Genomic DNA, 57,671 nt, shown 5'->3' on the forward strand with positions numbered 1-57,671 from the left:
ATGCCGAAAAAAGAACCAGATATCCTGAACATAGCTGAAGCGTTTAGCGAAACCGACAAACGTACCGGTGAAGTTGTTACCCTGACGCCCAACAGTAATAACACGGTGCAGCCGGTTGCTCTGATGAGGCTGGGCCTGTTTGTTCCTACGCTAAAATCCACCGCGCGCAGTCAGAAAAACCAGATGAATGCGATGGACGTTACGCAGGATCTTAAACAATTGTCTCTGGTCCGATCGGAGGGGTATGACAATATCAAGATCCTCGGTGCCCGGCTGGATATGGATAACGATTTCAAAACGTGGGTGGGGATCATCCGTGCTTTTGCCACGCACGAGTGTCTGGGAGACACGGTAACGCTTTCTTTTGTCGAATTCGCCAAACTGTGTGGCATTCCCTCTGTTCGTCTCTCGTCGAAGCTCAGGAACCGTCTGGACGCTTCCCTGACGCGTATCGCCTCCAATACCTTAACCTTCACCAGCAAGGGCGGCGAAAACTACACGACGCACCTGGTGCAGTCCGCCAAATACAGTATTAAAAAAGATACCGTGACGTTGCAGGCCGATCCCAAGATCTTTGAGTTGTATCAGTTCGACCGTAAAGTGTTGTTGCAGCTCAAAGCCATCAATGAACTGGCGCGAAAAGAGTCCGCCCAGGCGTTATATACCTTCATCGAAAGTCTGCCGCCGAAGCCTGCGCCAATATCAATGGCCCGGCTGCGCGCCAGACTTAACCTGACCTCTCGCGTGATCACGCAAAATGCGACCGTCAGAAAAGCGATGGAGCAGTTGAAAGAGATCGGCTACCTCGACTACACCGAAACCAAGCGCGGCTCGTCAGTCTACTTCTGGGTCCACTATCGTCATCCGAAACTGCGGCCGGCAGAACTGCCGCTCAGTCAGTCAGGTTTAATTGACGATGATATGGATGATTATGACGATATCGACAGCGATACGGAGCTCATGGATATGAGTCTGCCGGATATCATTCCGGAAGAGGAGGAGAGCAGTGAGCTGGTGATGGTGTCGCGTGAAGAGAAAGAGCTCCTGAATAAAATCCGTAAAGAAAAAAAAGGCTAACTGCCTTGCGACACCAGCCGCGAGAATGTGAGCAATGTCGCAAACTAACCACTGTAGCGAGAAGGCTACCGTTTCAGGTAACCGCTGTAGTGAGTACTAACCACTATGGTGAGATAGATCACTCGCTATAGTGGTTATTCATTTCCTCCCTGGTGCCTGCTTACCTGCTAAGCCTTGCCATGTCTGCTGTTAGTGATCACTGACACGGTTCTCCCCGCTATGCTGCTCTCGTTCAGCCTGCTGCTACCAGCCAGCGCGTTTGCGATGCTCATCACAGTGGTTATCCGTAGTGGTACCACATACGCTGAAAAGGGAGCCTTGCCTGTGGTTCTGCTCCTGTGCAGCTTCCCACGCCGCTCGTCAGTCTTAACGTTCTCGCTATAGTGGTTGTCAGCCACATCTGCCTTGTCTAAATCCTCTTTTAACTGCCTGAAAACAGCGATTTCCTTGCCGGTTTACACTTCACAGTGGTTAATTGCTGGCTTTTAAGCCAGATTAGCTACTTTTTTGTTCGGATAATGTTCAGTTACGCTGTTACTTTCTCGCTACAGTGGTTATCAAATGGGAAAAAGCAGCGCTGGGCAGACGCAATACTCGCTATAGTGGTTATCAAACACAGCTGGCTTCAAATGATCTCTCCCAACAGGCTGATAACCCGACTGAAAGCGGATTTTTACTCGCTACAGTGGTTAGCAAAAATATGCGAGGCTTCTCGCTATAGTGGATATTGCGCGGTCAGGATGGTGCTGCCTGAGACCGACAACTAAAAAAGGCTGCAAACCGGGCAGGGAATCACTCGCTATAGTGGTTAGCATGCAACGAATGCAGACGATCACCCTGCAGAGCGGGCTGAAAGGGCACGCTGCCGTGTTGAATGAAGGTGTCAATGCGCGTTATAACGCCGAGGTTAGCGGCTTCCCGCTTTCAGGCTACTCGCTACAGTGGTTGGCTGAGCGCGAAAAGCCGCGAGGAGGCATAAACCATTGCGATAAGTTGTTGTGTGAGTCAGTGCTCAGCGCTGAGTAAGAGAGTGATAGCGGAGAGAGAAGGACTTCTCGCTACAGTGGTTATGGGTGGCGATGTTGCGGTAGGCGGGCACTCACTATAGTGGTTATCCGCTGAAGAATTGATCGGCTAAGCCTCTTTCGCCGGAAACCCGGATATTTATTGCGCAAAATTACTCGCTACAGTGGTTGTTGATGATCTTTGCAGGCTATTTTTACTCGCTATAGTCGATATCTTTGCCGCAGGTGCTGAGGTTTATCAAAGCGAAACAGCGTCTCAGAAGTGATACGGTCACTCGCTACAGTGGTTAGTCTGGCTTTTTACTCGCTACAGTGGTTATGCAAATTAAAGCGTCTTTGCTGTCCCCTGAATCGAGGTCGCCCGGCAAGCATTGCTTCTCCCTGAGAATAACACCGGATCGCCTATCTTCAGCCTGAACACCATGACGACTGTTTGATCATCCGGATATCCTTCTCTGCCGCTGCTTCACCCGCCGTAATCCATCCTCTGTGACGATAGAATCCTGCGGCGCGGTTCGCTTCACCGGTTTCCAGCCAGATGAGGTCATGATGAAGAAACAGCTGGTTTTCAGCTTCCTCTGCCAGCCGTTTGCCAATGCCTGCGCCTTCATAAGCCGGAAGGACGAAAGCGGCAAACAGACAGCCTTCTTCCGGCAGGATCATAGAGAACCCCACCGCTTTGCAGCCAGACACTGCGATCCATGCGCAGGTTGAGGTATTAATCATCGCTTCAATCGCGGCCGGGGTAATGCCCAGCACCTGAAGATCCTCGTGAGACAGCACATTTTCAGTCACGGAAGTCCGGATATGAAACAGATCGGCTGTATCGGCGGCGGTCGCGGCTCTGACGTGAAGGTTCAATGTGGTACGCACTCCCGGCAAGGTTGTCGTCTGCGCGCGATCAATAGCAGAACAGGTGCCGCGGATCACGATAAAAAAAGGCCCGCCATACGGCGAGCCCCGTTCAGGTGTTGTCCCGCTGTGCGGCGATTACATCGCTTCGCGGTATTCCGGCCAGGCCACCGACTCTGGATCATAACGTCCAGCAGCGGCAAACAGCGTCCCCTGAAAGTTAATTACGCCCGCCGCTTCCAGCCACATCCACTCTTCAGCCTGCACAATACCGGCTGCGATCACCGTAATTTCCAGCGCTGAGCAGCATTTAATAATCGCCTGTACCACCGCTTGCTTTGGTCCGCTGCGGTGAACATCGCGGGTGATGCCGGCATCGATGCGGATACGATCTGGCTGAATATGGGTCAGTAATGACAAGCCAGCTGAGCCGTCACCAAAGTTGTCGACAGATAAGCTGATCCCCACCGCTTTAAGCTCGCGCACGGCTTGTGAAAATGCATCAAGCTGTGAGATGACAGCAGTTTCGCTGACCCCGATAACCACCTGCTCGGGCACCAGACCCGCTTGCTCAATCGCCGCCACAATCAGCTTCACCGCATCCGGCACCACCACCAGCGTCATCGGCAGCAGGCTGACGTAAAGCGTCATGCCTTCCGGGCAGACCAGGCCGGCATGGGCAAAGGTCTTTTTCACCGTTTCAAGATCGTCAAAATAGAGCTGCTGGCTGGCTGAATCTTCAGACAGCGATCCTGCCGGACGGGTCGTGGTCGCTTCGATAGCGGTGACCTGACGGGCCAGCGGATCGACGACCGGGCGAAAGCTGACCCCTTCGGTGACGGGTCTGGAATCCGGCACATCGCTGCGTTCAGAAATAAACTCCCAGTAGCCTGGCGGGAGAACTTCGTAGTAGTTTTCTTTCTCGCGTGACTCAACGAAGGTACGCAGAAATTGCAGCGCCCGATCGTCATAGGTCAGGCGATATTTTGACGTGCCTTTATCGAGCACCGCCTGCAGTACGGAAGAACGATCGTGCTCGCGCAGATCGAACAGTTCCATGCCGGCGTTACCAAAACGGCGTGAAGGCGCATAGTCGCGCATCAACTCCACCACATTGTGATGGCGTTTATCAGCGCAAATCCGCCGGTAAACGGCGAGTATTCCCGCTTCAGGGCCTTCCAGCAGCTGAAAGAAATGGGTGCCGTTGAACAGTAAAATACCGGTCACATCGTGAGCCGCATTAATTTTGCTGGCATTTACGACCATTTCGGGCACCGTTTTGATCGGAAAGTCATCCGAAATATGGCTGCGATATATTATTGTGGTCAGCATGTGCAGCTCCGATTTAATGTGATTGTCGGGCACACGCTAACATTGTTCAAATAATGTTGCATCTAACCTTATTCACTGTCGCACACACTGCACCATCACAGGTGGCAGTAAGCGAAACGGCAAATTTGCCGTTAACCTGTTTTTAACCGTAGCGGCTAAACGCTGACCCGATGCGGCCCGTCTGAACCGGCAGTAATGAGGTTTAAGACGGAGTGTGAAAAGGGGGCACAGGCTGAGCGTGGTAAAAGCAGCAGGCAAAAAAAAAGCCGCCTTGCAGGCAGCCTTTATACAGAACAGATGCGCTTATTTAATCAGCTCAGCCGACACATAGGCGCGGTTGTCGACGCGGGCACCGGTAATTTTGTATGACGCGCCAGCATCTTTCGCCTGTGCAGCGACTTTTGCTTCAGCCGCGTCCAGAGTAGAGGCGGTAGCCGTGATGCTCTGGGCAAAACCAGCGAAAGAGATCAGGGAAAGTGCAGTAACAGCAACGAAAGTTTTGATGGTTTTCATGGTCATTTCCTCAGTTCATTTTAATTCGGAAGAGGCGTTCTGCCTCGATGGAATGAATAGTAGGCGCAATGACGGTAAAGAAAAATAGCCTTATTTTGCTGTTAAAGGTCAATTATTTTGAATGACTATCGTGGCGCCTGATTTCCCCCGCCTGATCGCCGACAATAAAAAAGCGCTGTCTGTTACAGACAACGCTTTGGCTATTCCCGGCCGGACCTGTGCCGTGCCAGCCTCAACGGCATTCGCCGCGTAGCTTCCAGTGCAGCCAGTGATTGAGAGCTTCTTCGGTTAACGGTTTCGAGTAGAAGTAGCCCTGTGCCTGATCGCAGCCATATTCAGTCAGCGAGGTCACAGCATCCGGGCACTCGACACCTTCTGCCAGCACCACATAGTCCAGCTCTTTCAGCATGGCGATAATGCTACGGGCGATGATACGGGAAGCGGTATCTGAAGAGAGCTCACTGATCAGTGAACGATCCAGCTTAATCACATCAAGCGGCAACCGTCGCAGATAACTGATATTGCTGTAGCCCGATCCGAAATCATCGAGTGAAATGCCAAAACCACCTTGTTTGAGCATTTCCAGCCCGCGTAACGCCGTGGGACTTTCAATAATGCGTTCGGTTTCGAGACACTCGATACCCAGCAGCGACGTCGGCAATTTTGCCTTCAGCATTTTATTTTCAAGCGCAGCGGCAAAGCCCTCGCGTGAGAAGTCGCGCACGCTGACATTGACGGTTAAAGGCAGCTGGATACAGTTATTCCGCAGTCGCCGCAGACGATCTACCGCCTGATCGATCACCCAGGCCGTCAGCGTCGACAGCAGGTCGGTTTGCTCCGCCAGCGGGAGAAAACTCGCCGGGGAGAGTTCGCCGCGCGTGGGGTGATGCCAGCGGACCAGCGCTTCCAGCCCGACCGGCTTACCGCTGTGCAGACAAATTTTTGGCTGATAGACCAGATAGAGCCCGATATTGTCACGCAGCGCTATTTTGAGATCGGTCATCAGAACGAAATCTTCGGTGCGCTGCATTTCGGTGGTGGCGTCAAAGCGTTGCGATGGCACTCCCCGGCCCACAGCTTCGTTGAGCGCACTGACGGCGCGACGGAGCACTTCCGGCGCCGGCACGCTGCCCGCAGTAAAGTCGGCTTCGCCGGTATGCGTAGTGAGCGCCACCGATAATCCTTCGTCCATATCGGCACTGATCCCTTCCAGACGCCCGGCGACCCACGCCGCACTCAGGCGGCTGTCCGCCCGGGTCAGGATAGCGAACCGGCCGGTGGCAACCGTATAGATCATTTCACCGACCGCCGGGCGCAGGCGCAGCGGCAGCAGGGTCGCCATATCTTTGAGCAGATTTTCAACCGGCCCCATACCCATGGTGCGAGCCAGTTCGTAAGCGCGTGACATATCGATGCAATCAATCAGCACCAGACGGCGCGGCGTGGTATCGCCCGCCACGGCCAGATATTGCAGATCGCGGATCAGCCGCTGACGGTTTGGCAGGCCGGTGACCGGATCGGCAAAGCCAGCGGAATGCCACGCCTCCAGAAACGACATGACCAGCGTTGAAAGTAATTTCAGCGTAGTGACCTGATCGGCACCAAAAGGGTGGGGATGGGTATCGGTGACGCATAAGGTCCCCAGAATAATACCTTCGCGGTTTTTTAACGGCACGCCAGCATAAAAACGAATAAAGGGAGCGCCGGTAATTAACGGATGAGTAACAAAGCGTGCATCAAGATAAGTATCAGGAACGATAACGGCGCTATCACTGTCGACCACGTGACGGCATAAGGAGTCCTGGCGTGATGAACGCTCAAGGGCAAAATTGTGTGCTGCACGTACCGTCTGATATTCATCATCCAGCACGGAAATAAAACTGCCCGGAATACTCAGCGCCTGGCTGGCTAACCTGACAAATTTCCTGAGGACATCGTCGCGACTTTCGTCAGGCCGGCTGAGCGCCTGCAAAGCACGGGTACGGCGTTCATCGTCGCCGTTTAAATTTTTTAGCATCTGTGTGTGTCCTTCGTACTGTCTGGTGACGGCACGAAATAAAAAGAGAAATTGTACGGTAACTGACCGGAACCAGGTGCGGTTCGGGCGAAAGGAAATAACGCATATTTATTGTTTTCACAGTGATGATAAGTGACTCGACGGCGGGTGTCTCTTACTATTTTCTTTAACGCATTTCATGCCTGTTTACGATTCGGTAATTTTATCGACAGCCGTTTTTATTTTCACAGTCAGGGCGCAATACTCTGTAAAGGGGCTTAACGATTATTAGCCGACTGATAATCAATTATCATTCATTCTGCAGACAATTAATTTGGGATTATATTAATGGTTAAAAAGTAAACTCAGCGAATAAACCGTCAGCGCCCTGACGGACCAGGGCGGGTAACATCCTAAATTAACTTATAAAACCCCAGCAGGGCAGCCAGACTGACCTCAATTATCCCTCTCAGCCGTCCTCACTGCGGGGCCGTAAACCGCAGGAAGAACGACGCTGACGTTGACGCTCCGGCGGCCATCCGTTTAACGCTTGCCAGCCGTTTTTGGCTGCTGCGGCTGTCGCGGCGGCGGATTTTTCTCCAGCCAGTCACGCACGTGGTCAGCCTGCGGACCCGTCTCCCGGATGGCGCGTGTCAGCCGCTCCTGGGTAGTTTTCAGTTCCTGAGTCCAGTAAGTGATTTGCCATTGCTCTCGTATCTCCACCCGCAACAGATCTTCAGGTACGCGCCGCTGAATAGGGTTTTTCATCGCTTTATTCTCCTCTGCTTTGTTTGGTTATCGGTCCTGAAAATTATCCTCAGGTTAAACCGACCATCCTGATGAATGATGGGAAGGAAGAGTAGCGGAATAATCCCTGATTTAACGCACGCGAAAATATCAGGAAAATTCCTGGTGTTGGAAATAACACATTCTAAAAAACTGAAAAATGACGATTTACTGGCAGATTAAGCCGCTTCGCTTATTCACTGAATGCACATAAAAGATAAGCCTGACATTTGACATTTAATTAAAATGGTCAATTATTCTCATGTCAAAACATCCGGGCCGCGTCCGTAACGCTTCGCTTTCGATAAAAAGCGGCGTTGAATTTTTTGCGCGGGTCACTCATTTCAAAGGAGTTTTTTTTGGTTAATCGTCCTTCCCAGCAGCCTGTAGTGGTTCAGAATAATGTCCGTGAACTTCGTCTTGCTGCGGGACTCTCTCAGCAGAGCGCCGCTGAGCGCTTCGACCTCAGCCTGCGCGTCTGGCAAACCAAAGAAGCCGCAGTAAACCCGACGCTGTTAAGTCAGGGCGAATATGAATTGCTGCTGCTGCTGGCCGGCCGACATCCGCACTTTTGCCTCGCTCCCCATTCAAAGAAATAGCGCTTCATCACGGGCGATATTATTTAATAAACGATTGCTTTTATTAGGATAAAAAATTTATTTACGGGACTTGAAAGCGCAGAGAAAGGCATTATTTATACCAGTGACCGGCGATTGATAACCGGTCAGATGAGCTTTTGGATGAACATTATTCAGGAGGTTGTCACCATGTCTTTACATCAGATCTCTGTCTTCCCATCGCTGGCCGATTCCGCGTTATCAGATCGCTTCAGCCGCATTGACAAACTGTTCAGCCAGCTTACCGGCGACCGTCAGGTCGCGTCTGTACCGGCTTACGATCTGCAGCGGCTTGACGATGCCCGCTACGCACTGACGGTGAGCGTGCCCGGCTGGAAAGAGCACGAGCTTGAAATCGAACTGAGCGGCGGACGCCTTTCGGTCGCCGGTAAGAAAGAAACCACGGCATCCAACGGGGCTGAGGAGGCGAAAGATGAGAAAAGCGGCTGGATCTACCGGGGCATCGCGCGTCACGATTTCCGGCTGAGCTTCTCGATCCCTGAACACATGAAAGTGACCGGCGCCAGCCTGGCAGATGGCCTGCTGAACGTAGGATTACTGCAGGAAATTCCGGAAAGCGAGAAACCTCGCCGTATTCCGATTGAGGTTGGCGGGGCACCCCGGACGCTGGAACATCAGGAATAAGCGGTGGGAGCTAAACAGTATGGCGGAAGGCGGCTCAGGAGGCCTTCCGCCTTTTTTGATCGTCAGATCCGGCCGGAGGTTTATCCGACGACGCTGCCGCAGCGGGCGAGGATCAGGCGCTGGCAGCCAGCAGGGTTGTTTCTGCTTCTGCTTTGAGCCGGGTGTCGGTTCCGGTCAGCATCACCGGTTTGCCTGCCTCCAGCATCGATTGATACGCCGCGTTCATCAGCGGAGTGATCCCATCACTGCACCACATCAGGTGGTGCTCAAACCGGTGATGCGCCACGGCGGGTTCGCCAGACGCAATTGCAGCCACCTCAACCCGAAATCCCTGTCCATTCAGTCGAATGGCTTCCATCCAGATCTCAGTTTCATCGGTGACGCTCACCGCCTCAAGAAACAGCGGCACGGTGCTACGCCGCTGGGCAGCCAGCGCCAGATGTTGCCACTGGGTGACAATCGCAGAATGGAAGCGTTGCTGACGTGCTGCTGCCCCTTCACTGGCGTCGCTACGTAGCCAGAGGTTTAGCGGTCGCAGATAGCGATTCACATAATCATCGCCACTGTAGTTCGCGCCCATCGTGAGTAATTCACGTGTGATGTCGTCATCGGCGTCATGCCGTAATAGCTGCAACAACTCTTCTTCCCGACAGGCCCAGCCTCCCTGCAGCTTAAGTGCAGGCCAGCGAAGCGAGGCGTGAATATCAAAAAGCGTATGCCCATCCGAGGTCATGTCGCGCACACACAGCGCACGCGTTAGCTGGCTGTCGGAATAACCGGCCGGGCCAGGAGGCGTCATGAGTCCGGCACGTCGCCAGCGGCGCAGCGTCTCAGGCAGAACACCGACGAGGCCGCAGACCGTGTCGGTAGAGTGTTGGGGCATGATAAATTTCCGGAGGGGATTCAGATCCCGCTGAAAGGGATGACGCCGGCAGTATGCGCGCCGCAACCGAATAAAGAAACAATCATTTCCATAAGAATTGCAGACAGATTGAGCGACTATCGGATAAAGGCAGAATGAAGAAAAAAGCGTGCAGCAGGTGGGGGAAGATGACGTGCCGGGCGCGACGTGGCCCGGCGAGAACAGCTATTACCAGCGGTATTTGTTCGAATCTTCCCACTCTTTTACTTCTTTTTCGGCCCGATCTTTCTCGTAACCGTAGCGTTCCTGAATTTTACCGACCAGCTGATCGCGCTTCCCTTCAACAACGGTCATATCGTCATCCGTCAGATCGCCCCATTTTTCCTTAACTTTACCTTTGAACTGCTTCCAGTTACCGCCAATGCGATCTTCGTTCATGGTGAACCTCCACTTTAAGGCTGTTATCCAGGGGACTAAATCATTACCGGTCAGGCGTTATGCCTGCGGGTGGATTAAGCCTGGCACAGCCTTTGCTGTTTGCAGCGAAGCGGTGTGAGCCAGGTCAAAGTTCGGAAAAAGAGTCGATTATCCCGGAAGACGCCGCTCAGGCCAGCTTACCGGCGGAATGGCATTAAGCGCTGGCCGGGCAAACAGGAAGCCCTGATAATAGCGAACGCCGGCGCTTTCCAGCCACAGCCACTCTTCAATCTTCTCTACGCCTTCTGCAATGACGGTGATTTCCAGCGCGTTGCAGCATTTAAGGATCGCCAGCACGATGGCCTGACGGGGACCACTGCGGTGAATATCCATAATCAGCTTGCGATCGATTTTGACCTTATCCGGCTGAAAATCCGCTAACAGCGACAGGCCGGCAAAGCCCGCGCCAAAATCATCCAGCGCCAGGCTGATCCCGGCGGCTTTCAGCTGCTGAACGGCAAACTGAAACTCATCAAAGCGCGAAATAACTTCATCTTCAGTCACCTCGACCACCACCTGCTCAGGACGTAAACCCTGTCGGGTGATCTGCCGGATTAGTCGATCAACTGCATGCTCAATCACCACCAGCGACATCGGCAGCAGGTTGACCGACAGGGTCTGATGCTGCATGCCCACGTGGCGAGCCAGCTGAAACGCATAGTTTTTTGAATCGAGATCGGCCTGGTAGATCATCTCTTCAGGCAGCGTGGCAAAGTAGTCTGCTGGCGACGCACCCTGCGGGCCGCGGATCAGCGCTTCACAGGAGACAATCCGGCGACTGGCGACATCGACAATCGGCTGTAACGCAAACTCACATGGCTGGCCGGGGGCAGGGCGATAAGTTAACGGTACCTCCGCTGATGGCGGAGTGATCAGTTGCCAGGCATCTGCCGGGTCAATCGCAATAAACGTCTCTTTATCGCGCCCTTCAACAAACGAACGTAAAAATTTCACCACCCGATCGCCTTTCACCCGCTCGGCATTCAGCGTGACACGACTAAGCAGCGCATCAACCACGGTGCTGTCCTGGTAGTCGCGCAGATCAAACAGCTCCATACCGGCGTGGCCAAAGCGGCGGGCTGGCGCGTAATCCCGCATTAATTCAATCAGGTTGAAATGCCGATCGTCCTGACTGATGCGCTGGTAGACAGTGAGAACCGCCTCCATGGTGCCTTCCAGCACCTGAAAAAAATGCTGACCATCAAATAACAGGATCCCGGTCACCTGAATGGCCGCATTTTTCGAACCGGCATGATCGACCAGCGCCTGCAATCTCTCAGACGAGACGCAGGACGTCAGCTGGCTGCGGTAAATGATGGTGGAAAGCATAGGCGGACTCACATGGCTGGTGTTGGCTTTGCAACCATAGCACAGCGTCGTTAGCGGTTAGCGGTACAACAGCGGGGTATTCATGCCTCTGCTGGGCGCATGGTTTGCGTCAGTATCGGGGCAGAGGTTCACTATCCACACAGGCAACGGTAGTTTTGTTGGCAGAGCGTCAGCGGGAGGCGGCGGGAACACCGTGAAAAATAAAAGCCCCTGCCAGACAGGCAGGGGCAAGAAAACGGGCAGAACATTTTTTATTGGTTGACGGCTTCCCTGGTGAGGCGCCGGTTAATAGGGTGTTAACGGGATTATTACGCTTTTTTATCGACAGTTTCCACGCCATAACTGACTAATTTTTAGACGCCAAAAAACTGCCGAAACGGTATTAAGGAAAAATTGCATTACTTTCAACGTAATATCATCCGTGATTTCGGCAATAACTCAGATTGTTGAATTATAACGTTACAAATAAATAACCGTTCCTAACTATATCGATCGTTAAATGCGCATTTGACTTGATTCTGCACGTGCTAATCCCCGCAATCAGGCGACGATTCAGCACGTTTCAGCGGATAGCGAAGCGGGAGATAAGGCCTGTATTGTGGAATAACATCTGAGCCAGCGGAAATAACCGGCGAGCAAAAAAGAGCCCCCGGTAAAAGGGGGCAAGGGTAGGAGTTAGATCACTCTGTAAATGAAGTGGATTTCGTTACAGAGCCATTTAAAGATAGGGCAAAACCGCCAGCTTTGCCGTTACGTTTACTCAGTTTTTTAATTAGATATCAAATGATTAAAAAGCGAAGGGTGGGTGATGTTGTTGCTTATCAATGCGTTACGCTTATATGAAAACGTTTTCTAAGATTTGGCTTAAAGTCACCGCTGCAGAAAGGCAAGCGGAGAACAGCGGGCGGAATGTGCTCAGCGGAGAATTAATTAAAAATCAATAAAATTAAAGGATTATAAAATTAATCGCTCGGGGCAGGCGCACCCCTTTTCCCGATCAGGCGCGTCAGGCAGGGGTCTGGCGTCCCAGCAGAGGCTGGAGTGTTACAGAGGCAGGAAAAGACCTTTCAGAACCAGCAATAAAGCAGCGAAAAAGAGAAGCCGCTTGATCAGATTGGCGATCGGTAATACTGTTTATCTATACAGTCTCTGTGAGAAAAGAAGAATGCCACAGTCAGATGAGATTCATAGCGCGTTCCATCAGGTCATGCGCCGCGGCGGCAATGGCAGGTGGACGGTAAGTACCCGTGATTTTGTCGCTGAACTGGAACGGCGTAACCGGCCGCATACTCTGCGGGCCGCTAATCAGTGGATAGAGATCCACATTACGTTGTTTCGTGACATCTCGATTGAGTCAGGTGACTATCGGCTGTTCGAGCTGCCGGAAACAGCGCTAACGCCAGGCTTTGCAGCAACAGCGATTCAGGTGTCTGACCAGCCTGACCGCTAGCGATCAGGCTGAAGAGACGGCCGCCGCCGTGATCAGAGCTGGCGACTGGCTGAGTGAGCGGCCGGACGATTCAGGCTGGCGGGATAACTCTTTTCACAATTGATGCGTGCAAGGTTCACCGCCACTTTGCGTTTTTTAAGCCGCAGTTTAGGTAACCACTCTTTAAACTGGGCGGTCAGCGATTCTGCCTGCTGTTCATTCAGTACGCGGCAGATGAACAGCTTACTCTTGGTCTGACGGCTGACATCAATGGCATAAATCTCGACACGATCGCCGCACACTTCATATTCCACATCGGTAAATTGCATATGTGGCCAAAGGCCGGTTCTTGCTTCAAAAGTGGCTAAATCCATAATGACTCCTTTTTTTATTGTAAACGCTATTGCTGTGGACCTGGACTGAGCCTGGTCGGGCCAGTGAGCATAGACCACTATTCTGTTAATGCCAGCCCAATCACAGGTTTAATTTGGCCCTGACAGAATCAGCCCTGATTACCGGCTTGTTGTTCAGAGTGACTAAAAGAATCTCCCATTTTTTGATCAGATATTCTGATGTAAATCAGCCGCCATCCTCCGTGAGTTTTTTATGCCTTGTGGCGCGAAAGCTGAAAATCACCCTCAAATGCAGGGCTGCTGACTGCACTGGCAGACAATATTGTTTCGCTGTGAGAAATTCCGCACACCGCTAACTCAAATTAAAATTGCACAATAAGCGGGCTAATCATCAGGGGCCAGAAAGTTACTGCTGCACAGATTCTCACGCCCGGCAGATTAATTGTGGCGCTGAGAAAAAAATCAATAATCGCAGATGTAAAATAATGTATCCCATCCGGTATAAATAACGGTTAAATCATCTCCGTTGCATCGTTCAGAATGCGCAGCTTGCGAGTAATAATTAAAATATATAGTGCCGGAGATTAATTAAAGTCAGATTAAACAGCGCAGATAAGATCGATTCAGCTAATCACCTTGTTCTTTTTTTAATCTATTACACAGAGAGCACCTATGACTATTACACAGCGACTGGTATCGCTATTTTCACTGCTTGCCATGTCCCTGATCGTGCAGGTGATTATTTCTTTATCAGTGATATCGGGCTTCCAGTCTCGTTTTGAATATGTGCAGGTGAACGCGATTCCCAGCATCCGTGATTTAAACAAATCGATCAGTGCCACCAATCAGCTCGGCATTGCGTTGTATCGTCATCAAAGCATGATGGATAGCGCAAAGCAGCCGGCGGCGGAGCAGCGAATCGATCAGCTGATGCTTGATATCTTTGCGACGTCAGAAGAGCAAAGCAGTGGCACTGCGCAAATCAACATTGCGGTTAACCAGATGGACCAGGCAACGCAGCAAAATGCGGTACTGCTTGAACAGTCTGCTTCCTCGGCGAATGAACTGCCCGCTGTTTATCCCGGTTCTGCGGTTACTCGTCGCGGTCCTGCAGACAGTCCAGATAGATTTGCCCCGATCGCATCACCTTCTCTTTCGCCTGCTGGCGAATATCCTGACCTTCGAATGCGCCGTAAACCTGCCCGAACGTCACGCCCGCCAGCCGTTGCATTATACGCTGCACCGCGGCAGCCGAGAGCGGCAACATATTCGGGTAACTCCACATAAATGAAACGCCATGCGCCCCGGGCGTGACCTGCAGAATATCGCCCGCCAGGAGCACGCCGTCACCTTCGGCCCAATGCAGCACGCAGCCGCCGGGAAAATGGCCGCCCAGCCGCAACAGCGTCAGTGAAGGCAGCAGCGGCAATGAGTCGCCCTGCCACAGTTTGAGATGCGGGCTGTCACGCACAATCCATTCGCGATCGCGATCGTGCAGATATATCGGTGCGTTAAATGCGGCGGCCCACTCCTGCATCGTGGTGTAGTAGTGCGGATGGGAAATGGCGATGGCGTGCAGGCCACCCAGCGCGTTCACCAGCGCCAGGGTCGCCTGGTCAAGATTGGCAATGCAGTCCCACAATACGTTCCCGTGCGGCGTGCGCAGCAGAAACGCCCGTTGATCGATAGCAAATTTCGGCACAGTTTTGATACTTAGCAGTGCCTCGCCGTGCGCCGTCCATTTATTGGCGTGGCGCGCGGTCAGCTGATCGAAATCGATCCAGCTCTGTCCGCCTGCAGGCACGTACTGACGCGGGTCGTCGCAGATTTTACAGCGATCTGTCGGGCTGTGCGGTGGCTGATACGCGGTGCCACAGGCGGTACATAGCCTGATCATGCTGAACTCCTTCTCTCCCGGCTGGGAATGGGTGAATTATGATGCGAATCGGCCACGCCACGCCTGCATCAGTCGCGCGCCATACAGGCCGATCGTCAGACCGCTGACAATAATTAGCAGTGCAGCCAGTTTCAGCGCTGACAGCTGCTCGTCGAAAATCCAGAACGATCCCAGTAAGCCAAACACCGGCACCAGCAACGAAAGCGGCGCGACGGTCGAAACCGGATAGCGTTTCAGTAAGGCGTTCCAGACCCAATAGCCGAACAGGGTGTTGGGATAGACCTGGAAAAGGATCGACAGCAGCGTTGTCCCATGGGCGTGAGTCAGTAAACCGTGAAAGCCACTCAGCCCATTAACAGCATAAGACAGAATGAATAACGGGATCGGGGCGAACAGGCTCGACCAGATTAAAAAAGCGAATACCTGATGACTGTTCGCTTTCTTATACAGGATATTGGCCACGCTCCAGGCGATAGCGCCGAACAACACGCAACCCAGCCCGAGCACTGAAACAGAGCCATCGGTCAGAAAAATGATGCACGACAAACCGGTGAGCGCAATGGCGATACCTGCCGACTGAAAGCGCGACAGCGGTTCGCGAAACGCCCAGCTTCCCAGTAACAGGGTAAACAGCGCGCTGAATTGCAGCACCAGCGAGGCGACGCCGGCAGACAATCCGAGCCGGATGCCCAGATTGACCATGCCCCATAAGCCGACGCCGAATACCAGCCCATAGCCGATCAGCCAGCGCCATTTCACCGCGGGTTTAGCGATAAAAAACAGCGCGGGCAGGGCGCACAACAGAAAGCGAATGCCAGCAAGGACAAAGGGATCAACTTCCTTCAGCCCCAGTTTAATCACTGAAAAGTTAATTCCCCAGATTGCGGTGATCACTACCGCCAGAAGCAGATGGTGCATTTTCATTTTATCGATCCTGCAGGAGAGTGAGCGTCAGCAGAAGAGGGACGTAAAGTCGCCCACCAGAACAGCAGTGCCGCCAGGCTGATGGCGCTGCCGAGCAGACAGACTCCCGGCCACTGCCAGCCGGCATAGACCCGGGTGGCGGCGCTGGCCCCGAGGGCGCTACCGACAGAGTAGAAACACATATAGGCAGCGATCAGCCGGTGATTTGCGTCGGGCCGGCCATGAAGCAGCAGGCTCTGACTGCTGACGTGTACCGCCTGCACCGCAAAATCGAGCAGGATCACCCCGGCGATAAACAGCCAGATTGAGTGATGTAGCCACGCAAGCGGCAGCCATGAGAGCGTCAGCAGCAGCAGGCCGATGCCGGTGGTACGTTGGCCATATCCCTGATCCGCCCAGCGTCCGGCCCGGATGGCGGCCAGCGCCCCTGCGATACCCGCCAGGCCAAACAATCCGGTTTCGGTATGGCTAAAGTGAAGCTGGCTTAACGGCAGCACCATGGCGGTCCAGAACACGCTGAAAGCCGCAAAAATCAGCATGGCGAGGATTCCGCGCACCCGTAATAGCGGCTCATCCAAAAATAGCCGGAAGAAGGCACGCATCAGCGTTCGCCAGGCGGGCCTTTTCATCGGCACGCTCTGGCCGGGCGCGGTTCGCCAGAGGATCGCGGCCAGCAGTACCAGCAGCGCGGCAGAAGAGAGATAAACCGCCCGCCAGCCAGCGAGATCGGCGATTGCGCCAGCGGTCAGTCGGGCTAAAAGTATTCCCAGCACCACTCCGCCGGTAACCATACCGACCACCTGACCGCGTTGCGCCGCAGAAGAGAGTGAGGCGGCGTAAGCCACTACCACCTGAACCACCACCGCCATCAGGCCGACCAGGCTCATGGCGATCAGCAAAGCATAAAAGTCCGGGGCAAGGCTGACCAGCAGTACGGCCAGTGCCAGCATCAGCAGCTGGCAGACAATCAGCAGCCTGCCATTAAAAAGGTCGCCCAGCGGCACGACAAACAGCAGCCCCAGCCCATAGCCGACCTGGGTGGCGGTTACCACCACGCCTGTCGAACCGGCGGAGACGGCAAAGGTCTGCGCCATGGCGGTCAGCAGCGGTTGCGCAAAATAGACGTTGCCCACCGCCAGCGCGCAGGTTACGCCCAGCAGCATCACCAGTTTCAGCGGCACCGGTTTGCTGCGGGTTGATGAGACCAGACGGTCACCGTCTGATACCAGCGAACGGGGTGTGCTGTCGGGCTGAGCCATTTTTACCTCCTGCGGATTTGGTTTCAAATTAAAACCAGGTTGGCCATTATTAACGGTTTTGGTTTTTTTTAGCAACCAGATTACCGCACTAAGGTATACTCAGACGTAAGCAGAACAGAGCAGGAGAGAAGATGGCGAAGCAAACCGCATTGTTAAACAGTGAATGCCCGGTAGCCCGCACTCTGGAAGCCGTGGGTGAGCGCTGGTGTTTGCTGATCGTTCGCGAGGCGTTCGACAACGTCCGCCGCTTCAGCGAGTTTCAGAAAAACCTCGGGCTGGCGAAAAATATCCTGGCCGCACGTCTGAAATTGCTGGTGGAGCTGGGCGTGTTTGATCTGCGTCCCGCTTCTGACGGCAGCGCCTACAGCGAATACGTGCTGACAGCACGCGGACGCGCGCTGTTCCCGATTATCGTGGCGATGCGTCAGTGGGGTGAGCAGAATATGTTCACCCCAGGCGAGACCCATTCGGTACTGAGGGATAACCGTGAACAACAGCCGTTGCAGCCGCTGGCCGTGGTATCCGCCAGCGGAGAGCCGCTGGGGCCGGAAGATTGCCACCGTGTGCGGGTGGTGAAGGGCGGCTAATCACTCTTGCCGGGCCTGCTGCGGCTGTGTCCCGCAGCAGGCCCGACCGGGTGAATCAGGGTTGCCGTCTGAGCGTAATGCGGGTCAGCTCTGACGGGCGGCCCAGCCGAACCGCCATGCCCGGCCAGAGCGCGGTGCCGTTATTGACATAGAGCTGCATTCCGTCCACCTGATAGAGACCGGAAACAAAGCCGCCGTTGGGTTTCGCAAACAGCCGGTCCAGTCCGACGATCAGACCGCCGTGAGTATGGCCCGACAGCTGCAGATCAACGCCCATCGCGGCGTTATGGCGGGCATTACGGGGCTGGTGATCCAGCAGGATCACCGGCGCATTGGCGGGCGCATGCTCCAGCGCTTTGGCCAGATCGGGCCCCTGTGCCTGCCTGGCCGGTGCGGATGCGTCGGGCAAACCGGCCACCACCAGCTTCGCCGTGCCGCGCTCGATCACCGTATGACTGTTGAGCAGTGGCTGAAGTCCCAGTGAAGCCAGATGTTCAGTCCAGATCGCCTGATGAAAGAAATACTCATGATTACCGGTGATCGCCCATACCCCATCAGGCGCCTGCAGGCCGCGCAGCGGAGCGACGTCGGCGCGCCGATGCTCAAGGCTGCCATCAATCACATCCCCGGTCACCACGATCAGGTCAACCCCCAGCGTCATCGCCTTCGCCACCGTGGCCTCACTCCACGCCGCATTAAACAGCCGCGTGATATGTAAATCTGTCAGCTGTAACAGCTGATAGCCATCAAATTCTGCCGGCAGGTCAGGGATCACCAGCGTCAGGTCTTTGACCGGCGGCACCCGTATCGCCTGGTAAACGCCGACGGTGGCCAGTCCCATGGCGAACAGCACCGCCAGATAGCGTACGCCGGGCACCAGTTCCAGCGGATGGCGCAGCAGCAGGGCCACCAGCGTCACCGCATCAATCAGCATCTGGGTCAGCGCCAGCAACAGAACGGTGCTGTAAGCCCAGTTAAACAGAATAATAACGATCCGCGGCATCTCAGCCGAGAAAATGCCGCCCGAGGTGAAACGGCTGATCAGCAGATACTGGGAAGCCAGCAGCACCAGCATGGACAACAGAATTTTGACGACCAGCGGCAGGGATAAGGGAACAATGACGCGCGCAATAACGTACCAGCTGGGTAAGCTGAAAATCAGGTGAAACATAGCAATCTTCCCTTTGAGCGCTGAAGGTCAGCACAAGAAATAAGACCAGAATGTGCGTTATAAACCGCGAACTTTCACGGAATGCGCCGCTGTGTAGTGTATACGACTCTGGCGCTGCGGTGGCTTCACGACGAATGCTTTATGCAGAGATAACCGCGGGCAGCGGCAGGCGGGCAGAAGGGTTAAAGGAGACGCTGGTACGGGTTACCACAAGACGCCGTTGATAATGGCCGGAAAGCCGGCCATTGCGTTTAGCCGATGACCGGGCGTTTACTCTGCGACAGAGCTGCCATAAAGCTATCGTCCAGATGCAGATGCTGCTTAACCAGTTCCGGTGGCGTACTGGCCAGCCACTGATTGAGCGAGATATCGGCGTAATAGTCGCTCTTAAACAGCTCAAGGAAGCGTAACGGACCCTTGCCGGTATTTTCGATGTAATGACCCATGGCAAACGGCACGTAGCCGACATCACCAGCGCGATAATCAAAGGTGCGGGCCTGGCCTGACGAGGCGAATACGCCCATCCGGCCCTCGCCTTCCAGATAGTATTGCCATTCGTCGTTATTGGGATGCCAGTGCAGCTCGCGCAGCCCGCCGGGTTCGATTTCGACCAGCGCCGCGGCCACCTGCCGGGCTATCGGGAAGTTAGAGCTGTCAGTAATCCGCACCGTTCCGCCAGGTGCCTTTAACGGATCCTGAGCCAGCATCCGGTGGGTAAAACGCAGAGTGGATCGGGTGCCGCCCTGAACGCTGTCGGAGGCGGCGCGGTCAGGTGGCGTAGCGGCGAAAATATATTCGTCTGAGGGCGACGGCAGCTGAGAGAAGACAGAAACCGGGAGCTGAAAGTTTTTGGCGAGGATCTCTGGCGGAATGTGTTTAAACCAGTCTGAGAGCAGAAAGGTGCTGTCCTCATCAAATCCGCCATCGTCAAAGGCCAGCAAAAATTCACAGCCATCCGGTCCCAGCCCCTGAATGGAGTGCGGCACGCCGGGCGGGAAGTACCACAAATCGCCGACGCCGATATCATCGACAAACCAGCCGCCATGAGTATCGAAGGCGGTCACCCGCGCCGTTCCGTAGGTCATGTAGGCCCATTCCGCTTGTTTGTGCCAGTGGAGTTCGCGGATGCCGCCAGCGTTGAGGCGCATATCGACCCCGGCAATGGTGGTGGAGATACCTAACTCGCGTTGTGTCACCTGCCGCGTCCAGCCGCCGCTGCCTTTACGCACGTGCGCATCGCTGAAGCTGTAACGCAGGTTAGGTAAGGTGCCGCTGTCGGTTGCGGGCGGATCAACCAGGTCGGGATTTTCTGCTTCGCGCATCGGGTCATGCGGGCCGGGATCGCGCCCGCCGGGTTTAGCACCGGCCGGGTAGGCTGTGACCTGATTATCATGGGCATGAACCTGACCCGCGGCCAGCGCCACGGTGCCACCGGCGGCAAAGGCCATAAAGCGTCGTCTGCTTAACGTTGTCATCGGCAATCTTCCTTCCGCTGTGAATAGAGTAGAGACGGTAATAGGTGCTGCCTATCCGTTATAAACAGAGAAGAAAGACGGCGTTTAACAAACTTGTAACGCGATCGGCGGTGGAGCAAACCAGTAAGCCCGGTTGATACATTTCCGAAGCGTCGGAAGAATGGTACATGTTGATTCAGGGTATAATTTCAGCCGGCCAGCCAGCGGGAAAAAGGCACGGAATGCCTAAATGTCAGGCGTACGTTTAACATCGGTTGAAGAAGCAGCAAGCGTTGCAGATGAAATAAAATGTTACGCATAAGGTTAGTGAAACTTATATCTTAGCCTGCTGATCGTGTTGTACCCCCGGCAGGGAGACGGTGAAATTATGCTCATAAAAAAGGTTGCCTGAGTCTCAGGCAACCTTTGCAGTGACGGCGCGGCCTCAATCCACAGCGTTAACGCAGTATGCCTGAGGTGGTTGTCGTCTCGTCGGTTACCCTGGTCATGGTTACCGGGATACTTTTATAGGCAGGAATACCGCTCTGCGTATCATGGCTGTCGAGCGGCACCATCACGTTAGCCTCGGGATAGTAAGCGCCGACCGAACCGGGAGCCATGTCGATGATTACAATCGTCAGGTTTTTCATCTGGCGTGAGGTCGGATTACCGTCCGGATCGAGCGCCATTAAATCGACCCGATCGCCGACGCGCAGCTGACGTTTCTCCGCCTCTTCGGCATTGATAAACAGCACGTCGCGGCGACCGGTGACGCCACGATAGCGGTCGTTGAGGCCGTATAACGTGGTGTTGTACTGGTCGTGGCTGCGTAGCGTAGTCAGCACCAGATCATGGCACTTCAGCGAACGCGGATCTTCATTAATCCCCTGCATCACCTTGAATTGCGCCCGACCGGATGGCGTATTCCACACGCGCTCAGAAGCGGCATTATAGAGCCGGAAGCCGCCCGGTTTTTTCACCCGCTCATTGAAGTTTTCAAACGCCGGGAAGACGGCTTCAATCGCATCACGGATGCGGTTGTAATCGGCCGCCATGGCGCGCCAGTCAACCACGCTGTCCGGCAGCGTGGCCTGAGCCAGCGCGGCCACCAGCGCCGGTTCAGATTTCAGGTGCGGTGAAGCCGGCTCCAGCGAGCCGCGCGAGGCATGCACCATCGACATGGAATCTTCCACCGTCACGCTTTGCGCGCCGGTAGCCTGAACATCGGTTTCGGTGCGGCCAAGAACCGGCAGCAGGTAGTTATGTTTGCCCAGCAGCAGGTGCGAGCGGTTGAGCTTGGTGGCCATATGTACCACCAGATCCAGCTTACGCATCGCCGGGAAGGTCACCTGAGGATCGGAAATGGCCTCCGCCAGGTTACCGCCCAGACAGAGCAGCGCTTTGGCTTTGCCATCACGCATCGCCTGTATCGCCTGAATAGCGCCGTGGCCGTGTTTCTGCGGCGGACGGAAGCCAAAAACGCGTTCCAGACTGTCGAGCAGCGACTGCGGCGGGATCTCGGTGATACCCACGGTGCGGTCGCCCTGCACATTAGAGTGGCCCCGCAGCGGACAGATGCCGGCACCGGGTTTACCGATGTTGCCGCGTAGCAGCAGCAGGTTGGCAATCTGCTGCACATTCTGGGTGCCATATTGATGCTGGGTAATGCCCATGCCATAACAGATGATGGTCCGCTCAGCGCTGGCATAGAGTCGGGCGATGTGCTGGATCTCTTCACGTGCCATGCCCGACACCTTCAGGATGTGCTGCCAGTCGGTGCTCTCCAGATCGGCCTTCAGCGCCTCGAACCCTTCGGTATGTTCATTAATAAAGGCTTCATCGATGACGCCGGGCTCGCCTTTACTCAGCGCCTCCTGATGCATCGACAGCAGGATCTTCATGACGCCTTTCAGCATCGCTGCATCGCCGCCGACCCGCACTTTGTAATAGGTCGATGCCAGCTCGGTCGAGCTGAGGGAGAGCATTTCAATCGGACTCTGGGGCGAGGTAAAGCGCTCGAGGCCACGTTCCCGCAGCGGGTTGATCGCAACGATGGTCGCGCCGCGTTTAGAGACTTCACGTAAGGTACCCAGCATGCGGGGATGGTTAGTGCCAGGGTTATGACCGATGCATAACACCAGATCGCAATGGTCAAAATCTTCCAGCTCTACCGTGCCTTTGCCGACGCCGATCGATTCCGGCAACCCGACGCTGGTCGGTTCGTGGCACATGTTGGAACAGTCGGGAAAATTATTGGTGCCATATTCGCGGGCGAATAGCTGCCACAGAAAAGCCGCTTCGTTGGAGGCGCGGCCCGAGGTGTAAAACTCTACGCTGTCGGGATCGTCATAACTGCGCAGATGTTCGCCGATCTCTTTAAACGCAGTCTCCCACTCGATTGGCTGGTAGGTGTCGGTGGCCGCATCATACTTCATCGGGTGCGTCAGTCGCCCTTCGCCTTCAAGGTGCAATGCGCTGCGCTGCCATAATTCAGTGACCGTATGCGCGGCAAAGAACGCCGGCGTGGTGCGTTTGCTGGTCGCTTCCCACGACACCGCTTTCGCGCCGTTTTCACAAAATTCAAACGAAGAGGCATGCTGAGGGTCGGGCCAGGCGCATCCCGGGCAGTCAAAGCCCTGTGGCTGGTTCACTTTGAACAGGGCAATCACATCCTGTTTGACTGACATCTGACCGCGAATGGCATCGGCAACCGCTTTCAGTGCGCCCCAGCCGCCTGCAGCGCCACCATAAGGGGCAATCCCGGTTGTGCGATTTTGCTCTTTCATAATGCTCCACATGGTCTGTATTGTTATTTTTGTAAGTCTGGTACACAAATAACCAACCCAGGGTGGATTCAGCGCATTATTTACTGAAATTTTTTCTCAAAATGTTTCTGGTATCACGATGTCGATTGCTGAGGTGTTGTTTGCGGATCAATAAAGCTGGCGCAGAATTGCGCCAGCAGAGAAATAAACGCAGCGAGGGAGCGAAACGTATTTACGCGGTTATCGCTACGCTATTATCGGCTCGCAGCAACAGCACGATTTCAGCTTACCGAAACCAGCGCTTTCGCCGGCTTCGCTTTCAGGCCAAAAAGTGTCGACAGGAAACTATTACGCTTGATGAGCATATAGCACAATGCACTCAATCCTGAAGCAATTGCCGTAACTATCAGCACATAGCTGACCGGATAATTATCCGGCAGGTAATCGTCCAGCAGCCAGGCAAAGCCAATCGCGATAGGGTAGTGAAGAATATAAACCACCAGCGCAGAATCAACCACCGTGTTCACGATGCGGCTTTCTTTCATCCGTAGCTTTTCAAAAAAGAAGATCACCCAATAAGAGAAGATCACCGAGAAGACGCTGCTGAGCAGTACCGGAATATATTTCGCTACCCCCTGCAGATTAAATTTCATCGTCAGGAAGAAAGCGCTATAACAGATTATCGCCAGCAGCGTGACAAAGGCGGTATTCAGCAGTGGATGTTTCGCTAATTGCGGAATCGCATCACGATTAAGATAAAGCGCATAGCCGGCTGCGTAATAAACGCAGAAACGTGCGGTCACTGGAATTAAGGTGATCAGCTCGCCCAGATCTTTAACTGCGAACTTCACCACAAACAGACTATTGGCGGCGATTATCAGGGCTGCCAGCCACAGCGGAAAGGGCAGGCGGCGGGCAAATGTCGCCAGCGTCTGGTACAGGCGGGCGGGCACAAAAAAGGAGATGGCCGACAGCGAGACCAGGAACCACAGATGGTGCAACTGCATGTAGGCTGCCAGCAGTCCACTGGCCGAAGTATCGACCCCTTTTATCGTCGAGCTCAGCCAGTACATGATGCCGGGAATGAAAGCAAAGGCAGCAAGCAGCGGCACCAGCACGCGTTTGCGACGGTTCTCAAAGAAAAAGGACTGGCCTTTGCGTAAAAAAACCATGGCGGAGAACATGCCGGAGAGAAAGAAAAACGCCTCCATCCGGAAAGTATGGATGAATTCAATCAGTGAACTAAAAATCAGCGACGGGTTTTTATCCGCGACGTAATACCAGCTATTGCCACCAGGCAGGCTGCGGGCGGCATGATATAAAACACCTTCCAGAATAAGGATAGCACGCAGAAAATCGAGGCCGATATTCCGGCTCGATAAAAAAGCGGGTGTAGTCATTTTTATTACCTTAATAAATGACGAAGCGATAGTGTATGAAGTGACAGCGGCAGAATATCACTCTGAAGGTTAATTAACATATTTCGCCACACTTTTCAGAATTCCGCCAGTATGCCCTTTTTGTTGATCGTTAAATTATGATAAACCGGCCTGGCCGTTTTTTAGCGTCACTTTTTTATCAGAATAGCACGCACTGCTGCTGCTTTTAATCGCCCATTCTGGCGCAGCCCTTGCGGGACGGGCAACCGGATGCGGGTTAAACCGCGAACCGGGTAAAGCCTCGCTTAACATAGGGTTAAAAAATGTGCAGTGAGTAAGCGTTTTACTGATGTTTATTCGTCGCCGAATCGGCTTTTTTTTCGCGGGCGGACATCGGAAGAGATAATCAATAAGCGCCACGGGTTTCGCTTATTGGCGATTTTTTCTGCGCAATACCGATTTAACCCGCATAACGCAGCGGCGACACGGCAAAATAATTTTGCAGCGGGTGAACTCTGGCTGATAATCTTTTTCAATTCGCCCTGCCAGAGTTATGCTCAATGAAGAATATTTTTTGTCATCTGCTTGTTTTCATCGCGTTCTGTTTATCTGCGGGCGTTGCGCTTGCCAGTCAGCAGGAGGATAAATTTATTATTGAAGCCTATGGCGGTTCCAGCACCAAAGGCGCGATGGCAGTCAGAAAAGACGGTAAATTGCGGGCGACCCTCACACCCAATAATGAAATTGCACAGTTAAACCAGATGCTGAAGGCCAGATATGGCACTGAGGTAGAGATTATCAATAAAGGTGCGCTGTCGGCGCAGTCGAAGGATCTGCTGAACGGGCGCAATTTTTACCGCAATAACAAAACCTGGCGTGAAGAGATGGCCGCCTCGCCGGCAGATCTTATCCTGCTCAACTTCGCCACCAATGACGCCCGCCACTATCACTTCAAAGATACTGAATCTGACTATATCGTCAGTCCGTTGCAATATCGGGCGATCATGTCTGAGCTGATCCGCGTGGCGCAGCAGTACGGGAAAGCGGTGATTGTTCAGGAGCCTCATCCATTGTGCGGCCGGGCGGAAAAGTGGAACGTTGCGCCTTATGTTGCGCAAATCGACCGCCTGACGCGGGACGAAAATGTGCCGCTGGTTTCTCAGTATCAGCGCATTCAGCAAATTAAAAACTGGCAAACGCTGATGTCGCCGGATTGTATTCATCCCTCCGACGCGCTCTATCAGATTAAAGCGCAGGAGACCTTCAGAGTGTTAGAGAGTTATTATGACCAGCAGATTAAGGCCGCGGTAAATGCCTCGCCTGCCGCTGTCCCGCCACGTTCCCAGGCGGGCTCACTCAGCCGGACCGGCAAGCAGGCGGGATAGAAAGCAGCGTGAAGCGGCAATGCGCCGGATAATTGAAAAAATCCGGCTTGCTTTTTCAGCGTGATCAGTCAGCTAGCTAAGCTGATTAGCCTATTTGCCGCTTTGCTTAGACCGCTGGATCAGATGTAGTGCCGGATACCGTAAATCGCCCAGAATATGGCGTTAGCACCGAGGTAAGCCCAACATCCCCAATAGGCAATAGGCTCGCGTTTGGTTCTGAGTTTAGGCAGGAATGCCAATAAATAGAGCGCTGAAGCAATAAGCGAAACGAAGTAGAAAAATTTCATCATTCTCTCCTGTTTAATTTCCTTTATTTTCAGGATAGCCAGGCCTCGCTATTTTGCTTAATCCGTTCCACAGGGTTTCAGACTGAAACGATTTTACCGTGGCGGCGGATTATTGCGTCACGCTGCAACAGCCTGCCGGAACCGGCTGGATTTGCGCTGGATTAACAAATGATAGCGTCAGGATGTTTAGCGGGAAGGTTACAAACTATAATCAGCGCTGCACCGCTGTTACACAACCTGCAGGAATGCAGGCTTTGCGCCCGCCCTAAAAGGAAGAGACCCCGCTGATGTTTTCTCGTTTTTTTATTTATCGCCCCGTCTTCGCATGGGTCGTTGCCATTTTAATCATGCTGCTTGGCGCGCTCTCCATCACCTTGTTGCCGGTTGAGCAATATCCAGATGTGGCACCGCCGTCAGTGAATATCAGTGCCACCTATACCGGCGCCTCCGCTGAGACACTGGAAAACAGCGTCACCCAGGTGATTGAGCAGCAGCTGACCGGGCTGGATCATCTGCTCTACTTCACCTCCAGCAGCAGTTCGCAGGGCAATGTGACGGTTACGGTGACGTTCAGTCAGGGAACCGATCCCGACACGGCCCAGGTGCAGGTGCAGAACAAGGTGCAGCAGGCGCTGACCCGTCTGCCGAGCGAGGTGCAGCAGCTCGGCGTTACCGTGACCAAGTCCCAGTCCAACTTTTTGCTGGTGATGGGGCTGTATGACACCACCGGCAAAAGTAACAGCACCGACATCGGTGACTGGCTGGTGAGTAACATGCAGGAGCCGCTGGCAAGGATCGAAGGCGTCGGGGATATCCAGGTATTCGGCGGGCAATACGCGATGCGTATCTGGCTCGATCCGTTCAAACTCAACGCCTACGCACTGCAGCCTTCCGACGTGACGGCAGCGATTCGTTCGCAGAACATTCAGGTCTCCGCCGGTAAAATTGGCGGGCTGCCCTCGCCGCAGAATCAGCAGCTCACCGCCACGGTCAGGGCCCAGTCGCGGCTGCAGACGCCGGAACAGTTCCGCAACATCATCGTTAAAAGCGATACCCGCGGCGCCATTGTGCGGGTCGGTGATGTGGCGCGGGTCGAGCTGGGTGGTGAATCTTATGACATGACCACCCGGCTTAATGGTCATCCGGCGGCCGGTATCGGGGTGATGCTTGCCCCAGGCGCCAACGCGCTGGATACCGCCACTCTGGTGAAAAACAAAGTGGAAGAGTATCGCCACTCGATGCCGCAAGGTTACGAGGTGGCGTATGCGCTGGACAGCACCGACTTCATCAAAATCTCGGTGGAGGATGTGGTGATCACCCTGATCGAAGCGATAGCGCTGGTGGTGGTGGTGATGTACCTGTTCCTGCAAAACATCCGCGCCACGCTGATCCCGGCGCTGGCGGTGCCGGTGGTGCTGCTCGGGACCTTTGGCGTGCTGGCACTTTGCGGTTATACCATCAACACCCTGACCCTGTTTGCCATGGTGCTGGCGATCGGGCTGCTGGTGGATGACGCGATTGTGGTGGTCGAAAACGTCGAACGCATCATGCATGACGAAGGCTTGCCGGCCCGCGAGGCCACGGAAAAATCGATGAAAGAGATTTCCGGTGCGCTGATTGCTATCGCGCTGGTGTTGTCGGCGGTGTTTCTGCCGATGGCCTTTTTCGCTGGCTCGACCGGGGTGATCTATCGGCAATTCTCAGTCACCATCATCGCGGCGATGACCTTCTCGGTGCTGGTAGCGCTGACCCTGACGCCGGCGCTGTGCGGCATGTTGCTCCGCCCCGGCACGCCGCATCGCAAAGGATTCTTTGGCGGATTTAATCGCTTCTACGCCGCCACCGAGCGCCAGTATCGTCACAAGGTTGTCAGCACTCTGCGTCGTCCGCTGATTATGGTGTCGCTGTATGCCGCGATGGGCGTGGTGCTGTTTGTGATGTTTACCCGCTTACCAGGCAGCTTTCTGCCAACCGAGGATCAGGGCAGCATTATGCTGCAGGCAACGCTGCCAGCGGGCGCCACTGCCAGTCGGACGGAAGCGGTCAATAAGCAGATCGTCGACTGGTTTCTTACTGAAGAGAAAGAGAACATCGACGTGGTGTTTACCATCAACGGCTTTAACTTCAGCGGCGCAGCGCAGAATGCCGGCATGGCGTTTATCAAGCTGAAAAACTGGGATCAGCGTCCCGGTAAGGAAAACTCGGCAGAGGCGATTGCCGGCCGCGCGACGTATGCGCTTTCCGCTATTCGTGATGCCCAGATATTTGCCCTGACGCCGCCGTCGGTGCCGGGCCTCGGACAGAATAATGGCTTTACCTATGAACTGCTGGCCAGTGGCGGCACCACCCGCGATGAGCTGGGCAAACTGCGCGATCGGCTGCTGCAAAACGCGGCGCAAAGCCCGGAACTGATCGGCGTACGGGCCAATATTCTGCCGCAGACGCCGCAGTTGCAGGTTGATATTGATACTAATAAGGCGGTCGCGCTCGGGCTGCAGCTGGATGACGTTACCGATACCCTGACCAGCGCCTGGGGCGGGGCCTATATCAATGACTTTATCGATCGCGGCCGCGTCAAACGGGTGTACGTGCAGGGCGACGGCCAGTACCGCTCGGCACCGTCCGATCTGGATAAATGGTTTATTCGCAACAGTGAAGGCAGCATGACGCCGTTCTCTGCCTTCGCCTCAACCCGCTGGACTATGGGGCCGGAAAGCCTTAATCGCTATAACGGTTCTGCTTCCTATGAAATCCAGGGGCAGAATGCGGAAGGCTACAGTTCCGGCGATGCGATGAACACCATTGAACGGCTGGCCGATCAGCTTCCGGCCGGGACGACCGGCGCGTGGAGTGGACTGTCACTGCAGGAGAAGCAGGCAGGCGGGCAGTCCACCACGCTGTATGCGATCTCTATTCTGGTGGTGTTCCTCTGTCTGGCGGCGCTGTATGAGAGCTGGTCAGTGCCGTTTTCGGTGCTGCTGGCGGTACCGCTCGGCGTGCTGGGGACGGTAGTAGCGGTTGCGTTACGCGGATTAAGCAACGACATCTATTTCCAGGTCGCGCTGCTTACCACCGTCGGCCTGACCTCTAAAAACGCCATCCTGATTATTGAGTTCGCCGAGGAGGCGGTGCGTCAGGGCAGCTCGCTGAGCGCGGCGGCACTGCAGGCGGCGCGGACCCGTTTACGGCCGATCATGATGACCTCACTGGCGTTTATCGCCGGGGTGATCCCGCTGGCGGTGGCGACGGGGGCGGGTGCCAACAGCCGTATCGCCATCGGTACCGGCATCATCGGCGGAACGCTGGCTGGCACGGTGCTGGCGCTGTTCTTTGTGCCGCTGTTCTTCGTGCTGGTGAAGCACTACCTCACCCGACATCGCGCGGCGAAATAACCACAGGCACGTCTGCCGGCTCGCCCACAGACGTGCTGATTTTTACCCACAGGCGTGATGAACCGGTTTACCGGCACGGCACGGCGGGTTTTCGCAATAAAATCGGGGAACGGGCTGTCCGCCGCTTAAGATGAGATGCCATTCCATGGCGTAAAACGTCCTAAGGCGCCTTATTCAGAATTACTGGCAGGACGCCGACTGATCCTGCCCCCTTTCCGGCCGGCTTCCCTGGCTTTTTCATGATCGTTTTTGAAATTGCCCCCACTGACTTTGCCTCCTGCACTGCCAGCTTCGCTCGCACGGCCCGGATCGTTGGCAAAATTGCCAGCACCACCTCGGTATTTCTGTTGTGTCATAGAGAGACCTCCTATCAACGTTCCATTAGATAAAAAGGACTAGCTAGTCACACCACGAAGCATAGATGACCGCTTCGTTTATGCCAATAAAACCCCGGGAAAATGTTGTTTTCAGGCTGATTATCAGCGCGCACCGGGCGGGAAACGGCAGCGAGCCTGCGATCCCCAGGCTACCCTTATAAGCTCAACGAAAAAGGAGAACGCGATGACTGATGCAACCTTAATCGATACGCTTGAGTTTGGTTCTGACTCCCGGAAGCAAAAATATGAAATTTATGGCGTTGATGCTCAGACACCGACCCATGCGGTGATTTATCGTCAACAGGACGGCGAATGGCAGGCGCTGGATGAGACACTGAGCTTTGCTGCCCAGGATGAGCAGGAAGAAGTGACCGGCTCAATGGGCTATGGCGCCGGCGACAGTCTGCCTGACCTGCGCGACTTACCGGCCGAGGCCCGGGAGCGCTGTGAGCAGCACTGGCATGAAAGTCGCGACGAGTAAGCAGTAACGTTGCCGGGATCGCTTCCCGGCTTATTTTATGCTGCTTAAACGCGCTGTTTTCATCGTTTTCACCACCTACAGTAATTGTTAAAGCTTTTCCCGCTATTGGCGATAACGAACAGGCGTTGAGCGTGCCGATCAATGATGATTCCGGCCCTCAGCCATGAGTTCTGAACGCGTACGGACCTGCTTTTAGCCCTCCTTTTAAACACACCAGAAAGCGCTTTCTTTAGCGCAAAATCATTCTTATCACAGCGAAAACAATAATATGTCGATTATTAAGGCGATAAAAAAACGCCTGCCTGCTGCCCGTTTTGGGCGTAGCAGCCAGCCTGCGAATGGCACTTTTGATTGTCGTGCGTTGCCGGCGTCGCTCAGCGCGGCGGGATTAAGCCAGCGCGCAGGCGGTCTGCTGATGACTTTTGTGCCGCCTGAAGCGGATTTTCAGCGGGCCAGTCAGGCCTGGCAACGCTTTACGTCCGCTGACCTGACGGTCCTGACGCTTTCCTCTAATGGCGCGCTAAGCAGCAGCGGCCGCCAGAGCACCTATTGCGACGGTGCCGGTCAGGAAGGAAGCTGGCTCTGGTTGCCTGACAGCCTGATTGCGCGGCATGAGACGCACATTATTGACCTGCACGTGCAGGATACCCACACCGCCAGCCAGCGGATCACAGCGATACAGCAGGAGCTGGAGCGGTTGCAGTTGCGGATGCCGCTCTCTGCCGATCGGACCTTCGCGATGATCTACTGCGACGGTCTTTCTGCCTCGGAAGGTTTCCTGATGCAGGCCTGGTACAACAGCGGACGTTTCCCCTGTCTGGCGATAGGCGGATCGGCCGGCGGTAAAATCAGCTTTGACGGCACCTGGATTGGGGTTGGCGGCAAGATACTACAGGGCAAAGCGGTAATTATTTTTTGCCAGATGGCAGCGGGAAAATCGTTTGCCCCGTTCAAAAGCCAGAACTTTACGCCACTCGACAACAGCTGGTTGATCGCCGAGGCCGATCCGATCGCGCGCACCGTCAGTTCGGTATTTAACCGTCAGGGCCAGCAGCAATTGCTGGTTTCCGCGCTATGCACCCACCTGAACTGCAAACAGACCCAGCTGACAGAACGGCTACAGGGGCTGACCTTTGGCGTCAGGGTCGGGGATGAATACTTTATTCGTTCGGTGGCCAAAATTGAGTCTGACAGCGTGCAGTTTTTCTGCGATCTGGAGTTTGGCGACCGGCTGTTCCTGATGCAGGAAAAGGACTTCAAACAGGCGACGCAGCTGGAGTGGCAGGCGTTTGCCCGTCAGCACGGCAAACCGGCGGCGATACTGATGAACGACTGTATTCTGCGTCGCGTCGGAAATGCCGGTCAGTTACACAACGCCCACTTTTTCAAAGGCATCCCGGCGGCGGGCTTCTCCAGCTTTGGCGAGATCCTTGGCGTGCCGATCAACCAGACGCTGTCGGCGCTGGTGTTCTTTAATCATGAGGTGAAAGCGATGAGTCAGTTTCCGGTGGAGTACGCCGGGTACGCGGCACACTATGCGCAACGGGCATTACGTCGCTGGGAAGCGCTGAACAGCGTACAGACGGGGGTGCTTGATCGGGTGATCAGCTATCAGCAGGCGCTGACGCCGCTGATGGAGGCACTGCCGGTATTAGAGCGCGCCACCCAAAGTCAGGGCGAAACCCTGAGCCTGGCGGAAAACAGCATTCGCGCCATCAGCGACATCGCCACCAAGAGCCAGCAGGCGCAGGGCCGGCTGGATGACGGGCTGGACGATCTGGAGAAAATTTCGCACGGGATTAACGAGATAACCCACGGCATCAGTAACATCGCTTTCCAGACCAATATTCTGGCACTGAACGCGGCAGTGGAAGCCGCCCGTGCCGGTGAAGCGGGCCGGGGTTTTGCGGTGGTGGCTGGCGAAGTGCGTCGGCTGGCACACTCCTCCAAAGAGCAGGCTGAGGCTACCGCCAGTAACATCAGTGAGGCGGTGAGCACCATCGCACGCATCCGGCTGGTGGCCAGTGACAGTGCGCAGACCGCGACCCAAATGGCCGCACGCAGCATCAGTGCCGCTGACACCCTGGCGACCATGAATCAGCAGACCCGTCATGAGCGCGCCGATATTGCTAAACACCTCGGCAGCCTGCGTGAATTAACCCAGGGTATGGATGCGATGCAGGATGCGGTGGCGCAGCTAAAAGTGTTACAGGTTCTGTCTGGCGGGCAGGTTAAGGGCTGATTTTTCAGCAAAAAAGACAACAAAGTGCGGTGCAGGCGTATCGGCCAGGCAAGCCGCGCCTGCAGTTGTTACACTTGACGGTGATTAACCACGCAGAGGTACCAATGAAAATTAAAAGTTATGCAGCCATGCAGGCTGGTCAGGCGCTTGAACTTTATGAATATGATGTTGCTGAACTTGCAGCAGAAGAGGTTGAAGTAGAGGTTGAGTATTGTGGCGTCTGCCACTCTGACCTGTCGATGATCGACAACGAGTGGGGCATTTCACAGTTTCCCGTTATTGCCGGACATGAAGTGATTGGACGGGTTTCTGCGCTGGGCGACGCGGCAAAAAACAAAGGCCTGTCGATTGGTCAGCGGGTGGGCATTGGCTGGACCGCGAAAAGCTGTCAGCACTGCGACGCCTGTATCAATGGTGAGCAGGTTAACTGCCAGCAGGGCAGCATTCCGACCATCATGAACAAGGGTGGTTTTGCTGAGAAACTGCGTGCCGACTGGCAATGGGTGATCCCGCTGCCGGAGAAACTGGACGTTACCACCGCCGGTCCGCTGCTGTGTGGCGGTATCACCGTCTTCAAACCGCTGCTGATGAGCAACATCACCGCTACCAGCCGGGTTGGCGTGATCGGTATCGGTGGTCTCGGCCACATCGCCATTAAAATTCTGCATGCAATGGGTGCGGAAGTGGTGGCATTCAGCTCAACGCCAGACAAGAAACAATCGATTCTGGACATGGGCGCAGATGAAGTGGTTAACAGCCGTGACGCTGAAGCGCTGAAACAGCAGGCGGGTCGTTTCGATCTGATCCTCAGCACTGTCGCGGTCGATCTGGACTGGAAACCGTATTTCGCGGCGCTGGCACCTAAAGGTAAATTCCATACCGTCGGTGCAGTGATGAAGCCGTTCCAGGTGGGTGCGTTTGACCTGATCATGGGTGACAAAGCGGTAACCGGTTCTTCGACCGGCTCGCCGGGTCAGCTGCGTTCGTTACTGAAGCTGGCTTCGCGTGCTGATATTGCGCCGCAGGTTGAGTTCTTCCCGATGTCAGACATCAATAAAGCGCTGGAACACGTGCGCGCCGGTAAAGCTAATTACCGTGTGGTGTTGAAAGCCGATTTCTGATAATCGTCTTATGAAAACCGATGCCGCAGATTTCTGCGGCATTTTTTTTGCTTTCAGCGGGTTACCAGCCCGCAGTGGAGCCCGGCGGCGATCACTTCTTCCGCCGTCACGTTAAGCCATTTTTCCGGCGTTAAGACCGGAAGCTGATCGCGCCACGCGGCTACCAGCTGATAGCCCAGCGTGTAACCGTACCAGCGGGGATAGGTTCCGCTGCCAAAGAACCAGGCAGCATGATCGTAATGAGGGTTATTCAACGCCACCAGCGTGACCGGATTGTCCAGCAGCCACTGCCGTTCAGATGCCCGCTCCCACCGTTCGGGTGGTGAGTCCAGTAACCAGCAAACAAACTGTCCAGCCAGCCCTTCACTTACCAGCGCGTCGCCTGGCGTCCAGCCGTATCCGGGACCCGCCATGCGCAAACAGTGATGTACTTCGTGCAGGATAGTGCGCATCAGCGCACCGCTGCTAAGTGTCTGCGCCAGTTGAGGATTAGCCGGATCGATTGTCAGACCAAACAGCGTCGCACTATAGGCGTAGCCGCCGGTACCGGTTTCCGGAATCACCGCCGCTGGCGCGCACTGAACCAGAATATCGAGGCGCGGTGGCGGCATAACCGCTGACAGGATCTGGCATGCCGCATCAGCCTGGTGGGTAATCTCCGTTTGATAATCCTGTAAATCGCCTGACGCTTCCAGCCAGTGCAGTTTCCATTGTTCAGCCATTATTCACTCCTGCAGCGGATCAGATTGAGCCGGAAAAGCGGTCAGGTTTCGCTGCCCGGCCTGAACCTCACCGACGCGGATATCCAAATGCGTCAGCCGATCGGTTTTGCCTTCGTGTCATCCAGCTTAGCTGCGACATGACGACACTGTCATCTCCGACGCGCGCGAATTTTGCCGATTGCGACGAGGGATTTGGCTGAGCCAGCAGGTTGGCCCGATTTCATCGATCACTGTCCATCGAGCCTGTCACGCCAGCGTTCGCAACCGGGTAAAGTCACTCCATCGCAGCAATGACGTCGCCGACGCTGGCTGCACTCGACTGAACACAGACCGGAGCCTGATTATGAAATTGACCCAAGTCCGTAACGCCACGCTGGTGCTGCACTATGCCGGCAAGAAATTCCTGATTGACCCGATGCTGGCTGAAAAAGAAGCCTGGCCGGGCTTTGTCGGCAACGCCCGTCCGCACCTGAGAAATCCGATGGTGGAACTGCCGATGCCGATTTCGCAGCTGCTGGATGTCGATGCGGTTATCCTTACCCACACCCATACCGATCACTGGGACGAGGCCGCGCAGCAGCTGGTGCCAAAGACGATGATGATTTATACCCAGAATCACAGCGATGCTGACCTGATTCGCTCTCAGGGTTTCCTCAACGTTCAGGTGCTGCAGGAAGAAAATGCGTTTGTCGACGGCCTGACGATCTATAAAACTGACGGCCAGCATGGCAGCAACGCGCTGTATGCCGACAAAGTCATGGCAGATCTGCTGGGCGATGCCTGCGGACTGGTGTTTACTCATCCGGCGGAAAAAACGCTCTATGTTGCGGGCGATACTGTCTGGGTTAAGCCATATGTAAGAAGCCTGCAACGTTTTCAGCCGGACGTAGTGGTGCTGAATATCGGTAATGCGACTAACGATCTCTATGGCCCGATTATTATGGGAAAAGAGGATACACTGCACACGCTGGAGATCGTGCCTGAAGCAACGCTGGTCGCGTCGCACATGGAAGCGATCAACCACTGTCTGCTGACCCGTGCCGAGCTGCGGGCCTATACCGATCAGCAGGGGATAACCGATAAAGTGCTTATCCCACAGGACGGTGAAACTATAACGTTCTGACCGGCACGCCGGATCAGAGCACTTTTCTCCTGCTCGCCAGCTGGGGGAGCCGACGATTAAGGGGGCGAGATGACAGCGTTGAATGTTGCAGTGGTAGCGACGGCTGGATTCAGTCCGTTCCACTTTTCGGTTCCCTGCATCCTGTTTGGATCAGCGATGCCGCAGCCGGATCTTTTCCGTGTCACAATCTGCGCCGAAAAGCCCGGCACGGTTCTGTCGGAGATCGGCCTGTCGATTAATGTGGAACATGGGCTTGAACAGCTGGATACGGCGGATATTATCATTCTGCCGTACTGGCACAATCCGGCTGAAAAGCCCGATCAGCGGCTGCTCGATAAGCTGGCCGCTGCCTGGCAGCGCGGCGCTGAAGTGGTCGGGCTGTGTCTGGGTACCTACGTGCTGGCCTATGCTGGTCTGCTCGACCAGCATCGTGCCGCGACCCACTGGGAATTTGAACGTGACTTCAGCCAGCGCTTTCCGCAGGTTCATCTCGACAGTAATGCGCTCTATACCCGCGACGATCGCCTGATTACCTCGGCAGGAACCGCCGCCGGCATCGACTGCTGTCTGGATATCATCCGTCAGCACTACGGCAGCGCTGTGGCTAATCGGGTGGCCAGAAGAATGGTGGTGCCGCCGTATCGTGAAGGGGGGCAGGCGCAGTTTATTGAGCGCCCGGTACCGGAGAATACCCGTGACGGCAAAATCAATACGCTGCTGGAGTCGCTGCGGCGCAACCTGCATCAGCCGCACGATCTGGATTCACTGGCGCGTTCGGCTGGTATGAGCCGGCGAACGCTGACGCGCCATTTTTTCAAGGCGACCGGGATGACGCTGGGCGACTGGCTGACGGCGGAGCGACTGCAACGCAGCCAGGAACTGCTGGAAACTACCGATATCAGTATTGAGAGCGTGGCCGAAAAAGTGGGCTTCACCTCACCTATCTCTTTTCGTCAGCGTTTCAAACATCGATTTGGCGTCGCCCCCAGCGAATGGCGGCGAACTTTCCGCGGGCCGTTGCCGGTCACCACCGCAGAACACGGCTCGTTATGACCAGACGCTCGCCATAACATCGACGGCGGATAAAAAAAGCGTGCCGGAAAATTCAGCGTGCAGGCGCGGCCAAATTTTCCGGAACGGAATCAGCCAGGATTAAAGCAGAAAATCATCCAGTGACTGGCCGTTTTCGAGAGCGGTTTTAATCGGTGATGGCGTACGGCCCTGACCGGTCCAGTATTTCAGCTCGCCATTTTCATCGCGGTACTGATATTTTGCCGGGCGCCTGGTGCGCTTTTTACCGCTGCGGGTGGCAGAGGACAGGCCCGCTAACAGTTCAGTCGGGTCGATTCCGTCTTCCTTTAGCAGTTCACGGTACATCGCCAGTTTTTCAGCTTTTTCGCGCGCTTCGGCCGCCTGGGCTTCCTCTGCTTCGCGTCGTTCTCTGACCACTGTCTCTAATTTCTGCACCATCTCGCCCAGCACATCTAACGTTATATTGCGCGACTGCGCGCGCAGGGTGCGGATATTATTCAGGCTGCTCAGGTTTTCACTCATAAAAAAGGTCCTTCAGTACTCACATTAATTTACAGCGCACATTCACTGTAAGCGGTAAGGATACCATTCATCCCACTGATTTTTGAAGGGTTGCGGCCGATTCGGGGATGAGATCAAGGCAGACTGAATCAGGGCAGGCGGCTTTATGCACCAGGGTTTAGAATGCGGGCGCAAAAATGAAACACTCTGCATAACACAACAATGATATTTGTAATTTTGCCCTCCATTAACTGTGCTTAACTCAGTGAAAGGGTTTGAATAAGGATGGGCATGAAGTTTCGCAGCAAAAATGCGGCACCCGCGCCAAAGATTTCGCCGCTACTCAAAAGCATTACGTTATCAGGTCTGGTACTCACCGTGGTGGTCATCGGTATCAATCTGTGGACGCTGCGTGAAGACTGGCGTGACGCCGTTAACCAGACTGAAGAGATGGCGGTCAATCTGTCCCTGTCACAGGCGCGACAGGCAGAAGATACCTTTCTGCAGACGGAACTGTCGCTGCGCGAAGTACAGCGCGACCTGCAGAGCCAGATAGTGAACAATCGTGTCGATGGTGATGCGCTGAGTCAGACTATGCGCCTGTTGCAAAATCGGCTGCCGCAGCTGCACGGATTGTTCTATTACGATGCCCAGGGCCGCTGGATCGCTACCTCGATGAGCCGGACGCCGATCGGTATCAATAATTCCGATCGAGAGTATTTCAGTTATCACCGCGCCAGTCTGCGTAGCAGCGTGCATGTCGGGCCGGTGCTCCGCAGCCGTACCACCGGCGATCTGGTGATTCCGGTGTCGCTGCGCGTCAATGATGGCTCAAATGGTTTTGATGGTGTCCTGCTCGCGACCATAAAAGTGGACTACTTTCGCCACTTCTACAGCTATTACGAGCTGGGCGCGCGCGACGTACTGGTGCTGATGCTGGCAGACAGCACGGTACTTTATGCCCGGCCGAAGCCGGACAGCTATATTGGCAAAAACCTCTCCTCAAGCCCTCTGTTCCGCAAAATGCTGGCCGATGCCGATCAGGGCAGCGGGCAGTGGAAGGCCGCGCTTGATGGCGAAAAACGTATCTTCGGCTTTGCACGATCTCAACGTTATCCACTGATTGTCGCCGCCGGCTACGACAAATCTGCGCTGTTTAGCCGCTGGATTAACGAGCGGGTACAGGATGTGATGCTGAGCCTCGCACTGCTGGCGGTGATCCTTTCGCTCAGTGCTTTTTTGCTGCGTCAGGCGCGACATACACTGCGCTACCAGCGGGAACTGACCCGACTGCGTGACGAGCTGACTGCGGCAAATCTTTCTCTGCAGAGCCTGGCAAATAGCGATGGCTTAACCGGCGTCGCTAACCGCCGCTACTTTGATCGGAGACTGTATGAAAGTCTGCAACAGGCCAGAGTTCAGGGCTGGCCGGTCTCTCTGATTCTGATCGATATCGACTATTTTAAACATTACAACGATACCTACGGACACGTAGCGGGCGATGAGTGCCTGAAAACGGTCGCGTCGATTCTGAAAAACTTTGCACTGCGTAAAAATGATCTGCCGGCCCGTTATGGCGGTGAAGAGTTTGCGATTATTCTGCCGCGCTACAGCTCCGAAGAGGCGTCAAAACTGGCCAGGGCGATAGTTGAGGCGGTTTACCGGCTGAATATTCCGCATCTAACCAGCGGACTGCCGGCAAAACGGATCACGCTCAGCGCCGGCTGTGCAACCCAGCGCGGCATTGCCGGACAGCAGGCATTGTCAGACCTGATTGAACGGGCGGATGAAGCCCTGTACCGCGCTAAGCGGAAAGGGCGCAATCGTGCAGAATGTGAAAAGCCAGACGGTTAAGCACCGTTGATCACTTGCGCCGGTGCCGCTGTGGCATGGTAGTCGCTCAACCAACTCAGGGAGTGACTATGTCAAACGATACGGGGTTAAGCCATCTTGCTCTGCAGGTCCGCGATCTGGAAAAAAGTGTGGATTTTTACCAGCGTTATGCCGGAATGCAGGTTATTCATCATCGCGAGCCTGGCATTGCGGAAGCGCAGAAAGTGGCGTGGCTGTCAGATTTAACCCGGCCATTTGCACTGGTGCTGGTGCAGTCGGCTCACCTGGAGGATACGCCGCTGGGGCCGTTTGGTCATATTGGCGTCGCCTGTGCCACTCGTGAGGAAATTGATGCCAAAGTAGCGCTGGCGCAGCAGGAAGGTGTATTACGTCGGCCCGCGCAGCAGTCCGGCGCACCGGTGGGTTACTGGGCTTTCTTCGCCGATCCTGACGGGAATACGCTTGAGCTTTCTTATGGTCAACAAATTGGCCTGGAAATTATCATGGCGCGCAACGCCACCTCGCAACAGAACGATTAATTATTGTCCGATGTTGTTTAGCGCTATGGCCGGTTGGGTCACAGAGTAAGGCAAGAGCGTCGTCGGAATAGGAGAACAGGCATTCGGGGAGGGCTGACGGCTGGAATTACTGCGTAATCAGATTTGTGTGAGGATAAGCTCCTGATTTTCAGCCCGGCAGAATAATAGAAGCCGGATGTTACCGCGTCACTGCGGGTGAGGATAAATCCGCCCGATATCTATCGGGCGGATTTACTGCAAGGGATGCACTGCAATCAGATCAGGAAATCATCCAGTGATTTACCGTTTTCAATCGCAGATTTAATCGCTGAAGGCGTACGTCCCTGACCGGTCCACTGCTTAACTTCACCGTTTTCGTCAGTGTACTGATATTTGGCAGGGCGAGGCGCACGCTTTTTCTTCTCAACCGGCGCCGACTGCATACCACTTAACAGTTCGTTAGGATCGATACCTTCCTGCAGCAGTAATTCGCGATATTTAGCCAGTTTTTCCGCTTTCTCACGATTAGCGGCTTCAGAAGCCTGCGCTTCTTCACGACGCTCACTAACAACAACAGAAAGTTTTTCCAGCATTTCTTCCAGGGCAGCAAGATCAAGTTCGCGTGCGTTTGCGCGAAGCGTACGGATATTATTCAAGCTGCTGAGAGTGTCACTCATCAAAGTCACCATAGTCTTGTTCAGATAATAAAATACAGAGCGGGTTCACGCTGATGCTTTTCGTCAGACCTGCTTTTTAAAATGCTTGCCTTCGAAGAATCTCAATACTGAACCAATAGTTCAACTCTGACATATTAATCGTTTTTTAAGAGAGTTGAAACTGTAATTAACGTGCAATAACACCGCAAAGGTAAAAGAACTTAAACCTGGTGGTAAGGTCGCTCAAAATGACAAAAACACCGCCTGTTTTATCCATGAGTTAAATCGGCCTGTGGCGGCATTATTCCTGCTGAGGCCGCGCTTTTTAGCAATCTATCCACTTAGGCTGTGCCGGATATCACCCGGCTGGCAGTTAAAAATCCGCAACATATTATATCAGGTGAAACAGTAAACGCGGCGTTGTTAAGTGTGATAATGACGCATTGGAGTATCGCAGCGGGTAACGGTTGAATTTATCTTACCGATAGTTTTCATTCGGTAAAAATAACTTATCTTTATGATTCGTCTATTTTTTTAAGGAGAGCCTTCTGCTAAAAACCGGCGGCACTTTGGTCATACTCTGCTGCAGATGCTGTGCAGTCGCGGGCGGTGACGGCGCAACGGAGGAGCGACAAAAGGGATTATTGCTGCTTAAGGGAAACGCAGGCGGGTCGCGATGCAATTGAAACTGGTTAATCAGGGTAATAATAACCCTTAGTTCGGTTTTCAGGCAGGCTTATATATGCGCGATAAAGCAGCTAAAGGGGGATTATTGACAGGATACGATAACATTATTGCGTTATACGCATTAAACCGGTTTCCCCGGCCCGCCGTTGAACCGATAAGCTGCCAGCAATGGGGCTAATTCGCCGGACTTTATCCGACGTTAACCCGACTCAGCAGGCGATAAACAGGCAGAGAGGGATAAAAAACAGGGCGGATAATGCTTTTTGTGATGCAAATGCGGTTTTACCATTATGGTGCAACAGGATGTTGTCATCGGTTATTAAAATCTCATGGCGAAAAGATTAATCGCTGCAGTGCTGGCGTCCTGAAAGATCGGTTTCGCGCTGAGCAGGTATAACGCGCATGGACGGCATGCGGGTTATTCTGTCAAAAATGCCGCGCTGGCCCGGCAACTGAGCGCAATGGAACAGCAGTGAGGCGGCGGCTGAGTCTGAACTCTGTGCCTTCATCCACTCAGACTGATGTCCTGATACCGTTTCAGTCCCCTTTGATGAGGTAACCCTGATGACTTTTAAAGGAAATAAAAAATCACTGCCGGTCCGCTATTGCCAGACCTGCAATAAACCGATGACCTGGCGTAAGAAATGGGAAAACTGCTGGGATGAAGTGAAGTACTGCTCCGAACGCTGCCGGCGTGAGCGGCGTCAGCTGACCGTCGGGCGGGCGGACAGTGATAATCGCGAGTAAAGCGAGGGTGGGCGAGGCACATTATCAGGCGCGGTTTGAGTGACTGACGCAAACCGCGCGATTTTTACTGCTGGACTTTAATCTGCTGCCAGCCTTTTTTGAACATGCAGTCCTTCACCAGAATCGCCCGCTGCGTTTCATTTGCGTCACGGGTGGAGTAATCCGTGTCGGTCGTTTTGTACTTGCTGTCTTTAGCGGTGTATTTACCGCTGACCACGTTGTCCGGGGGGTAAATCGCGTAATGCCTGAGCCTGACAGGCGATCTCAGCTCTGTTTTCCTGCTGGTCTGAAGCATCAGGTTTGACCCATTTATATTCTACGCAGCCGCTCAGGCTGAGCGTAAAGATCAGCAGTAATAACGCTTTCATCATTGGTTTCTCAGCGAGTTTACTCTGAAATCAGGCCGGCAGACCTTGCAGCGTACCGGCCAGTTGACAGAAAAAAGAGGGAGCAGGGTAAGCCGATCAGAAGGTAACACCGCCACCAATGAAGGGACCGTCAATCAGCGTATGACCGGGACGTCCATCTTTGCCATCCACGCCCGCATAGCGATAACCCGCTTTCAGCGTCAGTGGCAACATCGGTGTCCAGCTGATTCCGCCATCGGCCTCAACGAAATTTTTAACGCTGTTAGCGAAGGATTCGGGAGCCGAATATCCCTCTCCGTAGAGGGCAAAGTTAGCGGGCAGATTCAGCCTTACACCGCCACCGACCGGGAAGGCGACGCCGTTATCGCCTTTCTTACCGCCGATATAGGTGGCTTTGATGCCAGCGGACAGCATTACCGGGCCTAATTCCAGGCTATAACCGGTGCCTGCCTGTCCAATCTGCACGCCGTCATCGGTGTTTTTAACCCACTGGCTATCCAGATAAAGTCCGCCTTAAGATCGCCCGATTTCTGCGTCGAGGGCAGTAAAGTTTTTACCCTGCTCTGCGCTCAGGCCGATGGCCATAGCCGATGACGAAGCACACAGCAGCAGGCTGATGCCAATCACAGTTGTTTTCATTTTTAGTAATCCTTGGTGTAACAGTGGCTGCTTTGCAGTCTCGTTTTAAGTCAATAAATCGCTATTTTTCAACAATCTCTTTTACATCCTGCTGCTGCAGTTGATGCGTATTACCGTCGGTATCTTGATAGGAGATCAGACCGGTTTCTTTATCTTTGGCGGGTTTGCCGTGGGTGGAAATCATATGTCCGTCGCGGGTCGAGATGACGTAATTGCTTGAGCATCCTGCGACCAGTATCACCGCAGTGAGCAAGCCAAGGGGAAATAACGTTTTTTTAACGGTTGCTGAGAATTTCATTTTTACTTCCTGATACAGTCTGTTAATGACGCCCGGTATTGTCGGGACGATGCATTTTCACCCTCGTTTATTAAACCGGTCGTTAACGTTAAGGCCTGAGTTTGTTTTAATAAGCCTGTAATGATCCAGATCATTGTTGATCAATGAAGCCCTTTACTTACCGGCAGAGATGCACTTCCGCTACCGTATTAATGCTGGCGCACCCGCCGAGAAACAAGGCGGCTGAATTACAGTAGTGACAGCTGATGCTGTCAGAACATCACTAAATCGCGCCCATTATTTGCTTCGGTCCAGCAGCCCCTAATCCGGCGATAAAGAGCCGCGGAATAATCCCGGCTCGGGCAAATTTTCCTGCCTGAGCAGGCCAGTTTCTGAACAGCGGCACGGTGAAATAGCGCAGCGTGAACGATTCGGCCAGCCGGTAATCGCTTTGAAAAGGGTATCTGCACGGGTTCGGTTAAATCTGTTGGAAAGAGAAATATATTACGGCCATTTTTTTCCGGAAAAATTCGACCAGACAAACGCTTTTGCCGGCGGGCTCAGCCTATTACATCGCCACCTTCTCCGCTTTCTCCGCTTTCTGCGGGTCGGCAAGCGAGGCAGTGACGTTAATTAGCCGAACCGGCTGCCGTAATGGTTACATTAAAAACCGGGTTTTAAGATTTCTGCCAGCATCAATCCGCTGTCCGGCTGCCTAAAATAGCGCTCGTTTAACGCTTCGGTTAATCCCCGAAGACGATTGGCGATAAATTTAACCGGCGGTGTAGCCGACTATGTTGGCTGGCAGATGTGACCCGTGAGCTGCGATACAGCGGCAGAAAACCGGCTGCGATCGTTCGCCTGGCGGGTCAGCATCAGAGAATCGCCCTTTAGCATCCGGGACAGCTTTCTTCTGCTGCTAACGGTTAAGGACAGGTATGAACAGTTCGGATCAGACAGTTATCAGCGCCACTTCATTCACGCAAGCCGCAACGCTACTGGAACAGGGCAGCCGGGCGCGCATCCGGCTTAGCTGGAATATTTCAGGCGATGAGTTTTTTCGTCTGGTTAATCTGGTTAAACAGGGCAGCGAGATGTCGATTGAAAAAGAAGAAGATGGTTTCTGGCTGACGCAGAAATAAGCCGCCGATTTCGTTTAGATTAAATGGCATAGCCGAAGCAGGCCGGGCGGGGCCTGCGCTACAGATGGCGTATCGCGTTTGCGAACAACCGCCAGTGACAGGCAAGGCGGTTACCGCTAATAGTTACATCATCCAGTAATAAGATTTTTATTTTGGTAGCCCGGCGTTACCGCTGAGCCCCTCCATACAGAGTCCGCTGCGATGTGAAAGTACGGCGATCGAGCTGATCGTTGTCGGGTGCAAACCTCAGACATGCGTCCGGAATGACCTCCTGACGAGGCGCGCCGCCGGGCCGCAGGCCCGATATGTTTATATTACCGTATTGAATGATGTAACTAAGTAGCTAGTAGTTAACTACCTGATCGGCAGCCAACCGCAAGTCCCCGGAAATCCCCTATTTCATGTCGCCAGCGCCATAAAATCAGCTCACCGGGGCGTTGGGCTTAGTGATTGTCTGGTGTGGCGGTAAATCCGTCATGTCTGGCAGGGCACGGTTTTAAGCGGCGGCCGGCACGGCTTGCGGGTATCTGACTACCCGCGAGCCTGTCAGATGCTGACGTTACGGACTCAATCTGCTGTTAGTTGAAACAGAGTTGACGTTTCCTGACATTAATCCGCTTCGCCTGATCTTAGATCAAATTCCGGAATGCTTATCATTTATATAATCACTGCCTCTTACCACCAACCAGATGGTTATATGTCGATGAACATGCACAGTACCTATCGAATCCTCGGCTATCAGCCCGCGGTGGATCCGGCCTGGCGTCAGAAATTACTCACCATGGGCATGCTCCCGGGGGCGGTGATTGAGATTATCCGTGTCGCACCAATGGGCGACCCGGTGCAAATCCGTACCCGCCGGGTGAGTCTGGCGGTGCGTCAGCGTGACCTCGATGCCATCGTTCTTGAGGAAATGGTCTCATGAAAAACATAACCATTGGGCTGATCGGTAATCCTAATACCGGTAAAACAACTTTATTCAATCAGCTCACTGGTGCCCGCCAGCGGGTCGGTAACTGGGCCGGTGTGACGGTCGAGCGTAAAGAAGGACAATTTTTTACTGCTCAGTCTGATGTACGGCTTATCGATCTGCCCGGTACCCGGTCTCTCACCACGCTCTCGGCTGAAAGCTCAATCGACGAAAGTATCGCCTGCCAGTATCTGTACAACGATCACGCCGATTTGGTGATTAACGTGGTGGATGCGTCGAACCTTGAAAGCAATCTGTTCCTGACGTTTCAGCTACTCGAACTCGGTGTCCCCTGCATTGTGGCCCTCAATATGCAGGATATAGCCGCCAGCCAGAATATCGTTATTGATGTTGATGCCTTGTCAGCGCGGCTGGGCTGCCCGGTGGTCTCGCTGACTTCGACCCGCGGCGAAGGCATCGCACAGCTCAAGGCGCTGATTGATCATCCGCACCGCTACACCGCACCAGAGCGGGTGCGCTATCCGGAAAATGTTGAAGCCGCGATTACTCAACTTTGCACGCTGATGCCTGCTTCGATATCGCCGCAAAAACGTTACTGGCTGGCATTACAGTTACTGGAAGGCGATATCAACAGTCAGCAGCTCTGCCCGACGCTGGTGCCGCAGTTGCCGGCGATCGTTCAGCAGGCCGGTGGTGATACCGGGGTGCTGATTGCCGATTACCGTTACCGTGCGATCCACGCACTGTGCGCCGCCGTCAGTAACATTCATCACGCCGCGCCCGGCAGCCTGACCAGCCGGATTGATAACATCGTGCTGAACCGCTGGCTGGGTATTCCGATCTTTCTGGCGGTGATGTACGTGATGTTTGTATTGTCGATTAATATCGGTGCCGCGTTACAGCCGCTGTTTGACAGCAGTTCGGTGGCGATATTTATCCACGGTGCGCAGTGGCTGGGCTACGTCTGTCATTTTCCGGCCTGGCTGACCGTTTTTCTGGCGCAGGGGATAGGGGCGGGCATCAACACCGTGCTGCCGATCATCCCACAGATTGGGCTGATGTTCCTTTTCCTCTCGTTTCTGGAAGATTCCGGTTATATGGCACGCGCCGCCTTTGTCATGGATCGCCTGATGCAATCACTGGGGCTGCCCGGTAAATCCTTTGTGCCGCTGATTGTTGGATTTGGCTGCAATGTGCCTTCGGTTATGGGAGCCCGTACTCTGGATACGCCGCGTGAACGGCTGCTCACGGTACTGATTGCGCCCTTTATGTCCTGCGGAGCGCGACTGGCCATCTTTGCAGTATTCGCTGCCACTTTCTTCAGCGCCCATGGCTCCAGCCTGGTCTTTTCACTCTATCTGCTGGGTATTGTGGTGGCGATCGTTACCGGCTTAGTTCTTAAGCACACTTTGCTGGGTGGCGAAGCCTCACCCTTTATCATGGAACTGCCGGTTTACCACCGACCGCATCTGAAGAGTCTGCTGATCCAGACCTGGCAGCGACTGAAGATGTTTGTGGTACGGGCCGGCCGGGTGATTATCCTGGTCAGTATGTTAATCGGCGTGCTGACCAGCTTCTCGTTTAACGGACAGCCGGTCGACGATATCAACCACTCTGCGCTGGCCACCACCAGTAAGCAGATCACCCCCGTTCTGCTGCCTATCGGCGTAATGCCGGATAACTGGCAGGCTACGGTCGGTTTAGTTAGCGGCATCATGGCCAAAGAAGTGGTGGTCGGTACGCTTAACAGCCTTTATACCAGTGAAGCCGTGCAGAGTGGCACCTTTGACCCACAGCAATTCAATCTGATTGACGAGCTGAAGGATTCGCTGGCCGAGACCTGGGCTGGTCTGACAGCCGCATTCAGTATCGATGCGCTGGCCCATCCTATCGATGCCAGCAAAGGTGATGGCGAAATGGCGGCGGGCCAGATGAGCGTGATGTCGGCCAAATTTGGCGACGGCATTGCGGCCTACAGCTATCTGATTTTTGTCCTGCTGTATGTTCCCTGTGTATCGGTGATGGGCGCCATTGCCCGTGAAGCGGGCCGTAACTGGATGCTGTTCTCATTCTTCTGGGGACTCAACATCGCCTATACCACCGCCACTCTGTTTTATCAGAGCGTCACGTTTGCCGAGCATCCTGCGTTCAGCGCCACCTGCCTGATCAGCGTGCTCGCAGTGAATGCGCTGATCCTGCTGGCCATGCACAAATCGGGCAACCGGATAAAACAACATCCGCTTACGCTGCCCGTGGTCACCAGCGGCTCGGGCTGCGGTGGCTGCAAAAGCAGTTGTGGTAAACAGGATAGCTTCGCGCAGTAATCCTGACCTCTCCCGCCGGCGGTGCTGCAAAGGCCGCTGGCGGAGATGGAATCAGCCCCCAGCCGGCTTATTAAGTATGTGCGCACGGCATACCTGAAGTATTTCCTCTGCCAGCGGATCGTCATCCGGACAGGCCCGCGATAACACCATGGCACCGACCATTTGGGCAATGGTGGTGATTAATTCCGCCCGGTCGCTGGCGGCCTGCCCGCTTTCGGTGGTTAACGCGGCCAGTTGATTCTCCAGCCCGGCGGCAAAGGCCTGTTTAACCTCGTCCGGCTGGCGGGCGGTATCCGCGCCCAGCGCCGCCATCATACAACCTGTGGCCATTGAATCACGGTGGCGATGTGACAGGTAATCCGCAATAAACGCCTCCTTGTCTGCCCCTTTCAGCTGCGCGGCTGCCTGAGAAAATCCACCGGCCACCGCCTCCGTCATCAGATCGGCTTTTGACTGAAAGTGTTTGTAAAACCCACCGTGGGTGAATCCCGCCGCTGACATCAGTTCTGCCACGCCAATGCCGTCAAACCCTCGGGCACGAAACAGTTCTGACGCTGTTTTCACGATATGCGCCCGATTTGCCTGTACCTGCTGTTTAGACACTTTCATTGCTGACTACCTCCTGCTTATCGTGACGCCATCATACATTTATGATGATCGTAATCAAAGCGATTGACATTATAGATTATGAACATCATCATTAGTCCAGTTTCTGACCGCTGAATCTCATCATTGACATTATTTAATCAAAGGATCCCGATATGAATGTTAAACCTATGGCGCTGGTTACCGGGGCATCATCCGGTATCGGCAAAGTCACCGCTGACAAACTGATCGCTGCAGGTTACCGGGTATATGGGACCAGCCGGCGCGGCAGGCCAGCAGGCGACCACGCTTTTCCATTGCTGATGCTGGATGTGACCAACGATGATTCGGTTACTGCGGCGATAGAAGAACTCCTGCAATGGGAAGGACGCATCGACCTGCTGGTGAATAACGCCGGATATGGCATTGCGCCGGCAGCCGCTGAAGAGAGTTCAATCGGCCAGGCAAAACATCTGTTCGATACCAATTTCTTCGGGATGGTACGGATGACCTGTGCCGTGATCCCTCAGATGCGCCGCCAGGGCGGGGGACGCATCATCAATATTGGCTCGATTATCGGCCTCATCCCGCTGCCTTATGTCGCGCTGTACGCCGCCAGTAAACATGCGGTTGAAGGCTATTCCGAAGCGCTGGATCACGAATTGCGCACTCAGGGAATACGAGTCTCTGTCATCGAGCCGGCGTATACCCGCACCGATTTTGAGAGCAACAGCCAGCAGGCGGACCTTCCGCTTGAGGAATATGCGGCGATACGCAACAAATTAACCGCCGTTGTCAGTCAGGCGATGGCGAAAGCAGAGCAGCCAGAGAGTGTGGCTGATGTGATTGTAAAAGTGGCGCAAAGCACTCAGCCAAAGCGGCGCTACACGGTCGGCAAATTAGCCGGCAGGCTGGCGTTTCTGCGCCGATTTGCACCCGCCGGCCTGCTTGATAAAGCGGTACGCAATAGCCTTCAGCTCGACGACCGACGGGCCACTGAACCGAAAGGGCAGAGAGCCAATGGAGAATAAAACCCACCGCGCGTTTACCTTTAAACGTTACGGCAAGCAACCTCAGAGCGGTTTTCAGTCGATAACCTTACCGGCGCCGGCGGCAGATCAGTTGCTGGTTGAAGTCTATGCCGCAGGCCTCAATCCCATCGATAATATGATACCTGCCGGTATATTTAAGCTGGTGCTGCCGTTAACCTTACCCGCGGTTATCGGAAGCGATCTGGCCGGGATTGTGGTTGCCACCGGCAGCCAGGTCACGCGATTTAAGCCTGGCGATGCGATCATTGCCAGCACCTTTGACAGTGATTACGGCTCGCTGAGCGAATTTACCCTGGTGAATGAAACTGCGGCCGCGCTGAAGCCGGTCAATCTCGATTTTATTCAGGCCGCTTCGCTGCCGATGGTGAGCCTGACGGCCTGGCAGGCGTTGATCGAACGCGGCGGACTGCAGCCAGGCCAGAAAGTCTTCATCCCCGCCGGTGCAGGCGGCATCGGTTCGTTGGCTATTCAGCTGGCTAAACTGTCAGGTGCTACGGTTGCCACCACGACCAGCAGCGGCAATGTTGAATGGGTATCTCGCCTCGGCGCAGATCGGGTGCTGGACTACACCAGACAGCCGTTTGAGGCGGAACTGCGGGATTATGATCTGGTGCTGGCTACGTTGAGAGGAGACGAGATTGAAAAGTATCCGGATATTCTCAGGCCCGGCGGCAGGATAATCTCTCTGGTTGGTCCGTTAGACGTCGGGTTTGCCCGGGCACGCCGACTCAACGTCATCATTACCGCGATCGTCGGATTACTAAGCCGCCGGATAAAACGATTGGCGAAAAAACGCGGCGTGGCATATTCATTCCTTTTCGTCCGGCCTGATGGCCAGCAACTTCGTCAGATCGTCCAGTCTGTTGAGGCGGGAGATATCAGACCGGTTATCGATAGCGTATTCCCGTTTGATGAGGCGGCCGCGGCGCTGCTCCATTTGCAGCAGGGACATGCAAAAGGAAAAGTAGTGGTGGCCGTAAAGCCCGACCTGCTAAGCCGCGCCTGACAGAGGATGCGCGGGCGTTATTTCTGCTCATCGGCGGGAAACAGCGCCAGTTAGCCGTTATCGGGCTATGTCGCTGATCTGACAAGAACATCAGGATAGTGAGTACCGGCTTACACACAGGCTGTCCACTTTTTCTGTGGATAACTTCTGGCAGCAAAGCGAAAGACTGCGATCCGTTACGTGCGGTCAGTCTGTGTGCTGTTCCATGAAATCCACCATAGCGCCTTTATGGGCATCGACATGGCGAATATAACGCATCAGGGTTTCCGGTTTTTTCCAGGTACCCTCCTGCATAATCTGGGCGATAGAGTAGCCTTTGGCGGCCATATCCTGCGCTGCGCCGACGCGGGCGCTGTGCCCACTCCAGCCGGTGTAGCGGTTTTTATTTGCGTTAACAGGACCGTTATTTCCAGCGGCAGACCAGGCGCGGGAGAAAATCTGTTCCAGTGCCCGGGTACTCATCGGCGCCCCGGCAGTGACCACCCGACCAGAGCGGTGCACTGCACTAAACAGGTAAGCATCAGGCTGGCTGGCAAGACCCGCCGCATCAATCCATGCTTCAAGCCGTTGCGTTGAACGGGAACTCAACGCTTTAACCAGTCCGCCGGTCTGAACAACGGTTTTGGTCCAGCCGACGTCGAGGATCACTCTTCCATCCGTGGCGTGAGAGACATCCCGCACCCGCAGTCGTGCCAGCTCACTGATACGCAGCAGAGTCGCGTACGCCACGTGTAAAAATGCTAAATCACGCAGCTCCTGCAAGCGGAGTGAACGGCTCCACCGCTCATCCAGCGCCAGCAGATCGGTCAGTCTGAACGGTACGGCTTGTCCGGCTCGTTCTCCTTTCATCACCGCAACCCGATTTATCTTCTTCATGGCACGAAAAACCAGCGGCGAGTGATTAGGGGCCGGCAGTCCGGCGTTACGGTGTAACATTGAAATCAGCGCGGCATGTGACGACACGGTTGAGGATGCCCGTCCACTCTCTGCCAGAAACGACAGATAATCTCGCAGATCGTCGGCTGCCATGGGCAGAAAACTGCGCTGATTATCCTCTGCCCACTGGCTACAGATCCGCATTACGCTCAGCAGCTGCCGCCAGGTATTGGGTGAAAAAGCCTCTTTGTCCTGAACAAATTGTTTTAGCTGTTCCGTGATGTCAGCATGCGGCGGGTTACTCAGATTGGCCAGCGGGATTAACTTCGTCATTTCTGCTCGTTTATTGACCTTTTTTGCCGGTGATCGCGCTACGTCAATTCTGTGATACCGGCAGGGGGATAACCGGCCAGAATTCACGTAGCGTTGCCATTTTTTACCCTGAGACTGGCGGGTATCCAGCCTGAGCGCACAGCATTTCATTAATCTGACTTCGTATAAGTACAATTATACGAACTCAGTTGCGTAATGAACAGCGATCATTGATCCATACTGCGACAACCGAAGGAGAGGGCTGCCGAAGCCAGCGGGTAGCCAGCTTCAGGCCATTTTGCGCTACGTCTTACCTGAGTCTATTCTGGCATTGGCATTGGTCTCACACCTGCATACCAGGGGTTGTGCGGCCACAGTTCTGACATGTTATTTTTTATACTTAACAAACTTGGTAATTAAAAAACCAGAGGCTTTGCTGTACCAGTCAGATTAAAAATAGATTAACAGTGCTGCAAATTTTAATATTAATTTTTTTATTAAAGGAACATGCATTTTTCAGAACAGCATTAATCTGATTGATAAGGTGATTCTGCCAGGCAGATTCATCATCGATATTAAACCCGTTAAAATTTATATGATGCACGTTGCCCTAAGCAGGCAAGATGATATTTCAATCGATCATCCTGCTATTTTTAAGATTAAACGTTCTGATAAAAAGGGAAGGCACCCAGTAACAGGCAGGTTAAAAAGAACACGATACTGGTAATAAATGACCAGCGTAACGTGAATCGCTGCGTCTGGGCGTAATCCAGTTTCAGCATGCCCACCAGCAGATAGGTCGATGCGACCAGCGGACTTAATATATGAACCGGCTGGCCCACCAGCGCAGCACGCGCCATCTCTACTGGCGCAATACCATAATGGCTGGCAGCCTGAACCAGAACGGGCAACATACCAAAGTAAAAAACATCATTTGAAACCAGCCAGGTTACCGGAATACTGATCAAGGCGGTAATCACGGCTAAATAAGGTCCTAACGCCGCAGGAATAACGTTCACAATCGCCTGCGCGAGTGCATTTGCCATCCCTGTTTCTGAAAAAATCCCGGTAAATACCGCCGCCGCAAAAATTAAGCTGGCGACAGAAAGAATCGCCGGCGCATGCCGGCCAAGCTGCTCCTGCTGCTGGTCGAGACGAGGAAAATTAACCAGAAACATTATTGCCGTCGCCAGCATAAACAGATAGGCCATTGGCACCAGGTCCAGCACCAGCAGCGTAATGAGTGCAATGGTTAATACCCAGTTTGTCCAGAAGCGCCAGCTTGCACAGGCTTTAGCTTCGAAGACCAGCGGGGGCTTCTCTGCCGAATCGCCGTTCCAGCCAATTCGTTTGCGTTCATGCCGTCCCAGTATAAACGCCATGACAAAAGTCCAGATCACACAAGCCAGTAAGGGCAGCATTAAGGGAACAAACAGCGTGCTGATCTCTGCATGTACGGCTGTTGCAGCACGTGCCGTCGGGCCACCCCAGGGAAACATATTCCCCAGGCCGGTGCACTGTAATAGCAAACACGCTGATTTTAATTTCGACAACCCGATGCGCTCATAGATCGGCAGAAACGCGGAAAGCACAATCATATAAACGGTTGCACCATCGCCGTCCAGTGCGACGATAAAACCCAGCAGCACCGTGCCGAAAAATATTTTCACCGGATCACCATCTACGGCTGAAACAATTTTCTTAATGATCGGATCGAACATACCGGCATCTGTTACGCTCATAAAATAGAGCATGGCGAAAATCAGCATGACGCCGGTTGGCGCAACGGTGCGCAATCCTTTAATTACCATATCGCCCGTCTCTAAACCATTCCCTGCTAATAATGCAAACAGGGTTGGCACCACAATCAATGCCGTCAGGGCAGAGAGCTTTTTGGTCATTAACAGACCAATAAACACGGCTATCATGAGCAGACTGATAATAAGTAACATATTTTATCCTGTTGCAGGGAGATCGCCCGTCCGTCAGCGACAAACAGAAAACGTATCGGATTTTAATTCAATGCGATGTGCACTAACGTTATTATTAATGATTCAGCCATTATCAGAAAAAAAGGATGCTGTTAACAATCAATAAAAAGATTATTCCTGTGCGCTGACTCATGTTTTTAACAAATTTCAAATCACGCAAAGTGATGATGATTAAAGGCGATACTTACGTCTGAGAACGATTAATTACTTTCTGGCTAAAGCCTGATAATTCGGCCCGAATTAACGGGCCTGTCAATTATTGATGATCGCGCGGTGAAGGCGCGACCGGCAAACTCAGCCGATAGAGCTTAACCGGGTACTCCACCACAGAAGGCTTACCGCCGGTTGTCGCCGGAGTCCGGTTAATCTGCGCCGATGGCATCCAGAGTTGCCCCTCAGAGATCCACATCGCATCAATCCAGACCAGTCGGGGATCCTGAATCACCTTGCTCACATCACCCTGCGGGGTAATACGTTTCACCGAACGCGTGTTGATATCCGATGCATAGAGATTGCCGTCAGCATCAATAGCGGTACCACCGGTGCTCCAGGTTTCAACAAACTTCTGTGTGTGACGGGCAACCTCTTCAGCCGTTAGCGTTGCATCATTAAGATAACGGGTCTCTATTCGCGCCATCGGCCCCGGAATAGCCTGGTAATAGAGCCATTTGCCATCAGGAGAGACTTCGAGCTGATCCAGTCCTACCCGCTTTTCACGCCCGTCGCGTAAGAAAAGCTTTTTCCCATCAGCATAGATTGGTTGATGATCGATGGAGAGCGGGTGATTATCCAGCACGCGCCAGCTTTGGCCATTTTTCAGGTTCAGCACCACCAGCCCGACTGCGCCTGGGTCAGTGATATAGGCAAAATCACCATTAAAACGGACATCATCCAGATAGCTGGCGGGCTTCAGCGTGGGAGCCCTGAAGAGATAGCTCGCCACAACTTTGCGCGTCTGAATATTGATGCGTACCAGTTTGGCGCCGCCTTCTACCGCTTTGTCGCCGGTACCGATCCCTTTATTGCCAGCATCCATGACCCACAGATCGCCATCAGGGCCAAATCGCAGCGCATTAACATGTAAAAAATGATGGGACGGGTCCTTGCTATCCCACTGATTCCACGCCTTGTCTGGCCAGGCTTCGAGTTGCCCGTTCTTCACTTCAGCCAGCTGCAAACCGGTGCCTTCAGACTGTGTCAGCGAAGCAAAAATGCGCCCATCCGCGCTGACCGTAACGCCATTCCAGACGCGCGGTGAAGTTTCAACCTGCTGCAAACGACTGTCCTGCTGCGTCGGCAACTGAACCGGCAGCTGATCCTCGGCAGCGACACAGGTTGTTGTCATCATTGCCGACAGCAGTGTCAGCAGGCTGAGCGAGCGGGTATGTTTTTTATTGATCACAGCGGGCACCCCTTAGCACGTAAAATCGCGTTAAAACGTTCCGGATCGGCGGTGCCCTGCCGGTTATTTTCGCGAATGCGCGCTTCGCGCTGCTCATGTTCACGTACCCGGGGCAGTAACGACGCGAGCTGCTGCTGTGGAATCGCAATCACACCATCCGCATCGGCAACGATTAAATCGCCTGGTGCCACCACCAGCCCCGCGCACTGTATGGTGACGTTGATCTCGCCAGGGCCTTCCTTCGAGGGCCCGCGCAGCGTATTTCCCCGGGCCCAGAGAGCGACGCCGCCTTCTGCCCATTCGTTGATGTCCCGAATCGCGCCATCAATGACAAAACCCGCGATACCTTTCGCCAGCGCGGAGGTACGCATCAGCCCACCGATCAGCGCCTGGGTAAGATCGCCCGATCCATCAATGACCAGAACATCGCCCGGCTGGGCCATCTCTATCGCTTTGTGGATCATCAGGTTATCGCCGGGACGGACCTTGACCGTCAGCGCCGGGCCGCAGAGTACATGCTGCGGGTCATTATGATAAGCCTGTAATCCGGATGCGCCGCAGCTGCGTCCCATGCAGTCTCCGATATTCGGCACCGGTAAACGGCGGAAGGCGTCGATGGTGTCAGCATCGGGCAGGGATCCACGTTGCCCAATAAAATAGCCAGCAGGCCAGCGGTTATCGGTTGTCATGAGCGCTCCTTAAGTACAGTTCGGTTAACACAGGTCACTGGATTTACCGCATGACCTGCCAGAAAATCGAGACACTGACGCGCCGCAAAACGCGCCACCGCATCCAGCGCTTCAGGCGTCGAGCCGCCAATGTGCGGCGTCAGCAGCAGATTGTTCAGCGTGCGAAAAGGGTGATCGGCGGGGAGAGGCTCCGAGGCGACGGTATCCAGTCCGGCTGCGAAAAGCTGACCGTTACGCAGCGCCGCATCCAGCGCGGCTTCATCGATCAACTCACCGCGCGCGGTATTGATGATCACTGCGCCGGGCGGTAACAACGCCAGCGTGCGGCTGTTCAGCATCTGACGTGTTGCCGCATTGACCGGGCAGTGCAGGCTGATTACGTGGCTTTGGGTCAGCAGGCTGTCCAGTGAACTGACCTGTTCGCCAGGCAGATTTGTCTGCTGATCGCCAACCGCCGGATCGTAAAAGCAGACGCGCATCCCGATTGCGTGTGCAATACGGGCAACCCGCTGGCCAATTTCACCAAAGCCCACCAGACCCAGCGTCTTGCCGCTGAGTTCAATACCGCCGCCGTTGCGGGTCCAGCGACCCGCCTCGATTTCCTGTTGATACCAGCTTATGCGGCGTGCCGCGTTCAGCATCAAGCCGATGGTCAGTTCAGCCACCGACTGCGCATTGGTGCCGGGCGTGGTAAATACCGGAATGTGCTGTTCGGTAGCCGCCTCGACGTCAATATTGGTGACGCCAACGCCGTGTTTACAAATCACCTTCAGGCTCGGGCAGGCGGTGATGGCGCGACGGGAAAGGGCAACCGTGCGGGAAATAACCGCATCAAAAGGGATGCGCGCCATCACTCTCTCAACCTCGGCCTCATCCTGGCTGTCATGCAGGTAATGTACTTCGCATCCTGCCTCGGCCAGTGCGTGTTGTCCTCCGGCCCCTAACGTCGGGGCGGTCATCAGGATTCTCCAGCTCATGTGTTACTCCAGTGTTAATTTTCATTTAGCCTGGCAGGTTGAATTGATAAATAATATTCTCTGTTCTTTATGATTTGATTCCTGCGAGGAATGAATGGAGCTTAAAGACCTGCGTTACCTGGTGGTGGTACGTGAAACCGCTCACCTTGGCAAAGCGGCGCAAGCCCTTGGTATTACTCAGCCGGCGCTGACAAAGTGCATTCAGCGCATGGAAAAATCATGCTCAACGCGGCTGATTCTGAAGGTGGGACGCGGGATACAATTGACGGAAGCAGGGTTACTACTTTGTGAACGCGCTCAAAAAGTTCTGCACCTGATGCAGGTGACGCAGCAGGATTTAAATGCCCTCGGCGCGGGAACCGCCGGGGTGATCCGCCTCGGTGTTGCAGCTACCGCAGCCGAATTTATGCTGCCGCATTTAACCCGTGAATTACTGCAGCATGCGCCTACCGTGGTGCTTGAAGTGCAGGTAGGGCTGAACGATCTGCTGCAGTCACGGCTGCGGGAAAACAAACTGGATTTGATCCTGGGATTTTTACCGGATAAGAGCGATGAATTTATTACCCGCCCGTTGATGGAAGATCCAGTGGTGGTGGCTGCCAGCTGCTTTCATCCACTGGCGGGTTTGCATCCCACGCCTGAACAACTGAACCGCTTTCAGTGGTTATTACCCTCGCCGCAGGTTGCGACCCGGCAGTGGCTTGAACAACGCCTGCTGAGCGGCGGCTATGCCGCGCCAAAAGTGCAGATGGAGAGTAATACTTTATCGCCGCTTCGCCAGGTATTGGCGCAGACTCAGCTGTTGAGTTTTCTTTCGCGCCGCCTGTTGCAGGAGGAGATGACTCCACCGTCGCTGGTAGAAATCACACTGCCGCTGGTGATCATGCCGCGGACTTTTGGCTGGCAATACCGATCGCTGAGCGAACTGACACCAGCCGCACGATTGCTGGTTGAGCTGGCTGAAAAACGCTGGCAGTGGTGAAACCTTTTTGAGCGCGATGGCGATGCGGTGAAATGACTCACCGCACAAAAAGTCAAAAAAAATTTATTGATTGAGGCCTATTTTAAAAATAACAACGCTTACCTCAAGCTAATAAAAAATGAAAAATTATAAAATGTTTATCTGGGCTTTATCGCGCCTGCTCGCTGTCGCACTTTTTTTCACATCCGGCATCGATAAAATAATTCATTACGATGAGAACTTAATTTTGATGCGTCAAAACGGCGTGTCAGATTATTTTCTACCGTGGGTTATTTTGCTGGAAGT

Annotated in this window: 49 protein-coding genes and 3 pseudogenes (1 of these 52 running past the window's edge); 23 read left to right on the forward strand and 29 right to left on the reverse strand. The window is 54.2% G+C overall.

All coding sequences use genetic code 11. From position 1 onward, the window contains the following. Entirely contained in the window at positions 1–1,077 is a 1,077-nt protein-coding gene (locus tag ACLIBF_RS22430) for a RepB family plasmid replication initiator protein (RefSeq protein WP_031377929.1), read from the forward strand. A 1,433-nt stretch (positions 1,078–2,510) separates the two neighbouring features. Here ACLIBF_RS22430 and ACLIBF_RS22435 read toward each other — a convergent pair. The 5 genes from ACLIBF_RS22435 to ACLIBF_RS22455 all read right to left on the reverse strand — a co-directional run bounded on the left by ACLIBF_RS22435 (position 2,511) and on the right by ACLIBF_RS22455 (position 7,563). Continuing rightward, positions 2,511–2,897: a GNAT family N-acetyltransferase gene (locus ACLIBF_RS22435; protein WP_279810240.1), complete on the reverse strand. Its 387-nt coding sequence runs from the start codon at positions 2,895–2,897 to the stop codon at positions 2,511–2,513. A gap of 195 nt (positions 2,898–3,092) precedes the next feature. Beyond that, positions 3,093–4,286: a diguanylate phosphodiesterase gene (locus tag ACLIBF_RS22440; RefSeq protein WP_279810239.1), complete on the reverse strand. Its 1,194-nt coding sequence runs from the start codon at positions 4,284–4,286 to the stop codon at positions 3,093–3,095. A 303-nt stretch (positions 4,287–4,589) separates the two neighbouring features. Beyond that, positions 4,590–4,799 (reverse strand): DUF1471 domain-containing protein, encoded by a 210-nt coding sequence (locus ACLIBF_RS22445; protein WP_069729821.1) that lies wholly within the window; start codon positions 4,797–4,799, stop codon positions 4,590–4,592. A 232-nt stretch (positions 4,800–5,031) separates the two neighbouring features. Next, positions 5,032–6,816, reverse strand: a complete 1,785-nt coding sequence (locus ACLIBF_RS22450; protein ID WP_448310729.1) for an EAL domain-containing protein — start codon at positions 6,814–6,816, stop codon at positions 5,032–5,034. 522 nt (positions 6,817–7,338) lie between these two features. Continuing rightward, the gene (locus ACLIBF_RS22455; RefSeq protein ID WP_279810237.1) at positions 7,339–7,563 is read right to left on the reverse strand and encodes a DUF3606 domain-containing protein; all 225 of its coding nucleotides are present in this window, start codon (positions 7,561–7,563) and stop codon (positions 7,339–7,341) included. 377 nt (positions 7,564–7,940) lie between these two features. Between ACLIBF_RS22455 and ACLIBF_RS22460 the strand changes: the two genes are divergently transcribed. Further along, positions 7,941–8,180 (forward strand): hypothetical protein, encoded by a 240-nt coding sequence (locus ACLIBF_RS22460; RefSeq protein ID WP_031378205.1) that lies wholly within the window; start codon positions 7,941–7,943, stop codon positions 8,178–8,180. A gap of 168 nt (positions 8,181–8,348) precedes the next feature. After that, positions 8,349–8,843 (forward strand): Hsp20 family protein, encoded by a 495-nt coding sequence (locus tag ACLIBF_RS22465; protein WP_279810236.1) that lies wholly within the window; start codon positions 8,349–8,351, stop codon positions 8,841–8,843. Positions 8,844–8,955: 112 nt separating this feature from the next. Here the strand turns inward: ACLIBF_RS22465 and ACLIBF_RS22470 are convergent, their stop codons facing one another. The 3 genes from ACLIBF_RS22470 to ACLIBF_RS22480 form a co-directional block, all read right to left on the reverse strand. Beyond that, a complete protein-coding gene (locus ACLIBF_RS22470) occupies positions 8,956–9,726 on the reverse strand; it encodes a MerR family transcriptional regulator (RefSeq protein ID WP_159224171.1) in 771 nt (256 codons plus the stop codon). 207 nt (positions 9,727–9,933) lie between these two features. Next, entirely contained in the window at positions 9,934–10,143 is a 210-nt protein-coding gene (locus ACLIBF_RS22475; protein ID WP_031378202.1) for a CsbD family protein, read from the reverse strand. Between the two features lie 147 nt (positions 10,144–10,290). Continuing rightward, on the reverse strand, positions 10,291–11,511 hold the full coding sequence (locus ACLIBF_RS22480) for a diguanylate phosphodiesterase (RefSeq protein ID WP_279810235.1): 1,221 nt from the start codon (positions 11,509–11,511) through the stop codon (positions 10,291–10,293). A 1,165-nt stretch (positions 11,512–12,676) separates the two neighbouring features. Between ACLIBF_RS22480 and ACLIBF_RS22485 the strand changes: the two genes are divergently transcribed. Then, a complete protein-coding gene (locus ACLIBF_RS22485; RefSeq protein ID WP_046289428.1) occupies positions 12,677–12,961 on the forward strand; it encodes a hypothetical protein in 285 nt (94 codons plus the stop codon). A gap of 32 nt (positions 12,962–12,993) precedes the next feature. Here ACLIBF_RS22485 and ACLIBF_RS22490 read toward each other — a convergent pair whose 3' ends face one another. Continuing rightward, positions 12,994–13,314, reverse strand: a complete 321-nt coding sequence (locus ACLIBF_RS22490) for a hypothetical protein (protein WP_279810234.1) — start codon at positions 13,312–13,314, stop codon at positions 12,994–12,996. 651 nt (positions 13,315–13,965) lie between these two features. Here ACLIBF_RS22490 and ACLIBF_RS22495 point away from each other — a divergent pair. After that, positions 13,966–14,235: pseudogene (locus ACLIBF_RS22495) on the forward strand (Tar ligand binding domain-containing protein); the annotation flags it as partial. 151 nt (positions 14,236–14,386) lie between these two features. On the opposite strand, the gene ACLIBF_RS22500 reads toward ACLIBF_RS22495, so the two are convergent. The 3 genes from ACLIBF_RS22500 to ACLIBF_RS22510 are packed head-to-tail and all read right to left on the reverse strand — an operon-like array spanning position 14,387 to position 17,373. After that, the gene (locus tag ACLIBF_RS22500) at positions 14,387–15,190 is read right to left on the reverse strand and encodes an MBL fold metallo-hydrolase (protein WP_279810233.1); all 804 of its coding nucleotides are present in this window, start codon (positions 15,188–15,190) and stop codon (positions 14,387–14,389) included. A 36-nt stretch (positions 15,191–15,226) separates the two neighbouring features. Then, a complete protein-coding gene (locus ACLIBF_RS22505; RefSeq protein WP_046289426.1) occupies positions 15,227–16,114 on the reverse strand; it encodes an EamA family transporter in 888 nt (295 codons plus the stop codon). Further along, on the reverse strand, positions 16,111–17,373 hold the full coding sequence (locus tag ACLIBF_RS22510) for an MFS transporter (RefSeq protein WP_279810232.1): 1,263 nt from the start codon (positions 17,371–17,373) through the stop codon (positions 16,111–16,113). Before ACLIBF_RS22510 ends, ACLIBF_RS22505 begins: the two co-directional genes overlap by 4 nt. Before the next feature lie 131 nt (positions 17,374–17,504). On the opposite strand from ACLIBF_RS22510, the gene ACLIBF_RS22515 reads away from it, so the two are divergent. Then, on the forward strand, positions 17,505–17,960 hold the full coding sequence (locus ACLIBF_RS22515) for a winged helix-turn-helix transcriptional regulator (protein WP_279810231.1): 456 nt from the start codon (positions 17,505–17,507) through the stop codon (positions 17,958–17,960). 55 nt (positions 17,961–18,015) lie between these two features. Here ACLIBF_RS22515 and ACLIBF_RS22520 read toward each other — a convergent pair whose 3' ends face one another. From ACLIBF_RS22520 to ACLIBF_RS22535, 4 genes are all read right to left on the reverse strand, one after another. Continuing rightward, complete coding sequence (locus tag ACLIBF_RS22520; RefSeq protein WP_046289425.1) at positions 18,016–19,131, reverse strand: metallophosphoesterase; 1,116 nt, start codon at positions 19,129–19,131, stop codon at positions 18,016–18,018. Between the two features lie 251 nt (positions 19,132–19,382). Next, positions 19,383–20,606, reverse strand: a complete 1,224-nt coding sequence (locus ACLIBF_RS22525) for a cupin domain-containing protein (protein WP_279810230.1) — start codon at positions 20,604–20,606, stop codon at positions 19,383–19,385. A 437-nt stretch (positions 20,607–21,043) separates the two neighbouring features. Then, positions 21,044–23,371: an FdhF/YdeP family oxidoreductase gene (locus ACLIBF_RS22530; protein WP_069729892.1), complete on the reverse strand. Its 2,328-nt coding sequence runs from the start codon at positions 23,369–23,371 to the stop codon at positions 21,044–21,046. Positions 23,372–23,631: 260 nt separating this feature from the next. After that, positions 23,632–24,750, reverse strand: coding sequence for an acyltransferase family protein (locus ACLIBF_RS22535; RefSeq protein WP_279810228.1), 1,119 nt, complete (start codon positions 24,748–24,750; stop codon positions 23,632–23,634). Between the two features lie 539 nt (positions 24,751–25,289). Here ACLIBF_RS22535 and ACLIBF_RS22540 point away from each other — a divergent pair. Beyond that, positions 25,290–26,114, forward strand: a complete 825-nt coding sequence (locus ACLIBF_RS22540; protein ID WP_279810227.1) for an SGNH/GDSL hydrolase family protein — start codon at positions 25,290–25,292, stop codon at positions 26,112–26,114. A gap of 574 nt (positions 26,115–26,688) precedes the next feature. After that, positions 26,689–29,793, forward strand: coding sequence for an efflux RND transporter permease subunit (locus tag ACLIBF_RS22545; protein ID WP_279810226.1), 3,105 nt, complete (start codon positions 26,689–26,691; stop codon positions 29,791–29,793). A gap of 170 nt (positions 29,794–29,963) precedes the next feature. Here the strand turns inward: ACLIBF_RS22545 and ACLIBF_RS22550 are convergent, their stop codons facing one another. Beyond that, positions 29,964–30,149, reverse strand: a complete 186-nt coding sequence (locus ACLIBF_RS22550; RefSeq protein WP_072051034.1) for a con-10 family general stress protein — start codon at positions 30,147–30,149, stop codon at positions 29,964–29,966. Positions 30,150–30,354: 205 nt separating this feature from the next. Between ACLIBF_RS22550 and ACLIBF_RS22555 the strand changes: the two genes are divergently transcribed. From ACLIBF_RS22555 to ahr, 3 genes are all read left to right on the forward strand, one after another. Continuing rightward, positions 30,355–30,651: a hypothetical protein gene (locus ACLIBF_RS22555; RefSeq protein WP_069729896.1), complete on the forward strand. Its 297-nt coding sequence runs from the start codon at positions 30,355–30,357 to the stop codon at positions 30,649–30,651. Between the two features lie 268 nt (positions 30,652–30,919). Next, a complete protein-coding gene (locus ACLIBF_RS22560; RefSeq protein WP_448310730.1) occupies positions 30,920–32,893 on the forward strand; it encodes a methyl-accepting chemotaxis protein in 1,974 nt (657 codons plus the stop codon). Between the two features lie 104 nt (positions 32,894–32,997). Then, entirely contained in the window at positions 32,998–34,014 is a 1,017-nt protein-coding gene (gene ahr, locus ACLIBF_RS22565) for an NADPH-dependent aldehyde reductase Ahr (RefSeq protein WP_031378088.1), read from the forward strand. A gap of 53 nt (positions 34,015–34,067) precedes the next feature. Here the strand turns inward: ahr and ACLIBF_RS22570 are convergent, their stop codons facing one another. Next, a complete protein-coding gene (locus ACLIBF_RS22570; RefSeq protein WP_159224147.1) occupies positions 34,068–34,736 on the reverse strand; it encodes a DUF2268 domain-containing putative Zn-dependent protease in 669 nt (222 codons plus the stop codon). A gap of 343 nt (positions 34,737–35,079) precedes the next feature. Between ACLIBF_RS22570 and ACLIBF_RS22575 the strand changes: the two genes are divergently transcribed. Both ACLIBF_RS22575 and ACLIBF_RS22580 read left to right on the forward strand, forming a co-directional pair. Then, positions 35,080–35,859, forward strand: a complete 780-nt coding sequence (locus ACLIBF_RS22575; RefSeq protein ID WP_069729899.1) for an MBL fold metallo-hydrolase — start codon at positions 35,080–35,082, stop codon at positions 35,857–35,859. Positions 35,860–35,928: 69 nt separating this feature from the next. Further along, entirely contained in the window at positions 35,929–36,912 is a 984-nt protein-coding gene (locus ACLIBF_RS22580) for a GlxA family transcriptional regulator (protein ID WP_279810223.1), read from the forward strand. 99 nt (positions 36,913–37,011) lie between these two features. Here the strand turns inward: ACLIBF_RS22580 and ACLIBF_RS22585 are convergent, their stop codons facing one another. Further along, on the reverse strand, positions 37,012–37,413 hold the full coding sequence (locus ACLIBF_RS22585; RefSeq protein ID WP_279810222.1) for an H-NS family histone-like protein: 402 nt from the start codon (positions 37,411–37,413) through the stop codon (positions 37,012–37,014). A 270-nt stretch (positions 37,414–37,683) separates the two neighbouring features. Between ACLIBF_RS22585 and ACLIBF_RS22590 the strand changes: the two genes are divergently transcribed. After that, complete coding sequence (locus tag ACLIBF_RS22590) at positions 37,684–39,246, forward strand: sensor domain-containing diguanylate cyclase (protein ID WP_031378092.1); 1,563 nt, start codon at positions 37,684–37,686, stop codon at positions 39,244–39,246. A gap of 68 nt (positions 39,247–39,314) precedes the next feature. After that, entirely contained in the window at positions 39,315–39,764 is a 450-nt protein-coding gene (locus ACLIBF_RS22595) for a VOC family protein (protein WP_069729903.1), read from the forward strand. A gap of 254 nt (positions 39,765–40,018) precedes the next feature. On the opposite strand, the gene ACLIBF_RS22600 is transcribed toward ACLIBF_RS22595, so the two are convergent. After that, positions 40,019–40,420: an H-NS family histone-like protein gene (locus ACLIBF_RS22600; RefSeq protein WP_031378094.1), complete on the reverse strand. Its 402-nt coding sequence runs from the start codon at positions 40,418–40,420 to the stop codon at positions 40,019–40,021. Between the two features lie 1,227 nt (positions 40,421–41,647). Between ACLIBF_RS22600 and ACLIBF_RS22605 the strand changes: the two genes are divergently transcribed. Continuing rightward, complete coding sequence (locus tag ACLIBF_RS22605; RefSeq protein ID WP_201306441.1) at positions 41,648–41,833, forward strand: DUF2256 domain-containing protein; 186 nt, start codon at positions 41,648–41,650, stop codon at positions 41,831–41,833. Positions 41,834–41,897: 64 nt separating this feature from the next. On the opposite strand, the pseudogene ACLIBF_RS22610 reads toward ACLIBF_RS22605, so the two are convergent. The 3 genes and pseudogenes from ACLIBF_RS22610 to ACLIBF_RS22620 all read right to left on the reverse strand — a co-directional run bounded on the left by ACLIBF_RS22610 (position 41,898) and on the right by ACLIBF_RS22620 (position 43,138). Then, a pseudogene (locus ACLIBF_RS22610) lies at positions 41,898–42,201 on the reverse strand (hypothetical protein). A gap of 96 nt (positions 42,202–42,297) precedes the next feature. Continuing rightward, positions 42,298–42,840 (reverse strand): annotated as a pseudogene (locus ACLIBF_RS22615) (YfaZ family outer membrane protein). 61 nt (positions 42,841–42,901) lie between these two features. Next, positions 42,902–43,138, reverse strand: coding sequence for a YgdI/YgdR family lipoprotein (locus ACLIBF_RS22620; RefSeq protein WP_031378096.1), 237 nt, complete (start codon positions 43,136–43,138; stop codon positions 42,902–42,904). Between the two features lie 917 nt (positions 43,139–44,055). Here ACLIBF_RS22620 and ACLIBF_RS22625 point away from each other — a divergent pair. The 3 genes from ACLIBF_RS22625 (at position 44,056) to feoB (ending at position 47,514) form a co-directional block, all read left to right on the forward strand. Beyond that, positions 44,056–44,259: a hypothetical protein gene (locus ACLIBF_RS22625; protein WP_031378098.1), complete on the forward strand. Its 204-nt coding sequence runs from the start codon at positions 44,056–44,058 to the stop codon at positions 44,257–44,259. Between the two features lie 697 nt (positions 44,260–44,956). After that, positions 44,957–45,184: a ferrous iron transporter A gene (feoA, locus tag ACLIBF_RS22630; RefSeq protein WP_279810221.1), complete on the forward strand. Its 228-nt coding sequence runs from the start codon at positions 44,957–44,959 to the stop codon at positions 45,182–45,184. Next, positions 45,181–47,514 carry a Fe(2+) transporter permease subunit FeoB gene (feoB, locus tag ACLIBF_RS22635; protein WP_448310731.1) on the forward strand — a complete coding sequence of 778 codons (2,334 nt, stop codon included), beginning with the start codon at positions 45,181–45,183 and terminating at the stop codon, positions 47,512–47,514. Before feoA ends, feoB begins: the two co-directional genes overlap by 4 nt. Positions 47,515–47,565: 51 nt before the next feature. On the opposite strand, the gene ACLIBF_RS22640 is transcribed toward feoB, so the two are convergent. Continuing rightward, positions 47,566–48,123, reverse strand: a complete 558-nt coding sequence (locus ACLIBF_RS22640) for a TetR/AcrR family transcriptional regulator (protein WP_069729908.1) — start codon at positions 48,121–48,123, stop codon at positions 47,566–47,568. 152 nt (positions 48,124–48,275) lie between these two features. Between ACLIBF_RS22640 and ACLIBF_RS22645 the strand changes: the two genes are divergently transcribed. Beyond that, entirely contained in the window at positions 48,276–49,130 is an 855-nt protein-coding gene (locus ACLIBF_RS22645; RefSeq protein ID WP_448310732.1) for an oxidoreductase, read from the forward strand. Further along, positions 49,120–50,157, forward strand: coding sequence for an NADP-dependent oxidoreductase (locus ACLIBF_RS22650; protein ID WP_031378101.1), 1,038 nt, complete (start codon positions 49,120–49,122; stop codon positions 50,155–50,157). The genes ACLIBF_RS22645 and ACLIBF_RS22650 overlap by 11 nt, the downstream gene beginning before the upstream one ends. Before the next feature lie 186 nt (positions 50,158–50,343). Here the strand turns inward: ACLIBF_RS22650 and ACLIBF_RS22655 are convergent, their stop codons facing one another. The 5 genes from ACLIBF_RS22655 to ACLIBF_RS22675 form a co-directional block, all read right to left on the reverse strand. Further along, entirely contained in the window at positions 50,344–51,366 is a 1,023-nt protein-coding gene (locus ACLIBF_RS22655; protein ID WP_069729911.1) for a tyrosine-type recombinase/integrase, read from the reverse strand. 638 nt (positions 51,367–52,004) lie between these two features. Further along, entirely contained in the window at positions 52,005–53,297 is a 1,293-nt protein-coding gene (locus tag ACLIBF_RS22660; RefSeq protein ID WP_031378103.1) for a CitMHS family transporter, read from the reverse strand. Positions 53,298–53,592: 295 nt separating this feature from the next. Further along, positions 53,593–54,738, reverse strand: coding sequence for an L-dopachrome tautomerase-related protein (locus ACLIBF_RS22665; RefSeq protein ID WP_448310733.1), 1,146 nt, complete (start codon positions 54,736–54,738; stop codon positions 53,593–53,595). After that, the gene (locus ACLIBF_RS22670) at positions 54,735–55,427 is read right to left on the reverse strand and encodes an RraA family protein (protein WP_089562200.1); all 693 of its coding nucleotides are present in this window, start codon (positions 55,425–55,427) and stop codon (positions 54,735–54,737) included. Before ACLIBF_RS22670 ends, ACLIBF_RS22665 begins: the two co-directional genes overlap by 4 nt. Continuing rightward, a complete protein-coding gene (locus ACLIBF_RS22675) occupies positions 55,424–56,404 on the reverse strand; it encodes a hydroxyacid dehydrogenase (RefSeq protein WP_448310734.1) in 981 nt (326 codons plus the stop codon). The genes ACLIBF_RS22670 and ACLIBF_RS22675 overlap by 4 nt, the downstream gene beginning before the upstream one ends. Positions 56,405–56,498: 94 nt before the next feature. Between ACLIBF_RS22675 and ACLIBF_RS22680 the strand changes: the two genes are divergently transcribed. Then, on the forward strand, positions 56,499–57,386 hold the full coding sequence (locus tag ACLIBF_RS22680; protein ID WP_046289414.1) for a LysR family transcriptional regulator: 888 nt from the start codon (positions 56,499–56,501) through the stop codon (positions 57,384–57,386). Positions 57,387–57,504: 118 nt separating this feature from the next. Then, positions 57,505–57,671 carry the beginning of a DoxX family protein gene (locus ACLIBF_RS22685; protein WP_448310735.1) on the forward strand. 244 nt of this gene lie beyond the right edge of the window, so 167 of the gene's 411 nt are visible here — the first part of the coding sequence; the start codon lies at positions 57,505–57,507; its stop codon lies off the right edge, out of view.

The organism is Pantoea sp. PGP6, assembly GCF_053474785.1.

Coding starts and splice junctions, on each gene's coding strand:
- ACLIBF_RS22430 (WP_031377929.1), top strand. CDS start 1: ATGCCGAAAAAAGAACCAGATATCCTGAACATAGCTGAAGCGTTTAGC.
- ACLIBF_RS22440 (WP_279810239.1), bottom strand. CDS start 4,286: ATGCTGACCACAATAATATATCGCAGCCATATTTCGGATGACTTTCCG.
- ACLIBF_RS22445 (WP_069729821.1), bottom strand. CDS start 4,799: ATGAAAACCATCAAAACTTTCGTTGCTGTTACTGCACTTTCCCTGATC.
- ACLIBF_RS22450 (WP_448310729.1), bottom strand. CDS start 6,816: ATGCTAAAAAATTTAAACGGCGACGATGAACGCCGTACCCGTGCTTTG.
- ACLIBF_RS22455 (WP_279810237.1), bottom strand. CDS start 7,563: ATGAAAAACCCTATTCAGCGGCGCGTACCTGAAGATCTGTTGCGGGTG.
- ACLIBF_RS22465 (WP_279810236.1), top strand. CDS start 8,349: ATGTCTTTACATCAGATCTCTGTCTTCCCATCGCTGGCCGATTCCGCG.
- ACLIBF_RS22470 (WP_159224171.1), bottom strand. CDS start 9,726: ATGCCCCAACACTCTACCGACACGGTCTGCGGCCTCGTCGGTGTTCTG.
- ACLIBF_RS22475 (WP_031378202.1), bottom strand. CDS start 10,143: ATGAACGAAGATCGCATTGGCGGTAACTGGAAGCAGTTCAAAGGTAAA.
- ACLIBF_RS22480 (WP_279810235.1), bottom strand. CDS start 11,511: ATGCTTTCCACCATCATTTACCGCAGCCAGCTGACGTCCTGCGTCTCG.
- ACLIBF_RS22485 (WP_046289428.1), top strand. CDS start 12,677: ATGCCACAGTCAGATGAGATTCATAGCGCGTTCCATCAGGTCATGCGC.
- ACLIBF_RS22490 (WP_279810234.1), bottom strand. CDS start 13,314: ATGGATTTAGCCACTTTTGAAGCAAGAACCGGCCTTTGGCCACATATG.
- ACLIBF_RS22500 (WP_279810233.1), bottom strand. CDS start 15,190: ATGATCAGGCTATGTACCGCCTGTGGCACCGCGTATCAGCCACCGCAC.
- ACLIBF_RS22505 (WP_046289426.1), bottom strand. CDS start 16,114: ATGAAAATGCACCATCTGCTTCTGGCGGTAGTGATCACCGCAATCTGG.
- ACLIBF_RS22510 (WP_279810232.1), bottom strand. CDS start 17,373: ATGGCTCAGCCCGACAGCACACCCCGTTCGCTGGTATCAGACGGTGAC.
- ACLIBF_RS22515 (WP_279810231.1), top strand. CDS start 17,505: ATGGCGAAGCAAACCGCATTGTTAAACAGTGAATGCCCGGTAGCCCGC.
- ACLIBF_RS22520 (WP_046289425.1), bottom strand. CDS start 19,131: ATGTTTCACCTGATTTTCAGCTTACCCAGCTGGTACGTTATTGCGCGC.
- ACLIBF_RS22525 (WP_279810230.1), bottom strand. CDS start 20,606: ATGACAACGTTAAGCAGACGACGCTTTATGGCCTTTGCCGCCGGTGGC.
- ACLIBF_RS22530 (WP_069729892.1), bottom strand. CDS start 23,371: ATGAAAGAGCAAAATCGCACAACCGGGATTGCCCCTTATGGTGGCGCT.
- ACLIBF_RS22535 (WP_279810228.1), bottom strand. CDS start 24,750: ATGACTACACCCGCTTTTTTATCGAGCCGGAATATCGGCCTCGATTTT.
- ACLIBF_RS22540 (WP_279810227.1), top strand. CDS start 25,290: ATGAAGAATATTTTTTGTCATCTGCTTGTTTTCATCGCGTTCTGTTTA.
- ACLIBF_RS22545 (WP_279810226.1), top strand. CDS start 26,689: ATGTTTTCTCGTTTTTTTATTTATCGCCCCGTCTTCGCATGGGTCGTT.
- ACLIBF_RS22550 (WP_072051034.1), bottom strand. CDS start 30,149: ATGACACAACAGAAATACCGAGGTGGTGCTGGCAATTTTGCCAACGAT.
- ACLIBF_RS22555 (WP_069729896.1), top strand. CDS start 30,355: ATGACTGATGCAACCTTAATCGATACGCTTGAGTTTGGTTCTGACTCC.
- ACLIBF_RS22560 (WP_448310730.1), top strand. CDS start 30,920: ATGTCGATTATTAAGGCGATAAAAAAACGCCTGCCTGCTGCCCGTTTT.
- ahr (WP_031378088.1), top strand. CDS start 32,998: ATGAAAATTAAAAGTTATGCAGCCATGCAGGCTGGTCAGGCGCTTGAA.
- ACLIBF_RS22570 (WP_159224147.1), bottom strand. CDS start 34,736: ATGGCTGAACAATGGAAACTGCACTGGCTGGAAGCGTCAGGCGATTTA.
- ACLIBF_RS22575 (WP_069729899.1), top strand. CDS start 35,080: ATGAAATTGACCCAAGTCCGTAACGCCACGCTGGTGCTGCACTATGCC.
- ACLIBF_RS22580 (WP_279810223.1), top strand. CDS start 35,929: ATGACAGCGTTGAATGTTGCAGTGGTAGCGACGGCTGGATTCAGTCCG.
- ACLIBF_RS22585 (WP_279810222.1), bottom strand. CDS start 37,413: ATGAGTGAAAACCTGAGCAGCCTGAATAATATCCGCACCCTGCGCGCG.
- ACLIBF_RS22590 (WP_031378092.1), top strand. CDS start 37,684: ATGAAGTTTCGCAGCAAAAATGCGGCACCCGCGCCAAAGATTTCGCCG.
- ACLIBF_RS22595 (WP_069729903.1), top strand. CDS start 39,315: ATGTCAAACGATACGGGGTTAAGCCATCTTGCTCTGCAGGTCCGCGAT.
- ACLIBF_RS22600 (WP_031378094.1), bottom strand. CDS start 40,420: ATGAGTGACACTCTCAGCAGCTTGAATAATATCCGTACGCTTCGCGCA.
- ACLIBF_RS22620 (WP_031378096.1), bottom strand. CDS start 43,138: ATGAAATTCTCAGCAACCGTTAAAAAAACGTTATTTCCCCTTGGCTTG.
- ACLIBF_RS22625 (WP_031378098.1), top strand. CDS start 44,056: ATGAACAGTTCGGATCAGACAGTTATCAGCGCCACTTCATTCACGCAA.
- feoA (WP_279810221.1), top strand. CDS start 44,957: ATGTCGATGAACATGCACAGTACCTATCGAATCCTCGGCTATCAGCCC.
- feoB (WP_448310731.1), top strand. CDS start 45,181: ATGAAAAACATAACCATTGGGCTGATCGGTAATCCTAATACCGGTAAA.
- ACLIBF_RS22640 (WP_069729908.1), bottom strand. CDS start 48,123: ATGAAAGTGTCTAAACAGCAGGTACAGGCAAATCGGGCGCATATCGTG.
- ACLIBF_RS22645 (WP_448310732.1), top strand. CDS start 48,276: ATGAATGTTAAACCTATGGCGCTGGTTACCGGGGCATCATCCGGTATC.
- ACLIBF_RS22650 (WP_031378101.1), top strand. CDS start 49,120: ATGGAGAATAAAACCCACCGCGCGTTTACCTTTAAACGTTACGGCAAG.
- ACLIBF_RS22655 (WP_069729911.1), bottom strand. CDS start 51,366: ATGACGAAGTTAATCCCGCTGGCCAATCTGAGTAACCCGCCGCATGCT.
- ACLIBF_RS22660 (WP_031378103.1), bottom strand. CDS start 53,297: ATGTTACTTATTATCAGTCTGCTCATGATAGCCGTGTTTATTGGTCTG.
- ACLIBF_RS22670 (WP_089562200.1), bottom strand. CDS start 55,427: ATGACAACCGATAACCGCTGGCCTGCTGGCTATTTTATTGGGCAACGT.
- ACLIBF_RS22675 (WP_448310734.1), bottom strand. CDS start 56,404: ATGAGCTGGAGAATCCTGATGACCGCCCCGACGTTAGGGGCCGGAGGA.
- ACLIBF_RS22680 (WP_046289414.1), top strand. CDS start 56,499: ATGGAGCTTAAAGACCTGCGTTACCTGGTGGTGGTACGTGAAACCGCT.